This is a genomic window from Mesorhizobium sp. M7D.F.Ca.US.004.01.2.1, from assembly GCF_003997785.1.
Classification (GTDB): Bacteria; Pseudomonadota; Alphaproteobacteria; order Rhizobiales; family Rhizobiaceae; genus Mesorhizobium; species Mesorhizobium loti.
Window position 1 is genome coordinate 1 of sequence record NZ_RZRQ01000002.1, and the last position, 57,347, is coordinate 57,347.

General features: G+C 59.3%; 54 protein-coding genes and 5 pseudogenes (1 of these 59 running past the window's edge). 29 read left to right on the top strand and 30 right to left on the bottom strand.

Translation table 11 applies throughout. From position 1 onward, the window contains the following. The 10 genes from EN993_RS00755 to EN993_RS00800 all read right to left on the bottom strand — a co-directional run. Positions 1-628, bottom strand: a 628-nt coding sequence (locus EN993_RS00755; RefSeq protein WP_127262116.1) for an NtaA/DmoA family FMN-dependent monooxygenase, incomplete at its 3' end; no start/stop codon positions are given. Between the two features lie 343 nt (positions 629-971). Then, positions 972-1,991 carry an isopenicillin N synthase family oxygenase gene (locus EN993_RS00760; RefSeq protein WP_127262117.1) on the bottom strand — a complete coding sequence of 340 codons (1,020 nt, stop codon included), beginning with the start codon at positions 1,989-1,991 and terminating at the stop codon, positions 972-974. A gap of 247 nt (positions 1,992-2,238) precedes the next feature. Then, entirely contained in the window at positions 2,239-3,375 is a 1,137-nt protein-coding gene (locus EN993_RS00765) for a hypothetical protein (protein WP_127262118.1), read from the bottom strand. Between the two features lie 158 nt (positions 3,376-3,533). Further along, entirely contained in the window at positions 3,534-4,547 is a 1,014-nt protein-coding gene (locus EN993_RS00770) for an acyltransferase (RefSeq protein WP_127262119.1), read from the bottom strand. A gap of 24 nt (positions 4,548-4,571) precedes the next feature. Beyond that, complete coding sequence (locus EN993_RS00775; RefSeq protein WP_127262120.1) at positions 4,572-5,237, bottom strand: isoprenylcysteine carboxylmethyltransferase family protein; 666 nt, start codon at positions 5,235-5,237, stop codon at positions 4,572-4,574. Positions 5,238-5,534: 297 nt separating this feature from the next. Further along, complete coding sequence (locus EN993_RS00780; protein WP_109670094.1) at positions 5,535-6,074, bottom strand: prepilin peptidase; 540 nt, start codon at positions 6,072-6,074, stop codon at positions 5,535-5,537. Position 6,075: 1 nt separating this feature from the next. Next, positions 6,076-6,618: a tetratricopeptide repeat protein gene (locus tag EN993_RS00785; RefSeq protein WP_109670096.1), complete on the bottom strand. Its 543-nt coding sequence runs from the start codon at positions 6,616-6,618 to the stop codon at positions 6,076-6,078. A gap of 54 nt (positions 6,619-6,672) precedes the next feature. Then, positions 6,673-7,623, bottom strand: a complete 951-nt coding sequence (locus tag EN993_RS00790) for a type II secretion system F family protein (RefSeq protein ID WP_127262121.1) — start codon at positions 7,621-7,623, stop codon at positions 6,673-6,675. A gap of 18 nt (positions 7,624-7,641) precedes the next feature. Further along, positions 7,642-8,613 carry a type II secretion system F family protein gene (locus EN993_RS00795; protein WP_109670100.1) on the bottom strand — a complete coding sequence of 324 codons (972 nt, stop codon included), beginning with the start codon at positions 8,611-8,613 and terminating at the stop codon, positions 7,642-7,644. After that, positions 8,613-10,001: a CpaF family protein gene (locus tag EN993_RS00800; RefSeq protein ID WP_127262122.1), complete on the bottom strand. Its 1,389-nt coding sequence runs from the start codon at positions 9,999-10,001 to the stop codon at positions 8,613-8,615. The genes EN993_RS00795 and EN993_RS00800 overlap by 1 nt, the downstream gene beginning before the upstream one ends. A gap of 531 nt (positions 10,002-10,532) precedes the next feature. Here EN993_RS00800 and EN993_RS00805 point away from each other — a divergent pair. The 11 genes from EN993_RS00805 (at position 10,533) to EN993_RS00855 (ending at position 18,991) form a co-directional block, all read left to right on the top strand. Further along, the gene (locus EN993_RS00805) at positions 10,533-10,760 is read left to right on the top strand and encodes a Flp family type IVb pilin (RefSeq protein WP_109670104.1); all 228 of its coding nucleotides are present in this window, start codon (positions 10,533-10,535) and stop codon (positions 10,758-10,760) included. Between the two features lie 29 nt (positions 10,761-10,789). Next, a complete protein-coding gene (locus EN993_RS00810; RefSeq protein WP_348630406.1) occupies positions 10,790-11,011 on the top strand; it encodes a Flp family type IVb pilin in 222 nt (73 codons plus the stop codon). Positions 11,012-11,105: 94 nt separating this feature from the next. Beyond that, complete coding sequence (gene cpaB, locus EN993_RS00815; RefSeq protein WP_126067906.1) at positions 11,106-12,158, top strand: Flp pilus assembly protein CpaB; 1,053 nt, start codon at positions 11,106-11,108, stop codon at positions 12,156-12,158. Between the two features lie 54 nt (positions 12,159-12,212). Then, complete coding sequence (locus EN993_RS00820) at positions 12,213-13,661, top strand: type II and III secretion system protein family protein (protein ID WP_127262124.1); 1,449 nt, start codon at positions 12,213-12,215, stop codon at positions 13,659-13,661. Next, positions 13,648-13,944, top strand: coding sequence for a hypothetical protein (locus EN993_RS00825; RefSeq protein ID WP_126067904.1), 297 nt, complete (start codon positions 13,648-13,650; stop codon positions 13,942-13,944). Before EN993_RS00820 ends, EN993_RS00825 begins: the two co-directional genes overlap by 14 nt. A 71-nt stretch (positions 13,945-14,015) precedes the next feature. Beyond that, positions 14,016-15,515: a pilus assembly protein TadG-related protein gene (locus EN993_RS00830; RefSeq protein WP_127262125.1), complete on the top strand. Its 1,500-nt coding sequence runs from the start codon at positions 14,016-14,018 to the stop codon at positions 15,513-15,515. Positions 15,516-15,519: 4 nt separating this feature from the next. Beyond that, positions 15,520-16,017 carry a TadE/TadG family type IV pilus assembly protein gene (locus EN993_RS00835; RefSeq protein WP_109670115.1) on the top strand — a complete coding sequence of 166 codons (498 nt, stop codon included), beginning with the start codon at positions 15,520-15,522 and terminating at the stop codon, positions 16,015-16,017. Continuing rightward, a complete protein-coding gene (locus EN993_RS00840) occupies positions 16,011-16,646 on the top strand; it encodes a TadE/TadG family type IV pilus assembly protein (RefSeq protein ID WP_127262126.1) in 636 nt (211 codons plus the stop codon). Before EN993_RS00835 ends, EN993_RS00840 begins: the two co-directional genes overlap by 7 nt. Beyond that, positions 16,643-17,806: an AAA family ATPase gene (locus EN993_RS00845; protein WP_127262127.1), complete on the top strand. Its 1,164-nt coding sequence runs from the start codon at positions 16,643-16,645 to the stop codon at positions 17,804-17,806. The genes EN993_RS00840 and EN993_RS00845 overlap by 4 nt, the downstream gene beginning before the upstream one ends. Continuing rightward, a complete protein-coding gene (locus tag EN993_RS00850; RefSeq protein ID WP_109670121.1) occupies positions 17,790-18,395 on the top strand; it encodes a L,D-transpeptidase in 606 nt (201 codons plus the stop codon). Before EN993_RS00845 ends, EN993_RS00850 begins: the two co-directional genes overlap by 17 nt. After that, the gene (locus EN993_RS00855; RefSeq protein WP_127262128.1) at positions 18,392-18,991 is read left to right on the top strand and encodes a hypothetical protein; all 600 of its coding nucleotides are present in this window, start codon (positions 18,392-18,394) and stop codon (positions 18,989-18,991) included. The genes EN993_RS00850 and EN993_RS00855 overlap by 4 nt, the downstream gene beginning before the upstream one ends. A 139-nt stretch (positions 18,992-19,130) precedes the next feature. On the opposite strand, the gene EN993_RS00865 is transcribed toward EN993_RS00855, so the two are convergent. Then, positions 19,131-19,664 (bottom strand): hypothetical protein, encoded by a 534-nt coding sequence (locus EN993_RS00865; protein WP_109670125.1) that lies wholly within the window; start codon positions 19,662-19,664, stop codon positions 19,131-19,133. A 228-nt stretch (positions 19,665-19,892) separates the two neighbouring features. On the opposite strand from EN993_RS00865, the gene EN993_RS00870 reads away from it, so the two are divergent. Then, positions 19,893-20,879 (top strand): sugar kinase, encoded by a 987-nt coding sequence (locus EN993_RS00870; protein ID WP_127262129.1) that lies wholly within the window; start codon positions 19,893-19,895, stop codon positions 20,877-20,879. Continuing rightward, positions 20,879-22,147 (top strand): D-tagatose-bisphosphate aldolase, class II, non-catalytic subunit, encoded by a 1,269-nt coding sequence (locus tag EN993_RS00875; RefSeq protein WP_127262191.1) that lies wholly within the window; start codon positions 20,879-20,881, stop codon positions 22,145-22,147. The genes EN993_RS00870 and EN993_RS00875 overlap by 1 nt, the downstream gene beginning before the upstream one ends. Positions 22,148-22,205: 58 nt before the next feature. Here EN993_RS00875 and EN993_RS00880 read toward each other — a convergent pair whose 3' ends face one another. The 3 genes from EN993_RS00880 to rocF form a co-directional block, all read right to left on the bottom strand. After that, positions 22,206-23,552: an FAD-binding oxidoreductase gene (locus tag EN993_RS00880; protein ID WP_127262130.1), complete on the bottom strand. Its 1,347-nt coding sequence runs from the start codon at positions 23,550-23,552 to the stop codon at positions 22,206-22,208. 319 nt (positions 23,553-23,871) lie between these two features. Continuing rightward, on the bottom strand, positions 23,872-24,918 hold the full coding sequence (locus EN993_RS00885) for an ornithine cyclodeaminase (RefSeq protein WP_109670135.1): 1,047 nt from the start codon (positions 24,916-24,918) through the stop codon (positions 23,872-23,874). 3 nt (positions 24,919-24,921) lie between these two features. Beyond that, the gene (gene rocF, locus EN993_RS00890; RefSeq protein WP_126067895.1) at positions 24,922-25,842 is read right to left on the bottom strand and encodes an arginase; all 921 of its coding nucleotides are present in this window, start codon (positions 25,840-25,842) and stop codon (positions 24,922-24,924) included. 132 nt (positions 25,843-25,974) lie between these two features. On the opposite strand from rocF, the gene EN993_RS00895 reads away from it, so the two are divergent. Together EN993_RS00895 and EN993_RS00900 are read left to right on the top strand one after the other, a co-directional pair. Then, complete coding sequence (locus tag EN993_RS00895; protein WP_127262131.1) at positions 25,975-26,412, top strand: Lrp/AsnC family transcriptional regulator; 438 nt, start codon at positions 25,975-25,977, stop codon at positions 26,410-26,412. Between the two features lie 543 nt (positions 26,413-26,955). Beyond that, positions 26,956-27,489, top strand: a pseudogene (locus tag EN993_RS00900) (alpha-D-glucose phosphate-specific phosphoglucomutase); the annotation flags it as partial. Here the strand turns inward: EN993_RS00900 and EN993_RS00905 are convergent. Beyond that, a pseudogene (locus EN993_RS00905) lies at positions 27,407-28,023 on the bottom strand (DUF488 domain-containing protein). The pseudogenes EN993_RS00900 and EN993_RS00905 overlap by 83 nt on opposite strands. A 201-nt stretch (positions 28,024-28,224) precedes the next feature. On the opposite strand from EN993_RS00905, the gene EN993_RS00910 reads away from it, so the two are divergent. From EN993_RS00910 to EN993_RS00955, 8 genes are all read left to right on the top strand, one after another. Continuing rightward, the gene (locus EN993_RS00910; protein ID WP_126067837.1) at positions 28,225-28,440 is read left to right on the top strand and encodes a DUF2945 domain-containing protein; all 216 of its coding nucleotides are present in this window, start codon (positions 28,225-28,227) and stop codon (positions 28,438-28,440) included. Between the two features lie 253 nt (positions 28,441-28,693). Beyond that, positions 28,694-28,984: a hypothetical protein gene (locus EN993_RS00915; RefSeq protein WP_127262132.1), complete on the top strand. Its 291-nt coding sequence runs from the start codon at positions 28,694-28,696 to the stop codon at positions 28,982-28,984. Positions 28,985-29,044: 60 nt separating this feature from the next. Beyond that, on the top strand, positions 29,045-29,293 hold the full coding sequence (locus tag EN993_RS00920) for a hypothetical protein (protein ID WP_127262133.1): 249 nt from the start codon (positions 29,045-29,047) through the stop codon (positions 29,291-29,293). 73 nt (positions 29,294-29,366) lie between these two features. Continuing rightward, positions 29,367-30,602, top strand: a complete 1,236-nt coding sequence (locus EN993_RS00925) for a hypothetical protein (protein WP_127262134.1) — start codon at positions 29,367-29,369, stop codon at positions 30,600-30,602. A 541-nt stretch (positions 30,603-31,143) separates the two neighbouring features. Further along, on the top strand, positions 31,144-31,602 hold the full coding sequence (locus tag EN993_RS00930; RefSeq protein ID WP_127262135.1) for a MucR family transcriptional regulator: 459 nt from the start codon (positions 31,144-31,146) through the stop codon (positions 31,600-31,602). Positions 31,603-32,637: 1,035 nt separating this feature from the next. Continuing rightward, positions 32,638-32,952, top strand: coding sequence for a hypothetical protein (locus EN993_RS37600; protein WP_245468579.1), 315 nt, complete (start codon positions 32,638-32,640; stop codon positions 32,950-32,952). A gap of 677 nt (positions 32,953-33,629) precedes the next feature. Next, complete coding sequence (locus tag EN993_RS00950; RefSeq protein ID WP_127262137.1) at positions 33,630-34,628, top strand: hypothetical protein; 999 nt, start codon at positions 33,630-33,632, stop codon at positions 34,626-34,628. Further along, entirely contained in the window at positions 34,625-35,074 is a 450-nt protein-coding gene (locus EN993_RS00955; protein WP_127262138.1) for a DUF2059 domain-containing protein, read from the top strand. Before EN993_RS00950 ends, EN993_RS00955 begins: the two co-directional genes overlap by 4 nt. A gap of 61 nt (positions 35,075-35,135) precedes the next feature. Here the strand turns inward: EN993_RS00955 and EN993_RS00960 are convergent, their stop codons facing one another. The 3 genes from EN993_RS00960 to EN993_RS00970 all read right to left on the bottom strand — a co-directional run bounded on the left by EN993_RS00960 (position 35,136) and on the right by EN993_RS00970 (position 40,746). Beyond that, complete coding sequence (locus EN993_RS00960; RefSeq protein ID WP_127262139.1) at positions 35,136-36,743, bottom strand: DUF6473 family protein; 1,608 nt, start codon at positions 36,741-36,743, stop codon at positions 35,136-35,138. A gap of 86 nt (positions 36,744-36,829) precedes the next feature. Further along, on the bottom strand, positions 36,830-39,841 hold the full coding sequence (locus EN993_RS00965; protein WP_164757504.1) for a glycosyltransferase: 3,012 nt from the start codon (positions 39,839-39,841) through the stop codon (positions 36,830-36,832). A 362-nt stretch (positions 39,842-40,203) separates the two neighbouring features. Further along, positions 40,204-40,746: a hypothetical protein gene (locus EN993_RS00970; RefSeq protein ID WP_127262141.1), complete on the bottom strand. Its 543-nt coding sequence runs from the start codon at positions 40,744-40,746 to the stop codon at positions 40,204-40,206. Positions 40,747-40,796: 50 nt separating this feature from the next. On the opposite strand from EN993_RS00970, the gene EN993_RS00975 reads away from it, so the two are divergent. After that, complete coding sequence (locus EN993_RS00975) at positions 40,797-41,489, top strand: hypothetical protein (RefSeq protein ID WP_127262142.1); 693 nt, start codon at positions 40,797-40,799, stop codon at positions 41,487-41,489. A 668-nt stretch (positions 41,490-42,157) separates the two neighbouring features. Here EN993_RS00975 and EN993_RS00985 read toward each other — a convergent pair. Continuing rightward, positions 42,158-42,826, bottom strand: coding sequence for an SDR family oxidoreductase (locus EN993_RS00985; protein ID WP_127262192.1), 669 nt, complete (start codon positions 42,824-42,826; stop codon positions 42,158-42,160). Positions 42,827-42,938: 112 nt separating this feature from the next. Between EN993_RS00985 and EN993_RS00990 the strand changes: the two are divergent. Continuing rightward, positions 42,939-43,842: pseudogene (locus EN993_RS00990) on the top strand (LysR substrate-binding domain-containing protein). Positions 43,843-44,115: 273 nt separating this feature from the next. Here EN993_RS00990 and EN993_RS00995 read toward each other — a convergent pair. Then, a complete protein-coding gene (locus EN993_RS00995; protein ID WP_127262144.1) occupies positions 44,116-45,033 on the bottom strand; it encodes an NADP-dependent oxidoreductase in 918 nt (305 codons plus the stop codon). Between the two features lie 233 nt (positions 45,034-45,266). Continuing rightward, the gene (locus EN993_RS01000; RefSeq protein ID WP_109670170.1) at positions 45,267-45,653 is read right to left on the bottom strand and encodes a hypothetical protein; all 387 of its coding nucleotides are present in this window, start codon (positions 45,651-45,653) and stop codon (positions 45,267-45,269) included. 70 nt (positions 45,654-45,723) lie between these two features. On the opposite strand from EN993_RS01000, the gene EN993_RS01005 reads away from it, so the two are divergent. Next, positions 45,724-46,572 carry an AraC family transcriptional regulator gene (locus EN993_RS01005; protein WP_245468581.1) on the top strand — a complete coding sequence of 283 codons (849 nt, stop codon included), beginning with the start codon at positions 45,724-45,726 and terminating at the stop codon, positions 46,570-46,572. Between the two features lie 43 nt (positions 46,573-46,615). On the opposite strand, the gene EN993_RS01010 is transcribed toward EN993_RS01005, so the two are convergent. The 4 genes and pseudogenes from EN993_RS01010 to EN993_RS01025 form a co-directional block, all read right to left on the bottom strand. Next, complete coding sequence (locus tag EN993_RS01010; protein WP_109670208.1) at positions 46,616-47,428, bottom strand: SDR family oxidoreductase; 813 nt, start codon at positions 47,426-47,428, stop codon at positions 46,616-46,618. A 55-nt stretch (positions 47,429-47,483) separates the two neighbouring features. Next, on the bottom strand, positions 47,484-47,987 hold the full coding sequence (locus EN993_RS01015; protein ID WP_127262145.1) for an SRPBCC domain-containing protein: 504 nt from the start codon (positions 47,985-47,987) through the stop codon (positions 47,484-47,486). 3 nt (positions 47,988-47,990) lie between these two features. Continuing rightward, positions 47,991-48,158, bottom strand: a pseudogene (locus tag EN993_RS01020) (NADP oxidoreductase coenzyme); the annotation flags it as partial. A gap of 84 nt (positions 48,159-48,242) precedes the next feature. Next, positions 48,243-48,975, bottom strand: a pseudogene (locus EN993_RS01025) (SDR family oxidoreductase). A 241-nt stretch (positions 48,976-49,216) separates the two neighbouring features. Here EN993_RS01025 and EN993_RS36905 point away from each other — a divergent pair. Continuing rightward, entirely contained in the window at positions 49,217-49,438 is a 222-nt protein-coding gene (locus EN993_RS36905; RefSeq protein ID WP_127374442.1) for a hypothetical protein, read from the top strand. A 64-nt stretch (positions 49,439-49,502) separates the two neighbouring features. Beyond that, the gene (locus tag EN993_RS01035) at positions 49,503-50,474 is read left to right on the top strand and encodes an SDR family oxidoreductase (protein WP_127262146.1); all 972 of its coding nucleotides are present in this window, start codon (positions 49,503-49,505) and stop codon (positions 50,472-50,474) included. A gap of 234 nt (positions 50,475-50,708) precedes the next feature. Here the strand turns inward: EN993_RS01035 and EN993_RS01040 are convergent, their stop codons facing one another. Further along, positions 50,709-51,215 carry a ferritin-like domain-containing protein gene (locus EN993_RS01040; RefSeq protein WP_109672712.1) on the bottom strand — a complete coding sequence of 169 codons (507 nt, stop codon included), beginning with the start codon at positions 51,213-51,215 and terminating at the stop codon, positions 50,709-50,711. A gap of 237 nt (positions 51,216-51,452) precedes the next feature. On the opposite strand from EN993_RS01040, the gene EN993_RS01045 reads away from it, so the two are divergent. After that, positions 51,453-53,162 carry an HAD-IIB family hydrolase gene (locus EN993_RS01045; RefSeq protein WP_127262147.1) on the top strand — a complete coding sequence of 570 codons (1,710 nt, stop codon included), beginning with the start codon at positions 51,453-51,455 and terminating at the stop codon, positions 53,160-53,162. A 53-nt stretch (positions 53,163-53,215) separates the two neighbouring features. On the opposite strand, the gene EN993_RS01050 is transcribed toward EN993_RS01045, so the two are convergent. The 4 genes in view from EN993_RS01050 to EN993_RS01065 are tightly spaced (at most 23 nt apart) and all read right to left on the bottom strand, a layout consistent with a single transcriptional unit that may run on beyond the window. Further along, positions 53,216-53,677, bottom strand: coding sequence for a RidA family protein (locus EN993_RS01050; RefSeq protein WP_127262148.1), 462 nt, complete (start codon positions 53,675-53,677; stop codon positions 53,216-53,218). 23 nt (positions 53,678-53,700) lie between these two features. Continuing rightward, a complete protein-coding gene (locus EN993_RS01055) occupies positions 53,701-55,980 on the bottom strand; it encodes a xanthine dehydrogenase family protein molybdopterin-binding subunit (protein ID WP_127262149.1) in 2,280 nt (759 codons plus the stop codon). Positions 55,981-55,983: 3 nt separating this feature from the next. Next, the gene (locus tag EN993_RS01060; protein ID WP_127262150.1) at positions 55,984-57,006 is read right to left on the bottom strand and encodes a xanthine dehydrogenase family protein subunit M; all 1,023 of its coding nucleotides are present in this window, start codon (positions 57,004-57,006) and stop codon (positions 55,984-55,986) included. A gap of 1 nt (position 57,007) precedes the next feature. Beyond that, on the bottom strand, positions 57,008-57,347 hold the 3' portion of the coding sequence (locus tag EN993_RS01065) for a (2Fe-2S)-binding protein (protein ID WP_127262151.1). It continues 278 nt past the right edge of the window; only the last 340 of its 618 coding nucleotides appear in the window; its start codon lies beyond the right edge, outside the window; the stop codon is at positions 57,008-57,010.

A 57,347-nucleotide genomic window follows, 5' to 3' on the forward strand; every position in this document is an offset into this window, starting at 1 on the left:
GTGCGATGTTGAGCGGACCGCGTACCGAGAGATGCTCGCCCTTGTGGTCGAGCACATGCAGCCTGGCGGGGTCGAAATAGAGCCCGCTTTCGGCGTCGCGGATGAAGGCATCGTCGGCAAAGCTGTCCCACAAGCCGGTGACGACATCGTAGAATTCTCGCGCCCTTTGGTAACGCTCGTCATGCTCGACATGCTCGTCGAGGCCGAAGTTGAGCGCCGCATCCGGATTGGACGTGGTGACGATGTTCCAGCCGGCGCGGCCGCCGCTGATATGGTCGAGCGAGGCGAAGCGGCGGGCAACATGATAGGGCGCATCGAACGTCGTCGATGCGGTGGCGACCAGCCCGATATGGTCGGTGACTGCGGCCAGCGCCGACAGCAGCGTGAACGGCTCGAACGACGTGACCGTATGGCTGCGCCGCAGCGCCTCGATCGGCATGTTGAGAACGGCCAGATGGTCGGCCATGAAGAAGGCGTCGAACTTCGCCGCCTCCAGGGCCTGGGCGAAGCGCTTCAGATGCGCGAAGTTGAAATTGGCATCGGGATAAGCACCCGGGTAGCGCCAGGCGCCGGTGTGCAGGCTGACGGGACGCATGAAGGCGCCGAGACGCAATTGTTTCCGTGTCATGAAAGTCGTTCCGACCGATCGATACAGTCGAGCACCAGCGCTCGAATCCTTACCTCAGAATCGGACGGTCCGCCCAACTCGGGAAGGTATCCTGTTCCGCCGCGCCGGGCTTTTGCAGAATTTCAGTTTTTCGCCCGAGACCCCGGGACAAAAAATGGCCGGGCTCGAATGCGGCCCGGCCAAAAGAAGGTCAAAACCTTCAGAGGGGAACACCGTCCAGCGGAATGGGAGGAAACCGCCGAACGATTTTACCTGTTTGAGCTTATTTCGAAGCCTCGGCGACGAATGACATTCCAAAAAACAGGCAAAATGGCAAAAATTCGTGCGCCGTACTGTGGAACCCTCACGAGCCCGCTGCTCCGGTCTCGAGAAGATCGGCATAGTGGCGGCGTGCCACGTCGGGATGTGAACGTAGCCGGCTTTTGAGCACATTGGTGCCGACATCGCGGAACAACGGGTTGTCGGGATCGCTTGCCGGCCCAGGTGCCTGCGCCGCCAGCTCCTCGGAAAGGCCGAGAAGCGGGATGGTCGCATCGAGCCGCGCGCTGAAGAAGAAGGGAACGGAAATCCGCTCGACGCCGGCAGGCGGCGTCACGACGCGGTGCACGGTGGCGCGGAGATAGCCGTTCGATGCCAGTTCGAGCAGCTCGCCGATGTTGACGACCAGCGTTCCAGGCAGCGGATCCACATTCACCCAGCTTCCGTCATATTCGACCTGCAGCCCCTTGTTGTCGTCCTGCAGCAGCAGGGTCAGGAAACCGCCATCCTTGTGCGCGCCGACGCCCTGGTTGCCTTCGGTCGCGTCACGGCCGGGATAACGAACGATCTTCATGCGATGGTTGGGCGAGTCCCGGTAGATCGCGTCGAAGGCATCCTCCGGCTGGTCAAGCGACAGCGCGAAGGCCTTCAGCAATCGGATCGCCACCGCCGTCGCCTTGGTCTGCCAAGCAAGCAGCGCCGGCTTGAGCTCCGGCAGTGCAGACGGCCACTGGTTCGGCCCTTGCAGCCGTGTCCACGGTGCAATTCCAGGCCCCTGCGCTATGGGCTGGCGCTCGACGCCAATGTCGAGTTGCTCACGCCAGTCGGCCGCGCCCCTGGTCAGTTCGCCACCGGCGCGGGTGTAGCCGCGAAACTGCTGGGATTTGACCATTTCGATCGCCAGCTTGTCGGCCTCCGGCAATGCGAAGAACCGGCGCGAGGCATCGAGCACGTCGTCGATCTCCGAGGCGGAAATTCCGTGGCCGCTGAGGTAGAAGAAGCCGACGTCCCGGGCCGCAGTGCGCAGGTCCAGGAGAAAGGTACGATATTCGGATGCACCTTGTTCGAGACGGCTCAGATCGAGCACCGGCACAATTCTGGGCATGGTCAGGTTCCTTCTTTTCCTGCCTTGCCCAAGAGAAAGTAGAAGCGATCACCGGCAAGAGCTTCGAGCATGAATGGCGTCTCCAAAGTGACACGCAAGACGTGCCGATCAAAGCAACAGACAGTCCAATCTGGGTCGAATGGAAGAACGTCAGCGCTGCACATTATGGCCTGTCGGCAAATAATGTTCCCAACGGGCAACTTACCGGCAATGCATCTCGTGGGCCGCCTTTCGAGCGCAGGGGGCGCTAGCGGAACAGATATTTCGATACTTCCGGGTTGCCGCGGCGCCACATCACGTTGTCCAGGAAGTAGTGGTGCACGTTGATGAATATCCACGCTATGAAGAGGAAAAGCGACGAGCCGAGCACCTGTTTGTCGTAGGGAACCAGGGCACTCAGCGCCATCGGCACGAGCCAGAAGCCAAGAGCGCCGAGAATTGTGCCGGCGATGATGAATGCCAATACCCGCAGCCTGTATAGCGGTCCGAGAATGGACAGAACCTTGAATTCCGGATCCTTGACGGCATCCGCACGGTCGCGCTCGACATTGGTCTGATAACGCCAAACCACCGCCAGATACTGCAGCGAATGAAGCGCCGGCACCACGAGCAGCCAGAGCGGATTTATCGTCACGAACAGGATCCAGGCATAAAGGGTGACGACGTAGGCGACGACGCCGTTATAAGGCAACGTGCCGCCATGCTTGCGCCAGCGATTGACAAACATCACGACGGTGGCTGCCGAGGAGGCAGCTGCGATCGCGAGCGCGATGTTGAGCACCCATGGCGGGACAGCGAATGTGTAGTAGTCCAGGCCCCAGAACTGCCTTTCGGTGATCACTGCGTTTGTCTGGAGCCATGCGAACAGCCACACGGCATAGCCGTTGATCAGCAACACTTTCTTGTCTTGATCCTTGAAGAACCTGCGCTTCAACACGGCGTCCACCATCAGCATGCCGTAGCCTTGCTTGACGTAGTGCCAGCCCACGAAAAAGCCCATCGCATTGGTTGCATATCCCAGCAGGCGAGCGTTGCCGGTTAGGGAGCCATAGGCAAAGAAAGCGCCCATGATCAGCGGAACCACAATGCCCGCGAAAATGTAGCGGATCTGGAGATTCCTGTCGTATCCGTCTCCCCGCACCTTGCGCGCGAAATTGCGATAGAAAATCTGATAGGAATGGGCAAAATGTGGATGGTTTATCAGATTGGCGAGCAAGAGCGTTACCCCCGCCACAAGACCTTCGTGTTTAAGAGGCACGAGGAAAAGGATTGGCAGCAGCAGGAACGCGCTCCCACCAAGCATGAAAAAATCGATGAACGGACCGAAGAGATATTTCTGCGGGGCGACTGAAACCGGGGCATCCGCCGAAAGGTGAAGTGTCATATTGTCTTCCCCTGTGGTTGTTTATCTCTGGACAAGATCTTTACACAGCTACTGAGACAGAATGAAACATCGATTGGCATCGAGCGCCGTGACCAAGGTCCCGCTATGCGTCCGGCAACGGCCCATATAATCGGGCAGCCAGTATCGAAGCATATCCGTCAATCCCGCAATGCCAAGCCAGGTTGACGGCAGCCAATCTTCTGATGGGGATCATGCCGGCGCAGGAATTTGCGCAGCGGCAACTCGAACCGAATGTACATCCGCCAAGCGAAAAGAACTGACGTGGCTGTGCCGATCACGATGATAAGGTCCGGAGAAATCGGAAAAGCCGTCCACACCATCAAAAGCAGCGTTATCGGCAGAGTGTGGATCAGATACAGCATATAGGAGGCATCACCGAGAACCGTCCAGACGCTAGGCTGCGCATCGATCTGCATCGTGCCGAAGACGATCATCGCCGCCGGCAGACCATAGACCAGCACACGCTGGAAGCCGTTATCGCCCGCGAGGAACTCCATCGTGCCCCCTTGCGGCGCTAAACCAATGAACCCGACAGCGATCATCGCCGCAGCGCCGACCGGCAGGCACCACACCGCCGATTTCCACCTAGGTGCATAGGCGAGAACGACGCCAAAGCCGAACTCGATGATCAGCGGGTTGCCAAGGAACTGCAGCACTGGACCCGCCGAGCGAAATATCATTGCGAGGCCGAACATACCAACGAGTCCCGGCAGCAGTCGCCGGTCGATGAGAACGATGGTGGCGGCGGCGTAGAACAGCATTTCGAAGCACAGCGTCCAGGCGGCTGGCAGTGCGGGCGCGGTCATTTGATCGGTAGCTGGCCATAGCAGGAGCGTCGCCAGCGCGTCCCGCCAGCCGAAGCCGGTTTTGTAGGCGACGATCGCATACGGGATGCTGATCAGTAGGTAGAGCGGAACAATGCGCCGGAACCGTCTCCAAGCGAAGGATCGCCAAGTCAGACCAGGTGCCGTCTTAGCAATAATCACCCCCGATATGACAAAGAAGATGTCTACGCCTGCGTAGCCGGCCACCTGAAAATCATGAGGCAACAGACCATTAGATCCGGTGGCCTTAACCGCAGTCTGGGCTGCATGGACATATACGACCATCAGCGCGGCAACGAAACGAAGTATTTGCAAAGACCAGATCAACAGGGTGGGCCCCGATGCTGACTATTAACCGCTTGGATTGATACCTGTCCTACCAAGAAACCGAGGCAAAAGCATGGGAACACGCCGCGCATAGTCGTTATACTCGGGGAAAGTTTGCCGCAGGATGGCTTCTTCATTTTTAGCGCGTCGATACTGTAAAAGAAACTGGAGCGAAGCTATGACCATCATCAACATCGAAAAATGCGAGACGACCGTTCCAATAATGAATATTGCCTCGCAGATGTACAAAGGATGGCGGACAATCGAGTATGGGCCTGTGGTAACCAGACGCCGAGCCGTAGCCATGAGAGAGAATGATCGGCCTAGCCAATAAAGGCAAATGAACGAACTGGTCGTCCCAATGAAAATGAGGCCAAGAGCCGTCACTTGTGCTGCCTCGCTATCCAACGCTGGCGTCAGAAGCATTGCTACCAACATCAGAAACGTCCCCGCTACTGAGGTTATCCTTGGTTCAATCCCTCGAGCTGTTCCCTTCGGTGGAAGGCGACTGACCGTCATGAGAACCTGCAATAGCAAAAACACCGTCGCCGCCGCCTGGGTAGCGACGGCCAGCGAACTTGCCGATGTGTCCTGGCGGAAATAGACGAGTAGTGGAATCGCGCTGAATACAGCCAGGATCGTCATAACAAAGACGATGGCGATACGCCCTAGAAAATCCTCGGTTAACATTCCTCCCCCCTGCCAAGCCGCATTTAAGCACTACTTCCATGTTGCAGCAAGAAGATGATTTCCGAAGGGTAAACGCATGCGCCTCTTTCATTTTTAATTAATCTTGCCTGCCTATCATCACCGGATGCCGAAACTTCTTTCCCTGCTTCGCGTCCTGGCACCTACCTCACTTGCCCTTTCGGCCATCCTGATCATCGCGCTCAGCCCTCACAGCGCGACGTTCGCTTTCTGGTCGATGTTGCCCATGAGTCCCGCCTGGGGGCCAATGCTTCCGTTCGGCGCGCGGGCTGCCGCCGTTCAGTTAAGCTGATCCAGTATCCCAGAGCTGCTCGCCAGCACCACACTTTTGTAGATCACGAACGTTACCGTACAGATCGCCGCGACCGAGATTGGCACGCCGAACGGCACAACGCCTTTCCGGTCGAGATGCTGAACATAGACGCGGAAGGCGCCTGCGGGCAGCAGGAACGGATTTTTCATGGCCATTGCAGTGACAAGGGCGAAAACGAGCAGCAGCATGGAAAACACGACGAGATCGGTTCCGCCGGTCAGAAAAGGGACGACCGCCATCAGCTTGACGTCGCCGGCGCCGATCTTGCGTAATATCCAGAACGGGAACAACGCAAGAAACAGCACGAGGCCGGCAACCGCGCTCAAGCCCATGTCCCACCAGGACCCGGATCTGAGCAGCAGCAACAACAGCGATCCCATGCCCAGGCACAGCAGCAGCAGCACATCGCGATTGGCAATCTTCTGCGTCGTGAAGTCGAGCCATGCGATCCTGGCAAGCAGAGGGATGGCGAGAGCCTTCAGCAGCAGCGCTTCGACAATCAGCATGCTAGCGCTCGATGTTCTGCACGCTCGACGACAGAAGCTTCAGATTGTTGGCTACTGTCGGATCGTTGGGCGCCAGCTCATAAGCCTTGAGGAAATTCGAGCGGGCGTCCTGCAGCTTGCCACGCAGCAAATAGGAATAGCCGACATTGTTGTAATATTCGGGCGATGCGCCAACCAGCTTGAAGGCCCTGGCATAGGCGCGGTCGGAAAGGTCGAAGCGGTGAATCCGGTCGGTGCAAGCGGCCAGTCCCATCCAGGCGCCACCATCATTGGGCGCCAGTTGCGTGGCCTTGAAGAACAGCGCGCCGGCATTGCCGTAATTCTCGGCACGGAACTGATTCTTGGCTTCGGCAACGGCCTGGTCCGAGGCATAATATTCGACATCGCTGACCGTCTTCAGCCCGTCGAAAGCATCGCCAAAAGACGTCACATCGCCTTTTGACGGCTCGTTGGTGCGAACGACACCATCGGTGGGGTCCGCCGTCTGGCAGCCAGCAAGCACTGCCAACAACAGACAGGCCGCCGCCGCGATAGCCCTCTTCATACAGATTCCCCCAAGGGTCTCGGACCTCATATTAGAATCAGATCATACACGCAACTAAAAGAAAATGCCCTTCATTCGGATAATGACCGGCAGCATGATCACCATCATCACCACCGGGAAGATGCATAAGCCCAACGGAATCATCATCTTCACCGGCAGAGAGTTAGCGCGCTCCTCGGCGTGAAGTATTCTCTGTCCGCGCATCTCTTCGCTGTAAACACGCAAAGCGTCGGTCAGGCTGGTACCGAGCTCTTCCGACTGCCGAAACAGCACGGCCAAAGCCCGCGCTTCGTCAAGCCCGATTCGGTCGGCGAGGTCGCGCAACGCCTCGCGCAACGGCTTGCCGGCACGCAACTGCAGATTCATGATCGCGAGTTGGATGCCGAGCCATTTATGAGTGCCTGCCAGTTCGCTGCTGACACGCTCCACCGCTGCCTCCAGGCTCATGCCCGCGTCCGCACAGGTGATCATCATATCCATGAAATCGGGAAAGGCGCGGCGATAGATCTCCTTCTGCGCATTCTCGAAGCGATCGAGCAGGATGGCCGGAACCACGATGCATGCGAGCCCGAACAGAGCTGAGCCGGCAAAACCTACGAAACCTGGCATTTGAGGTGGGAGCACTCGCGACAAGAGCGCATAGGCAGCCAGAAAGCCGACACAGACGCCACCAAGCCGCGACAAGGTGTAAATGAGCGGAGCGCTGGCCTGATAGAAGCCGGCTCGAAACAGCTTCGCCTCAAGCGCATTTGGTTCGTCCCGCTCCTTCTCCATCGACCGGAAATAGGCGTCGACCGGCCGCTGCGCGGCAATTTTTGCAAGCAGTTCCTGTCCGGCGAGCGAACGGCGATCGGCAATCCCTTCCGCCATCAGGCTCTGCGCGACCAGCGTCCGCGTCTGCAACGCCGGCAAGAAGACAAGCGCGCCGAACAGGAACAACGCAACCGCCGCCACAAAGACGGCAACAGAGATCAAAACGCTCAGATCCTGGATGTTCGAAAACAAGTTTTTGCTTCGCTCCCGTCAGAAATCGAAATTGACCATGCGGTACATGATAAAGTCGCCCAATAGCGCCCACAGCCCGAAAATCGTGAACACTGGCAAGATAATCGGACTGCCCCAGACGGAGCCGTAGTAGGACGGGGCGAGCAGCAGAAGGATCAGGAACATAACCACCGGAAACAGTGAGATGATCCATGCCGACACACGACCCTCGCCCGAAAGCGCGCGAATCTTCATCCTGAGTTTCTGCCTATCGCGCAGCACCACGGAGAGATTGGCCAGGATCCCGGTAAGATTGCCGCCCGTCTTGGACTGGATCGACAGCGCCACCGACAACAGATGAAGGCCCTCGAAGCCGACACGCTGCGAAAGCTTTCGCACGGCCTGCTCTATGCTCAGACCAAAGGTGATTTCATCGGAGACAATGCCGAACTCGGTGCCGAGCGGATCCGGCATTTCCCGCGCTACGAGCCCGACCGCCACCGAAGCCGGATGGCCAGCTCGCAACGAACGGACGATCATGTCCAGCGCATCCGGGAGCTGTCTTGCAAATTTCAGAATTCGTTTGTTGCGGGCGCGGCGGAGAACCAAAAGCGGCAGGCCGAATCCGACTACCAGAAAAACGATGAGCGACGCCAAGGCAGAGAAGTGCAACAAGATCGACATCAGCAACGCAAGTGCCAGTCCAGCGCTGAGAAACGTCGCAGCGAAAAATATCGGGTTTCCAGTAATACCGGACTGAGTATAGAGCCTGTTCAGCCAGATCATGCCAAATAGAAAATCACCCGACTCCGTCAGCCCACGTTCGCGCAGCAACCCTTGCAGGGTCTGTTCAGCTGGCGCTTCGTCAGCCAGCCGCCTCAGCCGATGGTTGATCACGCCCATCCGCGACCGGCGACCGGCAAACGAAAGATATAGTGCCTCTCCGGCGAGAATGACCGAGGCCGCCGCGAGCATGTAGATGAAGTACAGCAGAGCTTGACCCGTCGGCATCAGAGGGCAACCTGCGGGTTGAAGGCATCCTTGGCAAAATGATGCCCGAGCGTCGCCGCCTCCTGAGCGAAGCGCGGACGGACACCGGTTGCGCGAAAATCTCCGACGACTTTGCCTTCGGCTGTGACCTCTCGGCGGACGAAATGATAGATTTCCTGAAGCTGGACGACATTGCCCTCCATCCCGGTGATTTCCGATATGGAGGTGACACGCCGGCCTCCGTCCGAAAGACGCTGTGTCTGGACGATGATGTCGATGGCGGATGCGATCTGCGCCCGGATTGAATCATGCGTCATCGGCATGCCCGCCATGCCGACCATCTGTTCCAGCCGCGAGATCGCATCGCGCGGCGTGTTGGCGTGGATGGTGGTCATCGAGCCTTCGTGGCCCGTGTTCATCGCTTGCAGCATGTCGAAGGCTTCCTCGCCGCGCACCTCGCCGACGATGATGCGGTCCGGCCGCATGCGCAAGGCGTTTTTCAGCAATTCGCGCTGGCGCACCTCGCCCTTGCCCTCGACATTGGGCGGACGCGTTTCCAGCCGCCCGACATGTGGCTGCTGCAATTGCAGCTCCGCCGCATCCTCGATGGTAATCAGGCGCTCCTTGGAGGGTATGTAGCTCGACAGCGCATTGAGCAAGGTGGTCTTGCCGCTGCCGGTGCCGCCCGAAACAAGGATCGACTTGCGAGCCTGCACGGCGATCCGCAGCAATTCGATCATGGGCGGACGGATCGAATTGAATGCCATCAAACGCTCGAGCGAATAGGGATTTTTCGAGAATTTGCGGATCGACACCAGCGGGCCGTCGACCGAGACCGGCCGCACCGCGATGTTGACGCGCGAACCGTCTTCCAACCGCGCGTCGACCATCGGCGACGATTCATCGACACGCCTGCCAATAGCCGAAACGATCTTGTTGATGACACGCAGCAGATGCGCCTCATCCCGAAACCGGATCGGCGTTTCTTCGACGATGCCACGCCGCTCTATGAAAACGCGCTTGTGGGTGTTGATCAGGATATCCGTAATGGATTCGTCCTTGAGCAGCGGCTCGATCGGCCCGAGACCCAGCATCTCGTCAGCCGTGTCGCTGGTCAGCAGATCGAGTTCGCGGGCATTCAGCGGCACCGCACGAGCGCGAACGAACTCGCGCACGATCGGCCGGATCTCAACCAGGATCTCATCCTTGGAGGCAATTTCAAGAGCAGTCAGATTGAAGCGATCGATAAGGTGGCGATGAAGCTCGACCTTGAGCGTCAGGAAATCGTCACCATAGGATTCGATTTCGGCTACGGGAGATAGTGCTGGGACAACAGCCAGCGCCGCGGTCGGCTCGGCTCTTGCCTCGACCTTCGGATCGCCTGGCCCCTTGATGAACCGCCCCAGCATAATCGCTTATACTCCCCTTGGATGCGTATTAGCGGAAACTAAACGTTAACCAACGGGGGCACAAGCGTCTGAACGCCCTACGCACAGCCAATACTTTCGACATAGTTAAGAGCAAGAGCCCGAAATCCATTGTTTATTTAATGCAGGCTGGCGTCCGAAATTTCCCAATTGCCCGCGGTTTTCGGGCTCATCCGTTTTTTGGCGCGAAAACCGGGTGAATGCCCGCCTAAGCCCTTAGATATAAAGGAATATGCGTTATAGCTAATGCTTCCCTAATTCCGCCACATCAACGGCTGAATTGTGAACGAATGGTTAAGGGCGATTGAAAAATCAAAAGAATCAATCCCTTGGGAACAATCGAATTTGTAATCTTCTTGCCGAATCAGGTACATGAAAGTTAAGGAACTCTTAATCTCGTTTGACTCTGCGTTTTCTCGGGACCTAGGATCGAGATGACGGGGGATGCTTGGGTATGGATTTCATCCTTTGCTCTGTCTCGTCGGGTTCAAACCTCCAAAGGGAGAAATTGACATGAAGAAGCTCATGACGATGACCCGGCAGTTCCGCGACGATGAAAACGGCGCTGCCATGGTCGAATACTCAATCCTGATCGGCATCATTGCCGCAGCATCGATCGTGGCGGTTATCGCTATCGGCGGATGGGTCGGCAGCCAGTTCACCGGCCTTTGCGCGAAGATCTCCGGCAAGGGCCTCGACGCTGCTGGCACTGGCACCGGCACTTGCGCCACGCCTAGTTGATCAAGAAAGGCCGGAATGGCCAGGGAGTGATGGGCATGAAGTGGCTTATCGAGGTAGCCGGGCAGTTCCACGACGATGAGAACGGCGCTGCCATGGTGGAATACTCGATCCTGATCGGCATCATTGCCGCGGCATCGATCGTTGCGGTTATTGCCATCGGCGGATGGGTCGGCAGTCAGTTCACCGGCCTTTGCGCGAACTTGAACACCAAGGGTTTATCCAGCACTGGCGGTGCCGGCGGCACTTGCTAAGAATTTTCTGGGCCGGAATCGCTCGATTTCGGCCCAGGATTATGCGCTTTGAAGGGGCTGACATTCGCCCGGCGGGCGATGGTGGGGTGGGAAGATGCGCGTCAATACACTTATCATGATCGTTCTCGCCGGCGTGTTCGGCGTGCTGGCGGTGGTGCTCGCCAATATCTGGTTGGCCAGCCAGCGCAATGCCATGGCGCGGACGGACGACGTGCCACGCGATACTGTCGTGGTGGCAGCGGTGGCGTTGAAGTTCGGCGACACGCTGTCCGCCGACAAACTGCGTGAGGTCGCATGGCCGGCGGGCGCGGTTCCGGACGGCGCTTTCAAGACGACGGAAGAGCTCTTGACGAAAGACCTTCCGGCGGGCGGAGGCAGCAAGCAGGCGCTGCAGGCGATCGGCGTCAACGAACCTGTGCTCGCCACCAAGATCACCGGCCCCGGCCAGCGCGCCACGCTTTCGGCGGTGCTCGGCGAAGGCATGAAGGCCGTTTCCATCCGCGTCAATGACGTGCTCGGCGTCGCCGGCTTTGTTTTCCCGGGCGACCGGGTCGATGTCTTGCTGACGCGAACCGAGCGCGGCGACGGCGACGACAAGAGTTTCGTCGACGTGCTGCTGCAGAGCATGAAGGTGCTTGCCGTCGACCAGGTTGCCGATGTGAGCAAGGATAGCCCGACCGTCGTCAAATCGGTGACGCTCGAGGCCAGCACCAAGGATGCGCAGAAGCTGACCCTGGCAGCCGGCGCCGGCCAATTGTCGCTGGCGCTTCGCCAGGCCGCGGCAAGTAAGGGCGAGACGACCGAGCGGGTGACGCTTTCCGACCTGACCGGCGAAACGCCGGCAGACGTCGCCGCCAGGCAGGCGGAACTCGACAGGAAAGCAGCAGCGGAAGCCGAGGCTGCAGCAGAGCGCAAACGCGCGGACGACAAGATCGCCGGCCTCGCCCAGGCCGTAGAGCGAGTGGGAAGCAAGCTCGACGATCTAAGCAAGGTTAAGCCGGCTCCGGCCGTGGTGTCTGCACCCGAAGTCCGGGAAGTCGTCAAGGAAGTGGTCAAATACGTGACCCCCGAGCCGCCGGCACGGGCGACCGTCGGCGTTTTTCGGGGTGTAAAACTCGAGACATATGACGTGCCGCGACAACCATGATAAGGTGCGGCTAATAAAATGGGGCTGCCACAGGCAGCGATTGGGGAGACGGGGATGCAGGGGTCTTGGTTGAGGATGGCGGTGGCGGCCGCGTTGCCTTGTCTGGCAGCGCTGCTGCTGTCGAGCCTGGCGGCCGATGCGGCCGACCGCTTCATCGATGTATCGACCCCCAGCGTTCATCGTATCTTCCTGCCGATGTCGCAGTCGGTTACCGTCCAGGTGAGTGCCAATCTGGGTGACATCGTCGTCGGCGACGAGAAGATTGCCGATGCCCAGCCGATGACCGACCGGACGCTTTATGTCATCGGCAAGGGCGCCGGCACCACCACGGTCAATCTGTTCTCGCCTGAGAAGCGCTCGCTCGGCGCCCTCCAGATCGAGGTCGGCGTCGATGTCAGCGACATGGCGCAGGCGATCCGGCAGGTGGCGCCAAAATCGCGCATCGAAGTGGGCTCGGTCAATGGCAGGGTCAGGCTCGGCGGTCATGTCAAGGACGGCGCCACGCTGGCGGCAATCATGGAAGTTGCGCAGCAATATGGTCCCGATGCCATCATCAACTCCGTTGTCGTCGACGACAGCCAGCAGGTCAATCTGGAGGTGCGCGTGCTGGAAGCCAAGCGCAACGCCGGCCGAGATCTCGGCGTGTCAATCAGGAGCAGGAACGGCGATGCTACGACCCGCATCGGAACGGGCAGTGCCGCCGTCGACGAGGACAATGTGATAGCCGGAACGGGCAATGTTATCACCGGCCTGTTGTCGAACAGCAACCCCTTCGCGGCGCTGATCACCCGCGTCATTGACAGCAACATCAAAGTCGATTTGGTCATCGAGGCACTTGAGGCCAAGGGCGTGGTGCGCACGCTGGCCGAGCCGAACCTCACCACGCTTTCCGGCGAGCAAGCCAGCTTCAACGCCGGCGGCCAGGTACCGATCCGCAGCGTCAACAAGGATGGCGAGGTCCAGATCGAGTACAAGCAATTCGGCGTCAATCTTCAGTTCACGCCTATCGTACTTGACGACGGCAAGATCCATATGAGCCTTGCGCCGGAGGTCAGCGACCTGACCGGCTTCACCACGGCCGGCGATCCGATCTTCACCAACCGCAAGCTGGAAACCGTTGTCGAACTGCGCGACGGCCAGAGCTTCGCGGTCGGCGGGCTGCTGTCCAGCAAGACCACCAAGCTGCAGAACCAGGTGCCATGGCTCGGCCAGGTACCAATTATCGGGACGCTGTTCCGCAATTCGAGCAACCAGAAAGAAGAGACCGAACTGGTGGTCATCGTCACGCCGCACATCGTGCGGCCGGTGAAGCCTGGCGAACAACTGGCGACGCCGTTCGACAAGACGAGGCCGGCCAACGATCCGGAATTCTTCGTGCTTGGTCAGCTCGAAGTGAACAAAGACATGATCCGAAAGTATGAAACGGGCGACGGCGTCACCGGCCCCTATGGCCACATGCTCGACTTCAAATCGAAGGACAAGATGCTCTATGTCAAGAAATAGCGCCTTGATCCTCATTCTGTGCGCCGGTGCGCTGTCGGGCTGCGCCGCGGACTATCTGAACCATTACGATTCGGTGACCCTGGCCGCCGGCGAGACGCAGAAATTCAATTCGATGCTGCAGACGGTCGACCCGCTCAATCCGGCGTCCCGGAATACACATATCGAAGGCGACGGCGCGCGTGCTGCCGCTGTTGCCCACAGCTACAAATTTCCACCGCCACCGCCGCCACCGCCGGCGATCACGGTCAATGTCGGCGGGTCTGGTGTGACGACGTCGCAGTGAGCTGAACGGAAGGATGCGGAGGGCGCCGGGCATGCGAGGGGCCCTGGCGCAGGAAAGCAGAGAGTAGGGTCATGTTGGGGACCATTCGAGCCTTCTGGAACGATCAACGCGGCGTAGCGATGATCCTGGTGGCCATCATGCTGCCCGTGCTTATCGGCTTTTCGCTGCTGGCCATCGATATGAGCCGAGTCAATGGGCTCCATAACGATCTGCAGAAGGGTGTTGACGCGATGGCGCTTGCTGCCGCGGCGGAACTCGACGGCAATGTGGATGCGATCACCCGGGCCAACCGGGCCGTCACCACACTCGTGGCCAACAGTACGCTGTTTTCGACATCAGGTGATCACCCAATCGTCTTGGCTGACGTAACGGTCACCTATCTGACCGGGATTCCGGCGAGCGATGACATCACGCTGACTGCCGCAGGTGTCGACTCAAATGCCCAGAACTGGGCCAGCACCGATCCCAAGGTTGTCAGGTTTGCCGAAGTGACCGTGAACGCGTCAGGCGCGACGGACGGCGCGGGCGCCTTCGCGACGATTTTTCCAGCCAGCCTCGTCGGCAGCACGGAAAAGATGGACATTCGGCCACAAGCGGTGGCGGGATTCACCAACGCGTTGTGTCAGTTCACGCCGATGTTCATCTGCAATCCTTTCACCAATAGCGCGACGTCCCTGAGCGATCTGCAGGCGGCCGTAGCAGGAACAAAGAAGCCGATGATCTGGCTGAAAGAGCAGACTGGCGGCAACAGCGCCCAATACGGTCCGGGCAATTACGGCTTCCTGTCGTCACCCGAGGGCGACAAGAATACGGCTGCGATTACCGAAATGTTCGCTGTCACCAATCCGCCCGCCTGCTACGACCAGAGTGGGGTGACCACCCGTCCGGGCAACATTCCTCCGGTCGATAAAGGCATCAATACGCGCTTCGACATTTACGACAATGGTGGCCCCTACAAGACCGATCCGGCCATCAACCCGCCTGCGCCGAATGTCAGAAAAGGCATGGACGTCCAAAACGCAGGCAAGAACAATTGCAGTTACACAGCCCCCAGTACCGGGCAGGTCAAGAATTTTATGGCGGTGCCCCGAGACAATTGTTTCGCGACCACATGTTCAAACGCTGGAAGTCTTGGCGACGGCAACTGGAATTTCATGGGCACAAAAACAAGTCCGGGCTATTGGGACACGAACTGGCCCAAGGACGATGGCACCGGTGTGAAAGCTGCATGTGGCGCAAGCCCCAGCCGATATTGTGTCTACAACTACGAAATTCAGCACAAAGCGGATCTTAAGAGCACATTCGAACAGACCGCGCCGGCGTGCAATGCGACGACGCAGACCGCTGACAGGCGTCTACTTTATGTAGCGATCGTCGACTGTACGGCCAACAATGTTCATGGCGGCGGACAGACCTTACCCGTGCAGGCTTTCGCGAGTGTGTTCCTGACAGAGCCGGCGGGTGGGGCGTCCACCGCCGATATCTATGGCGAGATCGAGGATATCAGCACTGTCGCCGGCCAAAACACGCTGAAGAAGCTGCAGCGCAACGAAGCGCAATTGTACCGGTAGCGCCATGTTCATCAAACTGAGGCAGTTCCTCCAGCGGTTCCATCATGACGAACAAGGCGCTGCCTTGGTCGAGATAGCGATCGTTACGCCATTCGTGTTGCTGCTGGCAGCGGGTGTCTTCGAGTTCTCGAACATCTTCAACACGCGCCTGCTTCTCGAAGCTGGCGTCGAGGATGCCGCTCGCTATATGGCGCGCTGCAGCAGTGATTGGGACACCTGTTCAGCTTTGGCAACAAACCTCGCAGTGAACGGGGCCGTCACAAACGGTAGCCAGAGGGTTACCGGGTGGACCGCGGCTCAAGTCTCCATCACCAAGGCACAATCGCTCCAGGCGACCGATGCCACGACCGGTACCCAGCTCTATCTCAGCAGCACCGGCACCGTCATTGTCGTGCAGGTCAAAACGTCATATCCATATCCTACTCTGGGTCTCTGGTCTTATCTTGGCTTTGCTGATCTTACGCTCACTGTGTTCCATCAGGAGCGTGTCTTCGGATGGTGATCTCGCACGGCACGTTCTGGAGAAACCAATCCGGCGCGACAATGGTGGAGGCGGCCATTGCAATGCCCGTGCTGCTGACTCTGCTGCTCGGTTTCGTCGACTTCGGCTACGCCTTCTACCAATGGAATGCTGGTAACAAAGCGGTCCAGGCCGGCGCCAGGCTGGCGCAGATTTCCGCTCCAATCGCCAGCGGACTTCTGCTCGAGGCAAAAACCCCCAGCGACTCACTGGATGTGGGAAAGGCGGTTCCAGCCAACATTTACAGCTATATCTGTACCGCCAGTGCCGCCGGAGTTGTATCTTGCACTTGTGGAACAGGCGCCACATGCCAAAACCTTGCTGTGAACCAGGCCGCTTTCGACTTCATCTTTAGCGGCAGCAGCAGCCGGCCGGGGATGCTGACTTTCCTGCCGACCCTTCTGAAATCCGAGGTCCAGATTCAGTATCAGGCCTCGGGCCTCGGCTACTGGACGCGCCCCAATGGGCCGGTACCAACGATCACCGTCAGTATTGAAAAACATCCCTTCCAGTTCTTCTTTCTGGCCGGTTTTCTCGGGTTCGGAACCATCACAATGCCCTCCATGCTGAGCACGGTCACGGGCGAAGACATGAAGAGCACCTATCCATGAATGCCATCAACACCAAGGTTACGCCGACCAAGCGCAAGCAGGTGGCGCTGTTTTCGTCGGATCCGCAATTCAGGCGCGATGTGGCGACGCGGCTCGATGCGCTGGCGATCTATGATGTCCGGGTTTCCGAGACGGGTGATTTTCTCAAGGGGCCGCCGGCGGACACACGCCCGGGCATCGTCATCCTGGATCTCGGCAATGGCGAGTTGCTTGGCAGGCCCGGCATCGTCGAGGCGCGTGCGCTGTGGGCTGATGTGCCGCTTATCGCTGTTTCCGACGAGCTGACCTCAGAACAGACGCGCGTGCTGGTGCGCATGAACGCCTCGGACTGGCTGCACAAGCCGCTCGACGGCAAGGAGCTGCTCAACGCGGTGACCTTCCACGACACCGGCAACCAGGGAACGAAAAGCCGGATCATCACCTTCATCGGTGCCAGCGGTGGCGCGGGCGCCACGACGCTGGCGCTGTCGGCGGCCGAATTCCTGGCTTCGAAATCGGCTGAGCGCGCGGCGTCCACCTGCCTGGTCGATCTCGATTTCCAAAGCGCCAATTGCGGCGCCTATCTCAATTTGTTCAACCAGTTCGATCTTGCCGGCATCATCGGCCAGCCGGAACGGCTCGATGTCGAACTGATGGATGTGATCAAGCTGTCGCGTCCGTCCGGCCTCACCCTCTACGCGTTCGAGCGGCCGCAATTGCCGTTCGAGCCGCATGGCAGCGATTTCGTCTTCCGGCTTCTCGACCTGGTCGCCTACCGCTTCGACGACATCGTCATCGACCTGCCCAATCTGGAAACGCCGTGGCACAATTCCGTGCTGTCGACGAGCGACGAGATATTCATCGTCTTCGAACTCAATGTCGCTTCGCTGCGGCAAGGCAAGCGGCTCTACAAGAAGATCCGCGAACTGCGCGGCAACGCGGTCAACATCACGCTGGTCGCCAACAAGCACAAGCGCAAATGGTTCGGGAACCATTTTTCGCGCAGCGAGCTCGAAAAGATATTCAAGGCGCCGCACATCAAGTCGGTCGCACTGGACAACGCCCTTCTGAGCGATGCGCTGAACAGGGCCATCCCGCCTTCCGAAGTGGATGGACGGGCGCGCTTCAACAAGGATCTGAAGCGGATGTTCAAAGAGCGGCTCGATGACGCTGCCCGATAGATATCGGATCGCGAGATACCGGATCGCTGGGCGGCTGGCCGGCGCCTGCGTGCTCGGCGTGGCGCTGGCGCTGTCCGTCCAGGACTTCGCCGAAGCGCGATCGGCGCTTTCGGAACGGCCGCCGCTGCCGGCGATGGGGCCTAGCCTGCGCAAGGCTGTTGCCTTCGCAACTGCCGAGCAACCAGGAACGATCATCATCCGCAAGGACGAGAAGGCGCTTTACCTGGTGACCCGCCAGGGCCAGGCGCTGCGCTACCAGATCAGCGTCGGGCGCGACGGGTTTGGCTGGACGGGCGTCGTCAAGGTGGGGGCGAAGACCGAATGGCCGGAGTGGCGCCCGCCCCAGGAAATGCGGGCCCGCCAGCCGGAGCTGCCGAAGATGGTGCCCGCCGGCCCCTACAATCCGCTGGGCGCAAGAGCGCTCTATCTGTCTCGTGACGGGCGCGACACGCTCTACCGCATACACGGCACCAACGATCCGTCGGGTGTCGGCTTCGACGGGACGTCAGGCTGTTTTCGTCTTACCAACACGGATGTGATCGATCTTTTCAAGCGCGTCGCGGTCGGCGCAAAGGTGGTGGTCCAATGACGACGATCAGCGAACCGGACATGCCGGCGATCGACATCGGAAACCAGGAACAGCGCGAACAGCGCGCCATCGAGAAACCCAGTAACATAAAGACGATCGGCGTCATCGTCGCCTGCGGCGCCCTTGTGATCACCGCGATCAACATGGCGGCTGCGGTCTATCTCTATCGGGGCATAAGCGACCTGCGTTTCGTCGAAGCGCGGCTGGAGCAGCTCGGAGCTTTCGAACAGCGGATCGCGGCCAGGCTCGACACGGTCAACAACGGCTTCCAGAGCCGGTTCGAGAAACTGGACAGCCAACTGCAAGGCAGCTTCAACGAGATCAATGGCAACATTGCCCGTTTGGGGCAGAATGTGCCGGTTGCCGGCGGCGAGGCCGTGTCGAGTGCGGCCGAACCGTCCGAGATCACCACCAGCACGCTGGCGCAAGCGCCCGAAGCTCTCGACGGCGAGAGCGCGAGCGAACCCGGCGTCATCGAAGCACCGCGTGCGCCGAGGAAGAGCACTGCACCGGCATCGCCCCCTGCCCCAAGCTCCAACTACCAGCGCATCCAGCAGCCTGACGGCAAGGTCTATTACCGCAGGATCAACAATTAAAGCGCGTCGCGTTTGAACGGATTCAGGCGACGCGCTTTAGGTCTTTGTTTTTATGCATGTCGTTTTCCCAAAACCGAGGTCACTTTTGGGCGACATGCATTAGACCTGACGTGCTGGATCCGGGCAGGATGCGAGCGGTTCAGAGATCGCGCTGAAGGGCCAGGATGCGGATGGCCCGCACGGACCGATCGCGCGCTTCAGCCAGGAAAGCGATGTGGCAGTAGGCACAGGCCACGGTGCCCAGAAGCAGCACCAGGCTGTTCTTCAAGGTGAAATCGATAGCCAGCGAGTACGGAAGACCCCTGGGCGACGTGAACGCCGCGATCGTGCTCGCCGTTTCAGAGTGGGTGCCGACGGCGATCATCAGCCCGGCGAGAATCAAGGCGACGTGGTTGGCGAGGAACGGGAATGCCGACCTTTTGGTGTGGCACGCCATCCAGCAGACGATCGATACCGCGGCAAGGATGGCGGCGTCGACAGCCATGGAGCCGCCCAGCCAGAGATTGACCTGCTGCCAGAGCATCGTCGACAGAGGGCGCAGTTCAAGCCATATCCACCATGCGGTGGGGCTGGCTGGATAGGTTCCCAGCAAGAAGGTCGCCACGCGCTCCCCTGCCAGGATCGAAAGAATGAGAAATGGGAAGGCAAAAAGCAGAAGCGGCTTGCGTTTCATGTTCCCTCGACAATCTGCAAGCCAGGATAGACCGCATAGATTGCGCGAAGCTTAACGGCTCTATGGAGATATCCTGGTGGCACGAAGTCGGATCCTGCCTGAGGGGCTACGTCCGGCCCTCCCCGATTGCGATGGCATCTAGTCGATTCACATCGATCCGGTAAGAATCCCCTTGCGCCTCGGCCTCGTGGACCGCAAACGACACCACACCCCAGGATTAGACGCTTGATGAACGACACCCCCAAAACGCTGGCACCGGACTCGCTCGGGCCAACCGTGACGATTGGAGAAATCCTGGTAGAGATCGTCGCAAGGGAGACCGGCACCGGCTTTCGGGAACCTATCGACCTCATTGGTCCCTTTCCGAGCGGCGCGCCCGCCATCTTCATCGATCAATGCGCGCGTATGGGCGGAGCGGCCGCGATGGTGGGCGTGGTCGGCGACGATGATTTCGGCTTCGTCAACATCGAGCGCCTGAAGCGAGACGGCGTAGACATTTCCGCCATCGCTGTTTCCCCGGATCATCCGACGGGCAGCGCCTTTGTTCGCTACCGCGAGGATGGAAGCCGCGATTTCGTCTACAACATCGCCAAATCCGCCGCCGCCCGGCTGGAATGGATCCCGCAGGTCGAGGCGCTGATCGCGCGTTGCGGGCATATCCACGTCATGGGAACGGTGTTCGCAAGCCCCGCCGCCTGGGCGATCACCGAGCGCGCGATCCCCTTGATCAAGGCACGCGGCGGCACCATGTCGCTCGATCCGAACCTGCGCAAGGAATTGCTGGCGCACGGCCAGACCGGGGAGAAATTCGCAAGTCTGGTAGACAAAGCGGACCTGCTGCTACCCTCGGGCAACGAATTGTTCCTGGCCGCAGGCATGGACGGCGAGGAACGCGCGATCGAGGCGCTGTTCAGACGAGGGGTCCAGGAGATCGCCGTCAAACGCGGCGAACATGGCGCGTCGGCCCGTCAACGCACCGGCGCCCGCGCCGATTGCCCCGGCCTCATCGTCGAGGAAACGGACCCCACGGGCGCCGGCGACTGTTTCGGGGGAGCCTATGTCGCATGCCGGCGGCTGGGCATGCCGCTGCAGACGGCGCTCGAATTCGCCAACGCGGCAGGAGCGCGCAACGTCACACGCCTCGGCCCCATGGAGGGAGCCGGCACGCGTGCCGAACTGGAAGATTTCATGGCAAGAACGGCGAGAAGAAGCTGATGCGTGTGGCGATCGAAGATTTGCCGGCCCTGTACAGGGAACGAAAGAAGATCGGGGTGACCTCGGTGTGTTCGGCACACCCGTTGGTGCTGAAAGCTGCACTGCGCCATGGCCGGGAAACCGGCACCACCGTCCTGATCGAGGCGACGTGCAACCAGGTCAATCATCTGGGCGGTTATACGGGCATGACGCCGGCCGATTTCGCGGCGATGGTGGACGCACTCGCGGCAGCCGAGCAATGCCCGAAAGAGCTGATCGTGCTTGGCGGGGATCATCTCGGCCCTAGTCCCTGGAAGGACCGGCCCGCCGAGGAGGCGATGGCACAGGCCGGGACCATGGTCGATGCTTATGTCCGCGCCGGCTTCCGCAAGATCCACCTCGATGCCTCGATGGGTTGCGCGGGTGAACCGGCGGCGCTCGACGACCACACGGTGGCCGAGCGCGCCGCCAAGCTGGCGGGCGTCGCGGAACAGGCGGCAGCGCAGAGCAGCAAGGCAAGCCCGGTCTACATCATCGGCACGGAAGTGCCACCGCCCGGCGGCGCCGATCACGCATTGGATGCGATCACCCCGACCAGTCCGGAGGCGGCTCGCCAAACATATGCCATTCACGCCAAAGCATTCCAGGCCGCCGGGCTTGAAAGCGCGTTTTCCCGCGTCATCGGGCTTGTGGTGCAGCCGGGCGTGGAGTTCGGCAACCAGAATGTGATTTTCTACGATCGGGCGAAGGCCCGTGATCTGGCGGCAACGCTGAACAGATTGCCATCGCTCGTTTTCGAAGCCCATTCGACGGATTATCAGGGCGAGAGGCCGTTGCGTGAACTCGTCGAGGACGGCTTCGCCATCCTCAAGGTCGGCCCCGAGCTGACCTTCAAACTGCGCGAGGCGCTGTACGCGCTCGACCTGATCGCTTCCGATCTGGTGCCCTTCTATGGCGAGCGGCCGCTTCACCACGCCATGGAAGAGTTGATGCACGGCGCCCCCAAGAACTGGGCAAGCCACTATCACGGCAGCGATGCCGACAAGCGGATGCTGCGCCACTACTCCTATTCCGATCGCATCCGATACTATTGGGCGACCCCGCAAGCCCGTGCCGCATGCGACCGACTCTTCGATACGTTGAAGGGCCGGAAGGTGCCGGTGACGCTGTTTCTCCAGCACCTGCCTTCGGCGCTCGCTTGGGCCGACCGCGCCTGCGACGGCGAGGACATCGCGATCGATCACGTCCAGCAAAGCATCGAGGTGTACGCTCGGGCATGCGGCACCTGAACCCTGCGTCCGGCCCCCTTCAAGGTTAGAGCCGACGAGCCGGCGGGCGGCTGAACGCTTACAGCGACGGTCCCAATCGGATCGGGCTGCCGTCGCTGAAACGGGATTGACGGAACCTGTGGAGATTGTGCCCGGTCTCGTTGCCCTGGATCAAATCGGACAGGATGCGGCCCATTCCGGGTCCTATGCCGAAGCCGTGGCCACTCATCCCGGTCGCGACAACGAGGCCCGGGATCGCAGCGGCGCGATCGACGATAGGCACGACATCCGGCATCGCATCGATCATGCCGGCCCAGTTCGCCCTGATCGGCACTGTCTTGAACTGCGGGAAAAGCTCCCTGAACCCGCTGTCGATGGCGCGGAGCGCCGAGGCCTCCGGAGCGGGATTGAGGACGCGCATCCGTTCGAACGGGGTTTCCTTGTCAGCGTCCCATCTTCGCGGAGTTGACCAGGCGTCCGGATATCCGCGCGGCGCGGCCGGCAGGTAGCGTGTGCCAAAGGGATTGGCCATCAGGGCGCTGACATATTTGCCCGCATGGCGAAATGCGTCCGGCCCTATGTAGAGTTGGTTGCTGCCTCCCGATGCGAGCGTGTACCCGCCATCCTGCCTGCGCCGGAAAGCGATGCGTTCGTCCGCGGCGGCACCGGCGTGGATTTCCGCCATCGGCGCAGTCGCGGCGACGGTCGCCCTGACGCTGAGCTGCGGGATCGAGATGCCGTGCGCGCGCAGGAAGAGCGATGTCCAGGCGCCGCTGGCGACGAGGACGCTCGAAGTGGCGATATGGCCCCGCTCGGTCCAGACGCCGCTGATCCGGCCGGCCGAGATGTCGAGCATACGTGCCGCACAATTCTCGATGATCGTGACGCCTTGCCGGGCGGCCAGGCGAGCGATCGCGGGCACGGCAACCCAAGGCTCGGCGCGCATGTCCGATGGGGTGGTCATGGCGCCTTTGAACGGTAGCGACATGGCCGGGATCAGGCTTGCCACCTCACCCTGGTCGAGGAGACGCGTGTCGACGCCATGAGCCTGGGCGATCTTCAGGAATTTCGCGAAACCAGCCATCTCCTTGTCGGTCCGCGCAAGGTAGGTAACGCCCGTCTGCTTCAGTCCTATGTCCTCGCCGCATTCCTGCGCCAGTTGCCGCCAGAGGCGCTGCGCTTCGATCACGATCGGCAGTTCGTCGGCATCGCGGCCCTGTTGCCGGATCCAGCCCCAATTGCGCGAGGATTGCTCGGCGGCGATGCGTCCCTTTTCCAGCAGCGTCACCGAGATGTTGCGTCGCGCCAGGAACAGTGCCGTGGTCACGCCAATGACGCCGCCGCCGATGATCACGACTTCCGAGGTCTTCGGCAGCGGGTCTTGAAACTGGATTGGAATGGCTTCGGTGAAGGGGAAGATTGTCAAGGAGCACTTCCTTATTGGTATGCTACGGCGGTATATCGTGCTGTGTCGACGATCAAATCCGATGGTAGCGTTGGCTGGAATCGATACTAGAATCAAGCCTTTGACTATCCGATCTTCTCGATTCCCGCCTAGGCATGTCTCGGCAGCGCCTGGAGCACCCTGGTGATGAACATGCTGAATTCGACCCGCCGGCGTCATAGTCTATGAAGGCAAGTGGGTCGCGGCTCCGGTCAACGTCCACTCGGTCAACTGGCGGCTTCGACGGCTTACCAAGGGTGTGTTGTCGTATGGCCGACGCCCAGCAGCCCGCACAGCAGTTTCAGTCTTGCCTTGCCGCACGCAAAAGCATTCCAAAGAGGTCGCGCGGCTCATCAGGATCGGCAAGGAGATCCAGCTCCTCGTAAAGGCCGGTGTCGGCGAGTTGATCGCGCACGTAGCGGAGAGCAGAGAAATCCTCGGTGGCGAAGCCGACGGAATCGAACAGCGTCACCGCCTGGTTGTTGCTGCGCCCCTCGGCCGTTCCAGCCATCACCTCCCACAATTCGGCGACGGGATGATCCGGATCGAGTTGCTGGATTTCACCCTCGATGCGCGTCTGCGGCGTGTACTCGACGATAATCCGCGACCGCAGCAGGATGTCACGATGGAGTTCCGTCTTGCCCGGGCAGTCGCCGCCGACCGCGTTGATGTGGACGCCGCTGCCGACCATGTTGTCGGTGAGGATGGTCGCATATTGCTTGTCGGCGGTGACCGTGGTGATGATCTGCGCGCCCTCCACTGCGGCATGTGCCGAAGCGCAGGACGTGATGTCGAACCCCAGTCCCGCCAGATTATCCGCGCATTTGCGCGTGGCTGCCGGGTCGATGTCGTAGAGGCGCAGCTTGTTGACGCCGAGCAGCGCCTTGAAGGCGAGCGCCTGGAATTCCGACTGGGCGCCGTTGCCGATGATGGCCATGCAGTCCGCGCCCTTCGGCGCCAGGTATTTTGCGGCGACCGCCGACGTTGCCGCCGTGCGCAAGGCGGTCAGGATGGTCATCTCGGAGAGCAGCATCGGATAGCCGTTGCCGACATCGGCTAGGACGCCGAAAGCGGTGACCGTCTGGCGGCCCTCACGCATGTTCTTGGGGTGGCCGTTGACGTATTTGAAGCCGTAGAGGCGGCCGTCGCTCGTCGGCATCAGTTCGATCACCCCGTCAATGCTGTGCGAGGCGACGCGCGGCGTCTTGTCGAACAGCGCCCAGCGACGAAAGTCCTCCTCGATGTAAGCTGCGAGATCGATGAGGAAGCGCTCGACGCCGATGGCAAGCACCAGCTTCATCATGTGGTCGACGCTGACGAAGGGGACGATGTTCAGCTTGGCGTTCATCGATCAAAAGCTCCTGGTCGGCCGGTCCATGATACGGCGGCCCATCAGGCTTGCCGTCAGGTCGACCATCAGCGTGGCCGTGCGGCCGCGCTCGTCGAGAAAGGGGTTGAGTTCGACAAGGTCGAGACTGCTAACCAGGCCGCTATCCGAAAGCATCTCCATGACCAGATGGGCCTCGCGAAACGTTGCTCCACCCGGAACGGTCGTGCCGACCGCGGGAGCGATCGACGGATCGAGGAAGTCGACATCGAGACTGACATGCAGCAGGCCATTCTCGAGCGTCACCCGCTCCAGAAAGGCACCCAGAAGCGGCGCGATGCCATGTTCGTCGATGGCGCGCATATCGTGCACGGTGACGCCCGCGGCGCGCAGCGCCTGCCGCTCGGCCGGATCAACGCTGCGAATACCCAATGTGCAGATGCGGGCCGGGTCTATCCGCTCCGGCAGATCCGGAAAATAGCCGTGGAAGCCCGGCTGGCCGCTGGCGTAGGCAAGCGGCACGCCATGCAAATTGCCGCTGGCGGTGGTGTCGAGCGTGTGAAAATCGGGATGCGCGTCGAGCCACAGCACAAATAGCGGCCTGCCGGTTTGCGCCGCGCGACGGGCCAGTCCCGACAGGGTTCCAGCGGAGATGGAGTGATCTCCGCCGAGAAAGATCGGCATGGCGTCCGCGCTGGCGGCATAGGCTGCATCCGCGATGCCCGCCGTCCACGCTGAAATCTCCGGCAGCGCCTTCAGCGCCAGGTTGCCATGGGCGATCGGGCGCACCGGCGTCGGCGCGACGGTGCCAAGATCAGCAACCGCATGGCCAAGGTCCCTGAGGGCGCCGACCAGCCCCGCCGTCCGCAAGGCGCTCGGTCCCATTTCGCAGCCCATTCGGCCAGCGCCGTCCTGCACCGGCGCACCCAATATGTTGCAGTTCATGCAAGCACTCTCCCTCTATGAGGCCCAGGAGGTGTTGAACCGTATGCTGCCGGCAGAATGAATAGAGCTGATTGGCAAAACCAGCAGTAAGAGTTATCGTTTTGAGACATCAGGCTACCATATTGGACAATTGTGGATTCTCTCGACCAGAAACTCATCACACTCCTGCGCCACAGCGCGCGGCGGAGCATCTCCGACCTGGCGGCGGATCTTGGCGTGTCGCGCGCCACGGCACGCTCGCGAATGGAGCGGCTTGAACAGTCCGGCGAGATCATCGGCTATACGGTCATCTTGCGCGCCGAAGCGATCAGCTCGGCTGTCAGGGGTATCATGATGATCGAGATCGAAGGCCATGCGGCCGATCGGGTGATCCGCGCTCTTGGTGGCTTTGCGGAAGTCGCTACGATTCATACGACCAATGGCCGCTGGGATCTGGTGGTTGAACTCAACACGGCAACCCTCACCGAGTTAGATGCGGTGTTGCGCCGGATTCGCCTGGTGCCCGGTATCACCGGCAGCGAGACGAGCCTGCTGCTGGCCACGCCGCGCAGCACAAAAGCCCGTCTTTAGGCACGGCTGCGTGGGTTAGGGTCGGCGGGGCTCTGCACGCTTGATAGCGCACTGGTAGCGAATGCGCGCGGCGTCTGGGTTTTCGCCCAACATGAGAGAAGACCATAGCGCGGTGTCGGCAGCTTCATGGAGGTCACGGGCAGTACGCGCCTTCAACCGGTCAGCCGTATCCAAAGCACGCTGTACGAATGCACCGCGACCATCGAGATCCCTTAGCTCCTTTGGGACCCGTCGGTAGTAATGGAAGCGATCGCCCCGCCGCTACAGAAAGCGATCAGGATCATGCTCTTCGCGTCGCCTTCCCATGTCTTACGGTACCGTTTGTATCACAATAAGTAACACAATAGGCATCACAAAAGGCCAAAATGGCGCAAGGACTAGGTCGCTCGGCACAAAATTCTACAGAAAAATCAATGATTTGGAGAATCAATTGATGGTACCGTTGGCTGGGATCGATATGCCTAATAAGCTATTGTTTTTATTGTGCTTTTTACGCTCTCCTGCTCGATTTGTATCACAATAGGTAGCACAATAGGTAGCACAGACTGGGATGGCCAGATCCGCATGGACCCGTCTTCATCCTACGCCATGCAAAGGCTGATCAACATGAAGGACCAATTCGACATCGCTTTCGCATGCGACACCGATCACGACCGGCACGGTATCGTCACGCGCACCGGCGGGCTGCTGCCGCCCAATCACTATTTGTCGGTGGCGATTGACTATCTGTTCCAGCATCGCCCCGAATGGCGGGCGGACGCAGCCGTCGGAAAGACGGTGGTAAGCAGCCAGATGATCGATCGCGTCAGCGCCAGGCTCCGACGCAGGCTGTACGAAGTGCCGGTCGGTTTCAAATGGTTCGCCAAGGGGATTCAGGACGGCTCGCTGGGTTTTTGCGGCGAGGAAAGCGCCGGAGCGACGTTCATGCGCCGAAACGGTGCCGTCTGGACGACCGACAAGGATGGCATCGTTCCAGCCTTGCTGTCGGCAGAGATCATGGCGAGCATGGGCAAGGATCCCGGCGAGGTTTATCGCGACCTGACGAACGATCTGGGCGAGCCGGTTGCCGACCGTATCCAGGCCATCGCGACCCCGGTACAGCGCCGGGCGTCAGGCTGGCCTCCTCGACATGACCCGCCCAAGGATGTGCATGACGCGTTCGCCTTCTCCGAGCAGGTAGTCGGCAATGATGCGGCGGTGGCAGCGCCACCAGCCGGCTTCCGCGCACATAATTGCGCAGCGATGCTCACTGCCAAGCTCTCGCAGTTGCGCCAAGCCTTTGGCGAACGGCTTCGTCAGCGCATAGTCGGCGTAGTTGCGAAAGCTATTTACGCGCCAGTAGCTATTGGGGGAAGGCACCGGCCCACGCGCCTTGCCCCGCAAGCCGCCGAGCGCAGCGATATGCTCATAGCCGATCCGCCACGGCGCCAACGTTGTGGGAAGGCTGTTTTCGTTGAATTGCGGATTGGTGCGCGAGCGCGGCATCGACCTCACATCGACAACGAAATCGACACGAGCCCGCTGAAGCAGTTCGGCGAACTCGACGATCGCACGCGTGGAATGGCCTATGGTGAAGAAGCTGTTCGTTTCGATTCCAATCTGGCGGCGCACGGCGACCCTGGCCACCTCGGCGCGGATCGTAGCCTGTTTATCTTCCAGATCAAAAAAGCCGCCTGCATCGGGAAGCGATTCGCTGGAACCGAATTCGAGCGCAAAGGTTGAGTGGTGGATCATCGCCATTCGATTGCGCCATCCAGGTGCGGAATGGCGTCTTGGTTCCGCGAGAATCCCTGTCACCCTTGGTCGAGCCACATGGCGGATAGATTCGAAGTCGGCGATCACGTGAGCTGGAATTCGGAAGCCGGGGGCGTCAGCGGCACGATCGTTCGTGTGCACAAACACAATTTCGATGTCCATGGCTACACGCACCATGCAAGCGCTGAAGCGCCGCAATACGAGATAAAGAGCAGCAAGACTGAGCATATTGCCTTCCACAAGGGTTCGGCGCTCACCAGACTTCGCGACTGACTTTCGTCAGACGCGATTGATCAGAGAAAGCGGTTGCCCGATGCCCACCAACACGCAGCCTCGTTCGCCCGAGCCGCTCCGCGCCTCAGCGACGCCGATGATCGCATCCGTCTCAATCATTGGATGCCGCCGCAACAGGGGATTTTCCCACGCATCCGCATTGGGACTAGCTGGATCGATACGCTATGGGCGCTGCCGATCGGCGCCGCCGCGCTGCTCTGCATGATTGCCTTGGCACAAAGCTTGCGCGAGCGTGACCGCCTTCATCCAAAACCATCCAGGCATCGCGCAATCGGCGCCGGCGGTGGACTCCGGTTTCCCTGAGTGGCTGCAAGTCCAGCATTTTCTGAACATGTTCTTCATGCTGTTCATCATGCGGGCAGGCCTGCAGATCCTGGCTGATCATCCACGGCTCTATTGGGGCCGCGACTGCACGCCGGGGAACGATCATGGGTTCCAGCCATGTATCTCTCCAGAGGGGCCGGACGGTAGGCTTGATGGCTATGAGAGGGGGGGTAGCTACGCGGATACGGCAACGCGATAGTTCCACACCAAGCGGCAGCGTTCGTAGTCGCCGCAAACGATAACAACGAAAGGCACGGAGATGCCCGATAAACCCAACACAGAACGGCCACAGCGGATTGAAGACCATGCCAAGCACTTGGCAGCGATGGTCACCCCCAAAGATATAAGCGGCTACCGAAAAGTCCTGACCGACAACGAGCAATATTTCGCAATCGAATTGGCACGTTTCGTAGCCGCGATGGCCTCGCAGGATGGACTGCGCGAGGCTGCCGACAGGTTCCTAACAGCTGTGCAAACGAGTGGGGAACCTGATCAAATTTTTCGGTGAATACTTCCCGCCGCGGTTCAATCAAGGTCGCGCAGTTCGCTATTGTGCTTCCTTAAGAACTTGGAGGCGCGGGATGCCGGAAGGATATCTGTTTTCAGAGGGCTCGACCTTGGACTTGGCCAGACAGTTACCGGTTCTGGCGATGAATGAATTGAAGGCAATGCCAGAGAGCGTTTTTCTGTCGGTCCCAATGGAGGATGTGATCAGCGAACTTGTCGCCAAATTCCGCCCCGATTTGCCTACTGTGGACGAGGATAGTGTTTGGATCGATGAAGAGGAGCGAACCTATCAGCCACGCGGCCGAGATCGTTATGACATATTCAGTGACAGCTACGGAGATCCAGAGCCCCAAAGATTTCATGTCGTGATGTATCACCTGCCTTTCAGAGGAAACCGCGACCTTTTCCGGTTTCAGCCTTCGCGTGCGTCCTATCCAGGGCCCCAAGCCGCCATCATGGCAAACGACTTGGTGATCTCACTCCCTACGGCGGGAAAAAGTGGCGACCAGCTGAACGCCGAATTTGGGGCGGTGGTTAGAAGCATCAAAGAACATTTGGCTACAGCCGCATCGGATCTTCAACATGTGGCGAGCCAGATAGAGCAGCCCGCGCGCCAGTTTTTTGAGGCCCGCAAGGCGGAATTGTTGAAAGGCAAGGGCTTGGCCGCGTCGCTTGGCTTTCCAATGAAGCGCAGACCCGACGCTCCGACAACCTTCATTGCTCCTCAGATACGCCGGAAGGTCGTTCCCGTGCGGACAGAAACGGTTGCTCCGTTCAAACCCGAGCCCGAACTCGACGAGAAAGAGTACGCGCACATTCTTAGTGTCATCGAAAACATGACAAAGGTCATGGAGCGCAGCCCGCACACTTTTCACGACATGGGCGAGGAAGACATTAGGCAGCACTACTTGGTACAGCTCAACGGTCAGTACGAGGGCCAAGCCACCGGCGAGACCTTCAATCACGAGGGCAAAACCGACATTCTCATCCGCTCCGAAGGTCGTAACGTTTTCATCGCAGAATGTAAGTTCTGGCACGGCGAAAAGGTCTTTACGGAGACAGTCGACCAACTCCTCAGATACCTCAGCTGGCGCGACACCAAAGCGGCTCTTATCATCTTTAACCGCAACAAGGGCTTGTCAGGCGTTATCGAGACCGCAAACAAGGCCATCGAGGCCCATGCACAATATAAGCGCGGCCCTGTTGTTGAAGGCGACACTAGGTTCCGTTACGTCCTCGCAAACCCGGGTGACGTCAGCCGCGAAATCATTGTTACGTTGATGTTTTTCGACGTTCCGACGGCCCCATAACGACACCATCACAAAATCTTGCAGGCCGATTCCGCTGAATCGTAGACTCACCTCTTTCAGGAGGCGGACGTGGACGAGCGGACCTACAAGCTTTTCAGATACCACAGAGAAGCCCTGGATTTCTTCAAGAGCCCGAAGACGGCGTTGTGGGCGACCAAGCTCCACATGGCACTTAGGAGTCGTGCTCGCGATATCAGGCGCACGTGCCAGAAGTCGATGCCTTCAAAGCCGTCTGAAATACCAATCTAGTATCCAACTTTGTCCATGAGCGCTCGCAGTTCGGGCTGAGGCGCAACCCAGAAAGTTCGAAAAGCTTCCAGGAACCCCAGCCAAACCGGATGCTCGGCAGGCAACTTCGCTCCACAAGCCACGTTCGCTCTACGGTCGCTACTACTTCTGAAATAACATCAAAGGGTTGTCCGAAGTCCGTACGAATTCTGCGCCGGCTCCACTGCAGTTCGATAGACCAAGCTTAGGAGGGCGGTTGCGTCGTTGATCATCAACCAATAGAGAGGGGATAAATCAGACAAAAGGACCACCTATGACCAACGAATCCGACACCCGCGCTGCCGAACTAGCTGAGTTAATAGCCGACATTGTCTCAGCATATGTCAGCAACAATCCATTGCCGGTGTCTGGTTTGCCGGACGTGATAGCATCGGTTCATGCTTCGCTGTCCGGATTAGGCACGCCGATTCCGCCTGTCGTTGAACCGCAAACTCCCGCGGTCAACCCGAAGAGGTCGGTGACGCCGGACTTCATTATCTGCCTCGAAGACGGCAAGAAGTTCAAATCCCTGAAGCGGCATCTTAGCACGGACTTCGGCCTAACACCGGACGCCTATCGCGCCAAATGGAACTTGCCGCACGATTACCCTATGACAGCTCCAAATTACGCCGCTCAGCGCTCGCAACTTGCAAAGTCCATCGGGCTTGGCCGCAAGGCTGAACCCGTCGTACCAGCCAAGAAGGCACCTGCGAAGCGGAAAGCCAGAGCCTAGTCGGTCACCACCTGACGTAACGGAAAGACTCAGCTATGTGTTGAGAGCGGCGGACCTGAAAAGGACCGTCTGGCCGGCGCCATTCGGGCAACCTCCCAGCGAGGGCGCCGGCCTTTTTTCCTAGCGGGGCGGCAATAGCCGGCGAACACGTCTCAGGCATCTATCGCCAGGGCCTGAAGCTATCATCGGGCCGCTTCGCGATGATCGACAACGGCCTCGGATACGGCGCGAAGGTCACCATCCTGCCAGGACCCGTGCAGGAGCTCGCGCCTCCTCCCGCGTGTTAACGACGTCAAGAATGCTCTCGGCAAACCACGGCTTGGCCAAAATCTAATGATACCACCTCGCGATCTGTGGCGCGGTAGATTCCATAGCCAACCTTTGCTGAGCAGCCCCTCGTCGCACATCCGGGCCAGATAGCAGCGGGGAATTCCGATCTCAGTCAGCTCGCGCGTTCGCACTTCACGCTTTTCACGGGCGAATGCGACAGCGCGCTCTCGGAGGGATGGCCGAGACCCGCCGGCCAATTCGATGCGCTCCGCGCGCTCTCGGTCACGCTTGCGAGTCTTGACGGAAGGTTTTAGCGTAGTTTCGAGGGGGATCGGCAGCTCGTAGTTCGCGGTTTCATTCGGCCCGGGGAGCCGTAACGATTCAAAACTGCGAACGTCATGCCCAGCCCTATGGACCCCGGGCTTGCCCAGATGCGATGAGGTGTTGCCGTTCTGTATGAATTCCGATGCGTGTGCGCATCGATCAAGCTTGCCCGACCGCAGATTCATGCATTCCGACTTCTTTCACAAGTGCCCTCAATTCGGCTGGCGGCGCGAGGCAGAAAGTTCGGAAAGCTTCCAGGAACCCCAGTCGATGGCCAATTGTAGAACCATCTGTCGACGGCTTTGGCTTCGGAGAACGAATCCGCTGCGGGGAATGGGTGCGTGCTGCTAGGTAGAGAGCACGAGGCGGATATCGCGCTCGCATTGAGCGCCTGCCGGCCGGAGCAGAGCATCACGGGCTTCTTCAACACAGAGCCTGACCATGCCCTATCCTGTTCTCGATGCCTCAATCAGTCCACTGAGTCAGCGGTTGATCGACGACATGACCCTGCGCCGGTTGAGCCGGGAGACGCAGCGCAACAACGTCCGCGATTTCAGACGGTTCGCGCCCCTCCTTGGCCGGTCGCCGGACACGGCGACAGCGTACGACCTGCGCTGGTTCCCCGCGGGTTGCTTCTTCGGGGCCTTTCGTACGCCTGCCGGCATCCGAGAACTCTTCGCGAAAGTGGAACGGCAGCTTCGCGGCTCGCAACGGAAATATCAGACGTTCAATCTGCTTGCGGTGTCTGGGTCGTGAGACTAACCCACAGTGCGTCTTTGCAGGCAGCAGCCCCCGCGACTACAAAACACAGTGATACTTGACGCAAGTCGTCTTCCAAGATTACCCGATCCGGATACACAGTTGCGCGCCTCTACCGAACCTTGTCATGACTCGCGTATTCGATCCTTGAGTCAGTTAACTTCTATCTTCGATGGCACGATAGCTAGAATGCCGCTCGGCGATCGCGCTTAGCATCTCCTCGATTATCCGCTAGACAAACCGTGCTTTTTTTGCGAATTATTGGCCACTCTTGCGAGGTGTATCTCTTGTCCCTGCTCCGGATAGAGTTCGTCGCCAATCGGGATCGATGTGGCGCTTGCACTTTGCTTGATGAGCAGGGCGCCGTCATACTAGGTCCATTTCCCCTTGCGGGGCGCTCAAGCGACAAGATTGCCACGCTTCAAAATAACAGACAGCGAACCCCCGTGCTCCGCTTCGGCGATACGCCCACTGGTGGATACCGTGTCTGTCCGGTAGAGCTCGACGAATTGCGGTACCCGCCAGCTGAGTTCGGTGGCTCCGGGATAATTCCTCTTATTCCCATCTCGGACGACGCGGCCTGCGCAGAGGCTATTGGCCGATATTGCTTTGCAATTTTTGGTGGACCACTTGCACCCGACAGAAGTCTTCGCTCCACAGCGGGCGGGCTTCGGATGCATGACGCCGATTTCGCAGCAATCGTCGAGAATATGAAACTTATTTCGTGCACACGATGTAAGATCGTCGAAGTCGCAAGTCTGCCGGACTACGGGATCGTGTTCAACGACTGTAATTGTCAACACGCCGATCCATTGATTGCGCCCGAGTTTCAATCAACCGCCTCTGAAACTTTCCCGTCACATTCATGGGCCGCCAGCGCACTGGCCCTGGGCATGACGGTAACCTTTGCCGCATTGCCGACCTCGGTCTATGCTGACGACAGGACCAAGGCAGTTGAAACCGCCGACAACATCCAGGCGACTTTCCCAGAACGGAATGTTCTATTCGCACAAATTGCCCAAGAAAGCGGCGGATACGCTCGGCTTGCCTACAATTCGGATTCGTCCAGCGTCGAACCACCTGACAATCCGGCTGAACCCGATATTGTAAACTCCGAGACACAAAACGCTTTGCAGGGCGCACCGCCGCCCGAACCTCAGACCTATTCCTCAGAGGTTACGAAAATTAGTAATGAGGTAGTAAAGGACATACCTACTGAAGCGGCATCACAAACGGTCGACGTGTTGAAGTATGCTGCGGAAAAGATGGCAGATTCAAGCGAGGCGGCCAATTGGAGGCCAGCGGTAAGTGTCCTTGATAACGCTGATACCGAGTTCAGTATAAGTAATTATTCGGTAGCATCCGAGGCGTTGGAAGCTCTTGGAAATGCTTTCAAGCTCAAATCAGCTTACGATTCTGGAACTCGAATCGGAACAGCGATAAATGATCTTCAGGCAGGAAAAATCGACATGGTGACCTTCACGCAGCAGGTTGGCCCGGAACCCGCGAAAATTCTTGCTGCATATTCTGGAATTCCGTTCAGCGATCACGTCGTCGATCTAGGCGTCGCAACATTGAATAAGGGCGCGTCGTCCGCGATAGATTTCGGATTCGATATGTACGACAAATATAAGGGTTACGACGTACAACCGGCCCCAGGAGGAAAAAAGTGACAGCATCACGGCCGACGCCAAATAATACCCTGGTCGCTGCAATTTTCCTTGCCACCATAATATTTTCACCACCCGCGTTAGCTGACCCAGCCGATGATATCGTGCTAATACTTGGATACGATAAATATTACGACAACTTATCTTCGTTGACGGTGAATCAAGCAATGGAGAAACTGACAGCTCTAAAGATCCCTGGACCGTCTGACGCTCTGCCGAAACTTGAGGACGATGCCAGATCATATAAAGTTGTTTTTCTAGGAGCAATTGCCAAGTCATACCGTGCCAGGTTCACGCCTTCTGAGCTTGGCAACCTCCTCTCCTTTTACAAAAGCCCTTTGGGACAAAAGGTGGGAGATGTTCAAGGGCCTGTCAAAGATGACGTGGTGGCGGCATCGAGAAATCTCGGCGTGTATATCGGCGTTGAGGCTGCGCAATTAGCAAAGTGACGAGAGGCTCTACGACAGCGCCTCCTTCGTCAGCTCTTTTCATTTGTCGGCAGTGCGAAGGCTATCGATCGAAAAAAGAGACCCATCTCCGCATACGGGCCCTAAGAGCGTCTGCATCGACCAATGCGTCTTTTAGCTTTTCGGCGCCGGTTTTCCTAAATTTCACCCTTGCTGGACTATTCCGCGCGCGCAAACCCAGAAAATGGGCGGTTCGCTCGGCAATTCGCACTGGCCTGTTTGCCAGATCCTCGTAGAAAATTTTCAAAACCCTGTGATGAGCAAAGGCCTTTTCGAAAAATGCCTGGTGCTCCTCAATCTGTTGAATTGAATTAATAATTTCTCCTTCCGTCAAGGCAACCGGTTCCCGCTTGGTAATCGGGCTTGACCAGCCCTCTGCCCATTTTCCTGAAGATTGAGCCTGCTGTTCGGAGACAAGTCTTTTCAGCAAATTTCGCCTTAATAGGTGGATAATCATCACGTTCTCGTCTGACATCAGTGCCTGCAGAACTCGATCCTGCGAAAGTCCGTGACCATAAAGCAATTTGAATCCTGTGGCACTATACCCTTCGGCTTCGCTTCGCTCGCATAGCGCATTCCAAAACGAAACAGGATCGGTCCTTCGAAGTTCCAAAAGAGCAGGAACTTCTTCTACCGAAATATTATCCCATGGGATTACGTCCTTGTTGATATTTACTGGATTGAACAACTCGAATCCGCATTGGCAATCCTCGTAATCCTTCAGCAAGCCGATGAGAAGGTTTGTGCCAGTCCTCTCTCCCGCAATCACCACGAATCTTTGTTTTGTCAGATCTGAACGCTCCGGCTTGTAACGCCCGGTGTATTTTCGACAGACTTGCTCAAGAGCATCCGCAGCCTCAAGATGCATCGCCGGTGAGGGATAGTAATTATTTTCGAGCACTCCCTCTCTTGACGACGCGCCGTCTATCGAGCGCTCGCTCGGCCATAGCGTTTGCGGAAGGCCGGCAGTAGAGATGCATTCGACATATTCGTCGGAGAAAGCCGCAATCTCCTTCGTCATTCTTTCGTTGACCAACTGAGGCACTGCCTGAAAAAGACTGTAAGGCAAGTCGCTATAGTCGTCTTCATATGCAGAACGTCTACTAGAAAGCCAAAACAATATTTTTGGAGCTGATATCTCCTGCAGCAAATTAACAAAGACGTTCGTATAGTCCGCCCTCGTTTCTTCGGTGATCGTCTCGATCTCCTTCTGCGATGACGATGCTGCCAATTGTCGAAATAATTCTTCCGAACGCAGTGCTGATCCGTCCGACGTCCGGTACCCAGCATGACCGCCCGACTTGGAATTGTCGAACTGCGAATTCGAGGCGCTGCGCCCCGATAACACCTGGAGTACGACGGCCTCTGCTCCGTTCATGAGATCCAGGTAGGCGCGATTCATGAAATGTCGGGGGCCTGATCCTCCGACCCCGAGGTTCAGGACGGGCAAATCCAGCCGTCTGCCCAATTCGGTTGGAAATGGGTTCATTGCGAAGCGCCCGAACGTCTGAGCTGCCCCGACGAAAGCAAGATACGGTTTAGAGGTATCTACCGGCGGCCCGCGAAATGTTCTCCAGCTGAGGGTCGGAAGCTGATAAAGTTCGTAATCGAACCCACCTGCCTTATCGAGTTCCTGATAGAACTTACTCATGAGCTATTGTTCTCGCGACAACTCTGCGTGCGCCATCGTGTCAAGCCTGACTTGATAATATACCCGTTTCGTCGCAGTGGGACATCTCATGACGCAGGTAATTCACTCTCATATCGAAGCAAAGTCATATAGCGCGCAACCATTTTCTCTACCGAGAACTTCTGGGCAACCCTCGCACGCCCTTCCTCACCGAATTTTCGCAGCATTTTTGGATTTTCGAGCAACTCAATCACCCTATCGGCCATGGCTTGCGAAGTGGAGGCGAGATAACCCGTTACTCCATCATCAACCTGTTCAGCCGTGCCACCATCGGGATTGGCTACGACAGGCAAGCCCATGGCCATTGCTTCAAGCGAAGCGTTCGGACAACCCTGCCGATCGGAAACCATCACGAAAACACGAAATTGGCCGAGGAACGGCGTCACATCCTCACGTGGCCCAACGAACCGGATGTAATCGAGTTTCTCTCTTCGCTGGCGATCCAGCAGATCCCGCCAATAGGTCTCCGTACGCGAGTCTGGGCCACCAACGATTGTCAGGGACGCGCCTGGTAGTGTCATATTAACGTGCCGCATCATTTCTATTAGGAACTCGATCCTTTTGTCCGGAACAATACGGCAAACGGTGCCGATGGCGAGAGTCGGATCGAAAGTACCCGGGAGAAGATCCGCGGGTTCCGGCAGCGGCACGAAACGAGGCGGGGGCGCAGTGCCGAGCGGGATAAAGGACACCCGTCGCGGCGCCACCGGCGAGGGCGCTCCGCCCGCGTAGAGGGCGACGAAGTCGTCAAGCCTCTTGAAATAATCATCGGCGGTAAACATTATGCGCCGCTGGAATCTAGCCGCATCGGCGAGCTCGTCGAAGAGCATCGGCCCCGGGCTCACGTCTATAAATCGTACATCGCGTTCGAACAGGACTTTAGCCAAGAGCAACTTGATCTCTGGCTGCACGTTCCAGAAGCATATAGACCGCATCGTCAGTTGATCAAACCATTGCAGCAAACTGGCCGTAATTTCGCCCAAGCCCGAGACTTGTTTGAGATCGAGAATGGGAACCTGGGCGTCGGTTAGTGCTGCGCGGAAACGGGCAATCGAAATCCCGTCGATCACACATAGGGCTGTTTTTATTGATGTGGGCAGGCTAGTCAGGAGTAGTGTCAAGGACCGCGCGGGACCTCCGATGTTGAGGTTCTGTGTGACAAACAATGTGCCTTCCGCTATCGACCGCGAAGAGGGCGATCGCACCGCATACTGGGCCAGCAGTGTCCAGAGACGTGGGATGATATCTGGATCGATTGGAGGACTCGGCAGCCACCGTTTTTGACGCTGAGCCCGATCGAGCAAACCTGTAACATAAGCGTTTATGTCGGACGGTTCTTCAACCAAGACTGCGTCGGCTGGTACAATCGCGCGATTTCCGCCCACATCGGCCGCGACAACCGGGCATCCAGCACGTGTCGCCTCCATTAGAGCAATCGAGCTGGCCTCGAAAACGCTGGTGTTCATAAACACATCGAATGCCGCATAGTATGGGTCTACTGGGTGGACGTTACCAGGCATAATCATGTCTGCGATTACGCCCAGTTCCAGTGCTAGGCGGCACGTCGCCTCATACGCTGCACGGCCCATGCCATCTGGATGGTCCCAATCGCCGAGTATCATTAATTTGGCCTTGCGAATCCGCTGGAGCTGCGCGAGCACCCTCACTGCCCTCGTATAGGCCTTCCCCGGACTAAACCGACCCACCATCCCAACTAGTAGGGTGTCCGGTGCCAATCCATATGCATTTCGAAGCTCAATACGTCGTCGAGCAAGATCTTCTGGAGAGAAGGACCGCTGTATTTCGTGCCGTAACGTCACAATAGGGCGGATGCAGCCCGCACGCCGCAGTTGGTCTGCCACGATATCCGCTGTGGCCACCACAAACGGTACTAATGGATGATTATAGCAAACGGGCGCATCAATCCATTCGCCAGAGGTAGTATGAACGACAGGGACCGTCGCAACTCCGAGCGCCCAGATACTCTTCAGAAAATTCAAGGGCACCGAATGGGCATAAAGAAGTGGCGTTGGCGAATTTGCTACTTCCAGTGCTATTTTCCGAGCTGCCCGTTCGGTTGAAAGATAGTCTAGCACATGAACCACGAGATTGTCGTGCGGCGTGATTGCGTACCCTTTCTGAGCTGGCGACATAGTGTACAGGCAAGTGGCCACGCTCTTTTGGACAAAAGTGGACTGAACACATTCGATTACTGTTCGCTCAGCGCCTCCCCGTACTAGCGAGGGCAGCAGGATGTTTAGCTGCGTTTCGCTCGGGCGCATCCTAAGATCGATGTGTCGTCCAATCTTCTTTTGGTCGCCGCCCGCATTGGACAACGGAGTGTAGCGTTCGTATGGATCGATGAGTCCATAGTATCGATAAAGCTCATGCAACGTGCTGCCAGCAGGCGGCCTGTTGGTGTCAACTGGCGTTTCGGAAAGTTTCTGACCGCGGTAGACACCGTCGTCCCGGCGTAGGGTCTGCTGGAATTCGTTCAACCAGTGGATCGCGTACCAATTGTCTGGTATTGGAGTGGCAGATTCTACGAAATGACGCACTGCATGATGCCAACTGTCCAAGTTTGATATGTCTTTCCTGATATATGATGTCAGGCCAAGACGTTCGACATTTCTGTTAAGGACGCGGATTTGGGCGTGCCAATCTACGTCTTCATTGGCGATTGAATCGCTCTCTTCATAGCATGACTTCATCAGTTCGCTGCCCTTGGGGCATTTCATCAAGTTACCAACCATCCCCAATTGATGGGGCCTGAAAACGTAGTCTTCGGTGAAATCGAATGGCCTAAGGCAGGTGATGTCCATGTCTGACCAGACACCGCCATGGTCATGAAGCAGCTTGTAGCGGAATAGATCCGAAAAAGGAGAAACGCTCCCCTCGCCCACTCCCGCCTCGATGTCGCGCGCTCGCTTTCTGAATATCCTCTTGCGTGGTAACACCTCGCAGGCGTCCCGCAGGACGACTCCCTTCACAACCGGCGTTTGAAGATCGTCATAAACCCAGAGATGAAATTCGTGTCCCCAGCGAACAAAGGACTGCAATGTCAGTTCTTCAAGGCGTGAAAGCTTAGGTCCTATCCAAAGGCCATGGACTATGGGCAGTTCCCGACCCCTGGGCCGCGACCGCCGTCCTACCTTTGCTGCAGCCCTGAAGGACATGGGAGCTTCCTCGCACTTGGTTTATCGTTGCACTTAGCGCCAGGTAAAGTGATGGGCGGATTGAAATCATTGCGAGAGAGACGTGTCTTCGTGGCTTTCGCAGGCCCTCGGTGGCGAGCCTCTGATACTAGCAATTTTATACTTAGCCGTTTGATGCTGTCTGTCTAGAGACCCGCCGATATCGCGAATCGCGACCATCGTGAGATGTGGCGCAGTTCAACCTTCCGGGAGTGCTAACCGAGCAATCATCTCCACCGGGCGCCTGCCCAATTGTGAAATTTCCGCTCCGAACTGAAGGCGGTGCAGCGCCCCACTTGTCGCGATCTCAGCGTCCAGGAAGTTGTAAGAAATCGCCTTCCTGGTTTCTTTGACCTGAAGAGGTATAGCCGGTGAAGGCAGCAGCCATTCCACCGACGCTTCCTGCTGTTAGTCCAACGCTGGTAGAGCGCCGGCATCAGCAGGCTTTGCAGCCCATCATCGTAACCTCCAGCGAGATAGGCCCGTTGTTTAGCCTTCTCGTTCTTCAACGTCATGATGTCCGACTTCATCGTAGCAACGTCGGCGCGGACTTTTTCGATGTCGGAGTGGACCGAGGTCTGGGTCTCAATGAAGCCGTCCATTTTTGTCGACAGCGCCGACAGCGCCGACAGCCTGTCGACGATCTCCATGACCTTGCCAGTGATAAAAGTGTCGTTCATCGGTATCTCAGGAAACGGGATTGGCGTTAATCCAGCTACGCCGCGACCGACTGCAACATTCAAGTCGTAGACGTGAATACTGGTTGCCACGAACCCTGCTCCACAATACGAGACTCCTCGGGGATTTGGGGGAAATCGAATTGAAGTCTGCACGCACCGTCCTATCAGGGATTCTTTATCTTTCGATCTGCGCGGCCGCGCATGCGCAGTGCGACGCGCGTCTCATTAGTGGTGACGATCTCGTCGGAAAGCCCGCTTGGTTGGCGCATAACCTGCCTTCTAACAGGTCGCTTACAGTCGCAGAATTTGAAGGACTGAGCATCCCGGTACTCAAGCAGGTCGGGCCAACGGCCTGGGAGCCGTCCGGAGAGCGGTCGCTTCGGCAGGGGACGATGGTCACCGTCACGAAGATCGTGGCGGCGACGGAAGACAACCTTCCGATCTACATCGAGGTCGAAGCTGGGCCAGACGACAGGGTCGTCGTCAACAGCATGAATGTCATGGGATATGATTTCACCGCGTGCAAAGCGTCAGAGTTGCTGTCGGGTGGTCATCGGAACGGGTTTAGCTCGCAGTGGATGCGATCCTTGCCGATGCGACTTAAGGAGGGCGCACGTCCGACCGAAGACGGAAAATGGATCGACGCAGCGAAACTTGAAAAGCTCCGTTACGTCGACTGTATCGAATACGATCGCAACGTGCTCAATCCGCGCCTGACCAGGTGCACCCCCGTTTGGGAAGACGTGGGCGACATGAATGAGCAGGCGACCAGGCCGTCGGATATTTACGTCACCGATGAAATGATCGAACAGGTGATCGATATCGAGGATTAGACTGCGATACTAAGTCGGATCGACCCGCACCACGTTCGTAGCGCGGATCGCGCTGCTGATGTCGCAAGACATCTCGCTGCCGAACACGAGCTCGACGCTCTCATCGTCGCCGCGGTGAGAGCGTGAATCTTGGATCGAGCTCGTCGCGGGACGCGCCATGTTTTCGCGCATAGCAGCACGCTGAGCAGCGACGCGTATGATGGGAGGAACTGATGGATCTCAAGAAACTCATCACTTACGTTTCGCTATCCCTTTTGCGCCGACTATCTCGGACGGCGCGGTTGGCCCAGGTCGATCGACGAGCTGCGCACCGACGATCTGCTCCTCATCCCCCGTGGCGATGGTCTCCCCCGCTTCGCGACAGGGACGGCGTGGAGGACCAGGTCGAGTCCACCGCTCGGCTCACCGCAAATGATCTCACGGCAATAGATCGCATGGTGCTTAACGAGGCTGGGATCGCGGTTACGGCGAGATATGTGGCTGCGCCTGAGATCGAGGCCGGCAATCTCGTTCGCGTTCTGCCAGGCTGGAGCGTTCCAGCCGTCGATGTCAGTCTAGTCATGCCTGCCGGTAAGGAACGTAGCCCGGCTGCAAGAGCCTTCGTTGAGTTTATGCGCCAACGGGTTGCCGGCAACCGCCGCTGGTTTGACGATGGGGCGTGGCGGGCCTCACCATGTAATCAGTGGCGAACGATGCCGCCAGGCGTCGCTATGCACCTGGTCGAGGACAAATTTCGCAACGTCCTCCCGCGAGATGGTCCCGCCATGGAAGTCGGACAGATCGGTTAGAGTGCGGACATTGGCGCGTCCCGCCTTTTTGTTCAAAACGGATGGCCGGATGATAGTCCAATCGAGGTCGGACTCACGGATGACGGCTTCCTGCCGGTTCTTGTCCGCATAGACGTTGCGCAGGAGCAGCGGAAAAATCACGTTATCGAACAGGAACCCGCCATGGCCGGCGCTGTCGCCCGCGCCCATCCCGGTGATGGTGATCAGGCGCGAGATGTGTTCAGTCTTCATTGCCTTGACGAGCGCGCGGGTCGCGGTCGAGAGCAGCGTCACCTTGTTGAACGGGCTGGCCGGAGTGCCCAGGGCACTGATGACGGCATCCTGCCCGGTGACGGCCTCGCTTAGGGTCTTCTGGTCGCGGGCGTCGCCGACAACAAGCCGAACGCCCTTCATTTCCGCCGCTTTTTCGGGAGATCGGACCAGTGCCGTCACCTCATATCCGCGTGCCAATGCCTGGCTGACGATGAGCCGGCCAGTCGGCCCCGTCGCCCCCAAAACCAATATCTTGGTCTGCGCGGCGTGGGGATTGTCGTTTGTGGACTTGATCATGGCTTTGTTCCTCGTTGGGTGAGACGTTTGCAGTTGGGTAGGTTGTTGTCGTAAATATGAGTGGTTCACATATGATGCGATAGGCGCTGATATTGGACACACCGTCTCATTGGTGGAACAGAGGGATTTGCTGGCTCTTGCGGATTTCGTGCTCGCCGCGGCGGCTTCGGCCGTGCAGCACGGGACGGGTGGCAGAACTTGAGGCTGGCCTGGGATTGCGACTTGTCGAGCGTGACGCGCGGGCACTCAAACTGACCGAGGAAGGGCGCGCGCTCTACGAACGGGCAGGCCATTTGCTGACCGAACTGGACGAAACCGCAGCAGCGATTGCCTCGGGCGGACAGAAGCCGCGAGGCAAACTGCGGATAAGTGCACCATTGCTTTTTTCTCAAACCGCATTGGGCAAGATCGCCGCCGGTTTTGCGCTGAAGTACCCGGACGTTCGGCTCGAGGTCTCCACGGATGACCGCGCTGTGGATATGATCGATGAGGGGTTTGATCTGGTGATTCGGGTAAACCCTGATCCGGATGAGACCCTTATCGGGCGAGCGTTCCTGCACGATCGATTGGTGGTCGCCGCGAGCCCGGGTCTCGCCCGGCCGACGGCGAACACGACAGCGCCCGCCGTCGTACGATCGGCGAGCGATCGACTGACCTGGCAAGTGATGACCGCCACCGGCCCGACTCCAATTATGATCGAGCCCGTTCTGGCGCTAACATCCCTTGTCATGGTCCAGGACGCGGTGCGAGCCGGCGTTGGCGCCGGCCGCTTACCTTTGTCGCTCGTGAGCCACGAGCTCGCAGACGGCACGCTGGTAGAATGGGGCGAGGTCGACGGACCTGACATTGTCCTTTGGGCGCTCTACCCGTCCAAGCGGCTCCTGAGCGCTCGGGTGTCAGCGTTTCTGAACTATCTCAAAGAGGCCCAGATCTGCTTCTGCGTGAGCGGGCGGTTCGTCCCTACCTTCCTGCCAACGTTCCAGGCTGCGCGCTCGCGGCTAGCATCATCGAAATGAGAATGACCCATGTGAGTTCTCCTTGGTCTTAATTGGTCAGGGAAAAAAATGGATCGCCATCATTGCAGCTAGAGCCGTTACCGGACCGTCCGGGATTTAAAGGAGCTGCAAGCCGCAGTTCGGCCGTGACCCCGCCATGCGCCCTGTTTTCTTGGTCTACGTCGTAGCCGATCCTCGAAGGGGTTCCTCTCTCCTCGACTATTGTCTACGCGTCTCGCCGGGCCACACGCTGAGCGATATGACGACGCGCTTACGCCCTCTCTCCCCAAGTTCTTACGGACGAACGCGGATGACGGTCTTCCCCGTGTGTCGCTCGCTCGCGTTGAAGGTTGCAACGGCCTCGTTGAGGGCCGAAACTTTGCCGATGTTCGTCCGCAGTCGCCCGTCCCGCACCCGCTGGACGATCTCACTCAGTTGGGCGCGATCGGACTCGACAACGAAGTCAACCGCCAGGCCGTCTGCGGGCCGCGCCTCGGCCGGGCCGACGACGGTCACCAGCGTTCCTCCGGCCCGGATCAGAGCTGCGGACCGCTTCTGGATGTCCCCGCCGATGACATCGAACACCAGATCGACTCCACCGACGTCTTCCAGGGCGTCGTTCTCGAGGTCGACGAATTCGTTTGCGCCGAAGTCGAGTGCCTTCTGTCGGTCGGCCGCGCGTCCGGTGCCGATGACATAGGCACCGGCCTCACGTGCGAGTTGCGTCACCATCGAACCGACGGCGCCGGCTGCGCCATGTGCAAGGACGCTCTGCCCCGCCTGAAGACGGCCGTGCTGAAAGAGTCCCTGCCACGCGGTCAGACCCGAGATTGGCAGGCTCGCGCCCACTGTGAAATCGACGTCGCCTGGCAGCGGCGCGAGGTTGCGTGCTTCCATGGCAATATACTCCGCCAGTGTGCCGTCGCGATACCAATCGGCGAGACCGAACACCCGCTGTCCCACTGAAAGACCCGTGGTGCCATAGCCGAGCGCGGTGACCACTCCGGCCAGTTCGTGTCCAGGGATCGATGGCGTACGCGCCTGGTCGCGGCGGTCGGTCCAAGTCGAAGGCCACTCCAACTCGGTCGGGACGAAGCCCGACGCATGAACCTGAACGACGACGTCGTTTATCGCTGCCTGTGGCTTGGGCCGCTCCACCAGTGTCATGCCGGCCGTTCCCGCAGACTGGTTCGTCACAATGATCGCTTTCATGGGTGTCGTCTCCGCAGATACTTGTTGGTTCAGGGTAAATTGCACGCGCGGAAGGGGCTTTTCGATCTCACACAACCAGTTATCGACTCGACACTTTCTGCGACGACCTTGATGTCAATTTGCTCGTGTGCCGCAGCGACACGGATCGCCATTGGGGAGCGAACTTGCGTGGTTCAAGCACCAGCGGCGACCGAGGGTTAACTCGGCCGCTGCCGCATGATGTTAGCAAGCCTCTAAGGGTGCGCCGTCTTCAGTGCGCGCTCCCCGCTTTCGGGCGCGTTGAGCACGAAGGTGACGAGGAGAACGGCAGCACCGTTCGCCCAGTAGTACCAGGCGTCCAGTCCCTGCAGGCCGAGCACGAAGGGCACGGCGACGAAAGTAATGCCGACGAGGCGGTCAACCGCGACATGCAGCCCAAATGGCAGCACTCGGACTACACCAGTCCTGTGATTGGTGAACAGGGTCAGAATGAGGGCGGCGACGCCAGTTGCGACCGACACCCAAAGCGCCAGCGGATTGGCATGGCCGAGCCCGAGCAGGAACGGCGTTGCCATCAGGCTCAGCGCGACGGGATAGTCGAGGAAGGCGTGAACGGTCTTTGTGACGAAGCGAATATTCATGAGACTCTCCGGTTGATCGAGGACTGGGGACTTGCACACCACTTATATGGAAGACTATGGGTGACGCTTGGTGCCAATTATTTTGCTGATCGTCCCAATGGACCCCTTCGCTGCCCTGTTCGCCCACGTAACGCCGACGGCCCGGACATTCTTCACGGGGAACCTGTGCCAGACGTTGCAGTTCACTGGTGTGGGCCATTTGCACCTGTTCAAGGCAGGCGCGCTCACGGTCACCCAGGACGGACAAGCCGACCTCGAACTCGTTGAGCCGACCCTGCTGTTTTTGCCGCGCGGGCGGACCCACAGTTTCGCAGTTGATCCTGGGCGCGGAGCCGACCTCGTATGCGCGACCGTCGAACTCGGGGGTGCGGAGGGCAACCCGATTGGCCAGGGCCTGCCTGAATGTGTGGTCCTGCCGCTCGCTGCTCATCCGGCGCTGGGCCCGGTTTGTGATCTGCTGATCGGCGAAGCTTTCTCTGAAGCTGGTGGCCGCCAGGCGGCGCTCGACCGGCTGTTCGACTATCTCCTGATCCTCATCGTGCGTCACGTCGTTGAGAGCGGGATCATTTCGACCGGCGTGCTCGCCGGGCTCGCCGACCCACGCCTGGCCAAGGCGCTGACCGCGATGCACGAGGCGCCGAAGAAGCCTTGGAAGCTTGAGGATCTGGCCGACGTTGCGGGCATGTCACGCACGAGGTTCGCCGATCATTTTCGGACGCTGGTCGGCCTGACGCCCATTGAGTACCTGACGGTCTGGCGCATGACGATCGCGCGCCAGCTTCTCGGCAAGGGTAAACCGGTCAAGAGTGTCGCGGCGCAGGTCGGCTACGACAGCGCGGCCGCCTTCTCGCGCGTGTTCAGTCGGGTGACCGGGCGGCCGCCGCGCGAGTTCGATGCACTCCGGGATGGATCTCCCTAATCGATGAACTCGGCACTAAGCGTCGGTACAATCAACGGCATGCTTAAGCGACGAAGCGGACCACGCCGCCTTCCACGCGCAGCGCCGCACCAGTCGTTGCGGAGGCCTGCTCCGAGCAGGCATAGACGATCATGTTGGCGACCTCGTCGGTCGTCGCGAAGCGCTGGATGAGCGTAGTGGGGCGCATCGCCTTCAGGAAGCCCTGCTCGGCTTCCTCCTGCGTGACTCCGTTCGCCTCGGCCTGCTTCGCCATGAAGTCGCCCAGGATTTCGGACCGGGTCGGCCCCGGCAGGACGGCGTTGACAGTGACGCCCGTGCCCGCTACCGCCTCGGCAAGCCCACGCGAGACCGCCAGCTGCGCGGTCTTTGTCATGCCGTAGTCGAGCATCTCCTTGGGAATGTTGACTGCGGATTCGCTACTGACGAACACGACACGGCCCCAGCCTTTCCTCACCATGCGCGGCAGGTAATGGCGCGCCATGCGCACGCCGCTCATCACGTTCAGCTGGAACAGCCCGAGCCAGTCCTCATCGGGGATTTTCGCGATGTCCTCGATGCCGTTGTAGTCGCGGATGTACGCCGTCCCCACGTTGTTAACGAGGACGTCGGCGTCGGGCGCCTGCGCGAAGACGGTCTCGGCGCCCGCCGCCGTCGACAGATCGGCGGCGATGCCGGAAATGTCGCTGTCCGGAAAGGCTTGTCGCATCTGTCGCACCGCTTCATCGACGCGGACGCGTCCACGGCCGTTGATGACGACCGAGGCGCCGGCACGCGCCAGTCCTTCCGCAGTGGCGCGGCCGATGCCCGCCGTTGAGCCCGTAACGATCGCCTTGCGGCCCTTGAGTTCGATATTCATGTGATTCATCTCCGATTGCATTTGGGCCGCTAGCCCTGGCGTCAGAACAGGCGTGTTACCCTGCCATCTGCGCGACTTCCGCCTCCGCAGCGACAGCGAGGCTTTCGACCCATAACTGGTGATAGCGGTAGAGCGCGCCGGGATGCTTGCACCCGAGCTCCTCAAGGAACCAGGGACCCTGCTGCGTCTCCTCGGTCAGCACATGACAGCCGTCGGCCGTGGGCGTAATCACCCAGCCGTGGTAGGCGCTAGAACCTGTCTCGTCACCATCGACGGTCGTCGCCCAGGCGAGCCTGCGGTCAGGCACGCATTCCGTCACGACAAGGCTCATCGGAAAGCCGACCGTCACCCGGCTGTATCGCGTCCCGAGCGCCAGTTCTCGCCCGCCGCTTAGGATTTTGACCTGATTTTCGGCAGGAAAATAACGGGACCAGTTCTCGGCATCGACGAGCAGCTTCCAGACCACCTCGGGCGGAGCTTTCACGTCGATGTCATTGAGCGCGTAGATGGCCGAGATTTTCGGGTCGTACCGCTCGGGCCAGATTACACGGTCATACATTGTTCACGACGCCTTCTTGAACAGATCCTGGAAGATGAGAGGCGCCCAGCTCTTGTCCCGCGCCTGTATGAGCGATCCTCCCTCCGCTAGTCTCCCCAGCCAGACCGGCGCGAATCCCAGTTGTTCGACCAGGGCGCGGACGGGGGTGGATGCCGCGTCATCGTCGCTAGCGTAGCTCATATGTTTTCTCCTTGGGTTGTCACGCCCTGCGTGGCTCCGAACGATCAAATGGAGCGCCCGGCCGGGCGTAGTGCGTCAGAGTTGTGCTAGGCCGCCGTCGGCGGCGACTTCGCTGGCGGTCATGAAGCTGCTGTCCGACGACGCGAGAAAGGCAGCCACCGCCGCGATCTCCGCGGAATCGGCCATGCGCTGGAGCGGAGTCATCGCGCCGTAGGCCCTCTGGCCCTCCTCGCCCAGCGCTTCCTTCGCGAGTTCGGTCGCCGTCGCCCCGGGCGACAACACGTTGACCCGGATGCCGGTGCCCTTCAGGTCTTCCGCCCAGGTCCGCGCGAGATTGCGAACGGCCGCCTTGCTCGCGCTATAGGCAGTGAAGCCCGGGGCGCCCGTGGTGCCGGCGCTCGATCCGGTCAGGATGATCGAGCCGCCCTGGCCTCAGCGGCAACGCCTTCTGGACCGTGAAGATCGTACCCTTCACATTGGTGTCGAAGGTTTCGTCGATGTGCTTGGCGGTGATCTGGCCGAGCGGCAGCGGACCTCCCGCACCGGCATTGGCGAAGACGATGTCGAGGCTGCCGCGCTCGGCCTTCACCGCAGCGTAGAGCCGGTCGAGATCGGCCTCATCCGAGACCGAGCCCTTCACCGCGCGGGCATTGGGCCCAAGGTCGGCCAAAGCGGCGTCAAGCGCGTCCTGCCGGCGGCCGAAGATGAAAACGAAGGCGCCTTCCTCGATGAAGCGCTTTGCCGACGCGCGGCCGATGCCGGTCGCGCCACCCGTGATGACGGCGGTCTTTCCATTCAGTCTGGTCATGACGTGCATCCTTCGTTTCGCCGTATCGTGTCTTTGGCTGTACGGGAACGTCCCGCGAGAGCCTCAAGATGGGTTCGCCGAAGTCGGGCGGTGAGTGCGCAATCGCGCACATCGGTGGTGCGAAAACGATCCAGCTAGATAATTGAACGCCGCGACGACCGCGCAAACTACGGCTGATCGTGTTAGAATGGGCTTTGCAAGCCGCACCGCGCGGTGCGGGATTGCACCGTGATCGACTGGGATGACGTTCGCTACTTTCTTGCCGTCGCGCACGCTTGCCGGCCACAGTGGCGAGCGATGGCCGGTAGGGCGGCGCTGGATCAAACTCACCGAGCGTGTCGTGTCGATGGCGCAATCGGACAGTCCTGTCCTGCCGACATTCCGGAATGCGGCTTTTCGGGTGATCGGCCGCGCCACACTGCAACGGCCATTTCTCGAGCGTGTCGCCGGTTTGAAGGAATGATGCGTTGGCCATAAACCTTTTGGCCGCACATGCGTTGTTCCCTCTCCAAGCCGAGGAGACGATCATGCAGATGAAGTCGGAAATAGCGGGCGAAGCGGCCAAGCAACGCCATATCCAGCGTGGCATCGATGCCAAGGACAAATCGAAAGGCAATGGCAAGCAGCAAGGCGCCATGCAGGCGGGTGCGCGCGAGTATCCCGAACCTCCCTTCCCCGAGCAACATCAACCCAAGCCTGGGCATGAATGGGCGATCGAGCCGGCGCCGCTGTATGATGCGCCATACTATCTCGGATCGAAAAAACTCGACGGAAAGGTAGCGCTCATCACCGGCGGCGATTCCGGCATTGGCCGTTCGGTGGCGGTTTTGTTCGCCCGCGAGGGCGCCGACATCGTGATCGTCTATCTCGCCGAAGACAAGGATGCCGAAGAGACCAAATCCGCAGTGGAGAAAGAGGGACGACGCTGCATTCTGGTCAAGGCCGACGTCAGCGATCGCGATCACTGCCGCCACTCGGTGGCCGAGACCGTGAAGGAATTTGGCCGTATCGACGTGCTGGTCAACAATGCAGCCTTCCAGATCCATTCCAGAGATTTCAGCGAACTGACCGAAGAGCATTTCGACACGACGCTGAAAACCAATCTCTATGGTTACTTCCACATGGCACAGGAGGCGATACCGCACATGAAGCCAGGTTCGGCGATCATCAACACCGGTTCGGTAACCGGCATCGACGGTTCAAAGCAATTGGTCGACTATTCAATGACCAAGGGGGGCATTCACGCCTTTACGCGGGCCCTTTCGGGCAATCTGATCGGCAAGGGGATAAGGGTAAACGCGGTTGCGCCAGGTCCGGTGTGGACACCGCTGAACCCATCGGACAAGGAGGCTGATGACGTTTCGAAATTCGGGATGGACACGCCGATGAAACGGCCCGCACAACCGGAAGAACTTGCGCCAGCCTATGTGTTCCTCGCCTCGCCGCAGTGCTCAAGTTACATCACCGGTGAGATTTTGCCGGTTGTCGGAGGCTACTGAGGGTGGCCGAAACGAAACGTATGACCAAGGAGTAGGATGGGTGGTTCGTCTGCTTTTTCAGGATGGCGCTTGCTTACGCAGCATACCGCATCTGCACGGAACCTGCAGGACCCGCCCGCATGTGCCGCAGGATGACGGCGAGGCGCTACGCAAGCAATCGGCGGCCTTGGGCATCGAGCTGCCGCACTGACAGCTGCCAGGCCGGCCGAAGTTCCGGCCAGCCCGGTTTCAGCCTTATTCAGCGGCCTGGAGGTTGATCTTGCTTTCCGCCATTTCGGTGAGCTTGCGATCGGTTGCCTGTTCTTCTCTGAGGTTCTTGGCCAGCACGTTAGCACAGTCAGTGCGGCCAAGCTGCTTGGCCCAGGCGATGAGTGTACCGTAGCGTGTCATCTCATAGTGCTCGACGGCCTGCGCCGATGCGATCAGCGCCGCATCGAGGACTTCCTTGTCATCTACGTCACCGCTCACATCGTCGGCCTCCTCGAGAATGCCGTCGATTGCCGGGCAGTTGACCGTCTTGGCCTTAACGCCATGCAACTCGAACACCTCTTCGACGCGCTCGATATGGCCCCTGGTCTGGCCGAGATGTTTTTCGAATCCAGCTTTCAGTTGCGGGTCGGTTGCCTTGTCGATCATCTTCGGCAGCGCTTTCTCGATCTGCTTTTCGGCGTAGTAGATGTCCCGCAGCGTGTGCACGAACAGATCGTCGAGTGTCTTGATGTCCTTCGAAAAGAAGCCCATGACCTTGCCTTTCATTGCGCTCAATGTGGATTTTAGCGGCGAGATTTGCTCGCTGCCGCGAGAGCCGAGACTGAGGCCCCCAGCTTGTCGGTCAACGTACCAATGCCGGAGGGGTTCCTGACTTTTCGGGTGAAACTGCCCACCTTTTCGAAAGCCCGCAATTTCTCCGATTGGAGCCTTTGTCTCGACGGCACGTTCTACCCAGAGCGCGAACCAGAACCGTGAAGGGTTGGCAGAATGTATTTCATTGCGTTGGCGACGGACTATGACGGCACTTTGGCTCATGACGGAACCGTCGCCAGGAAAACGCTCTCTGCCCTCAAGCGGTTCAAGAAAAGCGGCCGCAAGCTCGTTCTCGTCACCGGGCGCGAACTGCCCGATCTCAAGCGCGTCTTCTCAGAGGTCAGTCTCTTCGACAAGGTCGTCGCCGAGAATGGAGCGCTGATCTACACACCGGCCAGCGAGGAAGAGCGGGTGATCGCCCCTTCGCCTGAGCCCAAATTCGTCGCCAGACTGAAGAAGCAGGGCGTCAAGCCGTTGTCGGTCGGCCAGTCGATCATCGCGACCTGGGAACCCCATCAGGCCACGGTGCTCGAGGTCATCAAGAAGATGGGCCTCGAACTGGAAATCATTTTCAACAAGGGCGCGGTGATGATTCTGCCGAGCGGCATCAACAAAGCTACCGGGCTGGCTGCCGCCCTTCAGGATCTTCGTCTTTCACCGCACAATGTCATCGGCGTCGGCGACGCCGAAAACGACCACGCCTTCCTGCAGGCCTGCGGCTGCAGTGTCGCCGTCGATAATGCAATTCCAGCGGTCAAGGATACAGCCAACTTGGTCATGCGTGGCGCACGCGGCAAAGGCGTGGAGCAGCTGATCGACAAGATGATCAAGCATGATCACGCGATCGTATCGAGGCGCCACGACGGTATCGTTCTCGGATCGGCCGGCGGCGACGAGATCTATTTGTCTCCAACCGACACGGTCCTCATCGCCGGCAGTTCGGGCATCGGCAAATCCACCTTGGCCACCGCGCTGACGGAGCGCTTCGTCGAGAGCAAGTTTCAGTTCTGCGTCTTCGATCCCGAGGGAGACTACGACGGCCTCCAGGGCGCCGTGCGGCTTGGTGACGGATCAAGCGCACCGACAAAGGCGCAGGTGCTGGATCTGATCGCCAAGGCCGACAGCAATATCGTCGTCAATGGACTGGCGCTGCGCGTCAATGAGCGACCTGATTTCTTTGCCGACCTGCTGCCCGGCCTCGGCAGTTTTCGCCGCCGCACCGCAAGGCCGCATTGGCTCGTCATCGACGAAGCGCATCATCTCCTGCCCAAGCGGCGCGACGATACGCGGGCTGTCCTGTCACTGGAATTGCCGGGCACAATCCTGATCACTGTTCACCCCGAGGCGATCTCGACCGACGCGTTGCGCCTTGTGACGGCTATCATTGCGCTCGGCCCCAAGGCGAAGGACGTGGTGAAGGTCTTCTGCCATGAGACAGGCATTGAGGCACCGAAGGCCATCCCAACTCCCAAGGGCGCACGCGTGCTGTTCTGGCGGCCGCAGGCAGGCAAGAAAGTCAAAACGGTCAAGGTGATCGAGCCGCGCCAGTCACTCAAGCGGCACAGCCGCAAATACGCCGAAGGCCAGCTCGATGAAGCAGGCAGCTTCTATTTCCACGGCACTGACAATGCGATGAACCTCAGAGCCCACAATCTGATGATCTTTGCCCAGATCGCTGAGGGCATCGACGACAAGACCTGGGAGTTTCATTTGCATGCCGGCGACTATTCCAAATGGTTCCGGCATCAGATCAGGGACAAGGACCTCGCACGCGAAACGGCCGAGGCGGAAGAGGACAAAACACTATCCGCCGAGGAGAGCCGCAAGCGCGTGCTCGATGCCGTTCGCCGCCGTTACACGGCTCCAGCCACAGCGCCGGAATGATACGCGAGAGCCAAGGGTAACTAAGCCAGCGCTATTGCACGCGGGAACTCTATTCAATCAGGCAGCGCCGCCATCGCGACAATTTCAACAACAATGTCGGCTTGCGCAAGCGCTGCAACCCCGATCACCTCCGAGGGCGGCGGGTTGTTATAGCTGCAGTGCTTCGGGCAATGCTCGGCAAAGAACTCGTCCAGCACGTCCAGGCGAAAATTGGGAGAACTCAGAACGCCACCATCGGGAAACGGCCCCTTGATGAAGAAGGTCAGCCGGATGAGGTGGTCGAGCGCGCTACCGAGTTCTTCCAGATCTGATTTGATGTTCGTCAGAATGGCGCGCCACTGTGCCGCTGCATCGCCAGTGAAGCCGCCTCCCTTCTTTCCGGCTGGATCATAATCGTCGGCGGTTGCCGTGTTTCCGCAAAGGTAGACAAATCCCTTTGCTCCGCTAACGACCGTGCCTTTTCCCCACGGCATCAACCTGCCGTTTTTGAATTTCTTATGGGTTACGAGTTCCACTTTCAGTCCAATGCCCCAAATCGTCAGTCTATCAAATCGTCGATCCTGATTGGCAGATCGCGGATGCGCTTCCCGGTGGCGTGATAGACCGCACTTGCCACGGCAGCAGCTGTTCCAACGTTGCCAAGTTCGCCCAACCCCTTGACACCGGCAGGATTGACCTCGTGATCGACTTCCGGGACGAGGATCACGTCGACCTGTTTGATGTCCGCGTTGACCGGCACCAGATAGTCCTGCAGGTCGCGGTTGACGTAGCGCGCGTGCCGCCGATCGATCTCCGTTGCCTCGTGCAAAGCCTGGCCGATGCCCCAGATCATACCGCCCATCAGTTGGCTGCGCGCGGTGCGCGTGTTCATGATGCGCCCGGCAGCAAAGGCACCGACGATGCGCGGCACCCTGATTTCACGGGTGTAGCGGTTGATGCGCACTTCGACGAAGTAGGCGCCAAAGGCATATTTGACCGAATCCTTGTCTCCTTCCCCACCATGAAATTCCGGCTGTCCGGCATAGAGCTTGCTTAATGCCTCCGGCGAAGAACCCTTGGGCGCAAATTCGGCATATTCCTCGATGGCGCCGACCTGCATGGCCTTGAAGACGTCGGCCAGCTTCACCGATTTGCCAGTCTCCGTAACGACTTTCCCATCCGCCATATCCAGTTTCGCGTTGCCCGAACCGGCAAGGGGACCATCGTTGCCCGCCGCGGCCGCGAACAGTTTGTCGCGTACCGCATCGCAGGCCTTCATCACCGCGGAGCAGACGCTGGCCGTCGAGATCGAGCCGCCCGACACCGGTGCCGGCGGCAAGGCGCTGTCGCCCATCTCGACGCTGATCTTTTCGATGCCGACACCCAGCCTTTCGGCTGCCATCTGTGCTGCGATGGTGCGAACACCAGTGCCGATTTCATGCGAACCACATTGGATCCGGACCGCGCCGTCGGCGGTGAGACGAACCCTGGCCGCGCAAGGTGCGACGGCGGTCGGGTAGATTGCTGTGGCGCAGCCCATGCCGACCAGCCAGTCGCGGTCACGCATCGAGCCGGCCTTGGGCTCGCGTTTCGCCCAGCCAAAGGCCTCCGCGGCCTGATCGTAGCACTTGATGAGCGAGCGGCTGGAAAATGGCTTGCCGCCGATCGGTTCCTTGTCCGGCTCATTGATGCGGCGAAACTCGACAGGGTCCATGCCAAGCGCAACGGCCGTTTCATCCATGGCATTCTCAAGCGCATAGACGTAAGGCGTTTCTGGTGGTGACCGCATGTATCCAGGCGTGTTGCGGTCGGCGTGGACCAGCGAAACATGAGTCAGGACAGAGCCGTAATTGTACATGCGGGCGGTGGCGGACGTGCCGCCGACGACATAAGGGTCAGGGCGTGACGTCACCTCCCAGCCCTCATGTCCGAACGCCGTGATGCGGCCGTCCTTGCCGGCGCCTATGCGGATCCGATGCCGCGTCTCGGCGCGATAGGTCTGCGTACCGAAGGCCTGTATGCGGCTAACGACGCAGCGAACTGGACGACCAATTCGCCGCGCGGCGATGGCGACGATGGCCGTGCGGGCCGTCATCGGTCCCTTCGAGCCGAAGGCCCCGCCGATATAGGGACTGATGATTCGAACGTTGGCCGGGTCGAGCTTCAGCTGGCGTGCCAGTTCCGCCTTCCAGCCGGTCACGTTCTGCGAGGGCTCGTGTATCGTCAGTTGATCGCCCTGCCATATCGCCGTGGTCGAAAACAGTTCGATCGGGTTGTGATGCTGGGTCGGCGTCGAGTATTTTTCGTCGATCTTCACCTCCGCATCCGCCCAGGCGGCGTCGAAGTCGCCAGCCTTCGCATCTTCCTTCAGCATCGGGCTTTTGCCGGCCGCCGGCTCAACCGTCACGCCTTTTGAATCGAAAGTGGCGCTGGGTGGTTCGTTCTCATAATCGGCGCGGATCAACGCCGCCGCTTCTTCCGCCGCCTCAAAAGTCTCGGCAACCACCAGAGCGACGATCTGGCCGTCGTGGAAAATCGTCTTGTCGTGCAACGGCCCGATCGAACTTGCGCCGGTGTTGCCGAATTTCGGTTTGTCGATGTTGTCCATGTCGCCATAGCTGACGATGTCCAACACACCCGGCACCGCCTTGGCATCGTCCATTTGAAGTCTGGAGACCTTGCCTCGAGCGATGCTGCTGGTGACAAGGGCGCCGTAGGCGACGTTGGCCGTGGCGATGTCGGCGGGATAATTGGCCTGTCCGGTAACCTTCAGTCGGGCGTCGATGCGGACAACAGGATCGCCCTGATTGTCTTTGGGGGCGGGTGCGGCTTGGTTCATAGGTCAGACCTTCATGTCACGGGTTTCGAGCAGCGCCCGCACCAGCGTGCGCTTGCCAAGCGGTATCTTGAACGCGTTGTGTTCGCGCGGCTTGGCATCGGCAAAGGCAACATCGGCGGCGGCTTGGGCCGCGGCCTCATCAAGCACCTTGCCCTTGAGCGTGTCTTCCGCCGCGCTCGCCCGCCACGGCACGGTCGCCACGCCGCCAAGAGCGATGCGCGCGCTCCTGACCCTCTCGCCGTCCATGTCGAGCGCGACAGCCGCGGACGCCAGCGCAAACGCGTAAGATTCGCGATCGCGTATCTTCAAATAGCGCGACCTGCTGCTCCATGGCGTGAGCGGCACTTCGATCGCGGTGATGAGCTCGTCTGCCGCGAGATCCGTTTCGATGTTCGGCGTCTCGCCCGGCCGCCGATGCAGCTTGGCAAAGGCAAGCGTGCGTCTTCCTTGCTGGCCTTCGATGTCGACGGTTGCGCCGAGCGCAATCAGGGCTTGCGCGAAATCGCCGTGGTATGCGGCAATGCAGGCATCGCTGGTACCGAGAACCGCATGCTGGCGGTTGAACCCTTCCATCGCTGCGCAGCCGGAGCCTGGCTCACGTTTGTTGCATGGCCAGGAGGTTTCACGAAAATATTCGCAGCGCGTCCGCTGCAGCACATTGCCGCCGAGGCTCGCCATGTTGCGAAGCTGGCCACTGGCGGCGAACTTCAGACTTTCGGCCAGGAGCGGACAACGACGCCTGACATCCCCGTTGTCGGCTGCTTCACTCATGCGAACCAACGCCCCGAAGCGAATGGCATCATCCTCTATCCTGATCTGCCGCAAGGCGGGTTCGGCGAGAGTGTTGAGATCGATCAATCGTTCCGGTTGCGCGACACCGAGCTTCATGTAGTCGGCCAGATTGGTGCCACCGGCGATAAACTGCGTGTTGGCCGCAGTCGGCGGACTCTGCCCAGTATCGGCATGGGTCGCGATGTCGACCGCTGAGGAGACGCTGGTTGGGCGTTCATAGACGAAGGGGCGCATCCTAGGCCCTCCTGATCTCGTCGCGGGCCTGGACGATCGCCGCAACGATGTTCGGATAGGCAGCACAGCGGCACAGATTGCCACTCATATATTCGCGAATATCATCTTCCGACCCGGCATGGCCTTCGTTGATGCACCCGATGGCGGACATGATCTGTCCCGGTGTGCAATAGCCGCATTGAAAGGCATCGTGATCGACAAAAGCCTGCTGGACCGGATGCAGTTCCCCGTCCGTCGAAACCAAGCCTTCCACGGTTGTGATCTCGCGGCCCTCGTTCATGACGGCGAAACTCAGGCACGAGAGCACCCGCTTTCCGTCGACAAGAACGGTGCACGCGCCG

What these genes read in the sequence shown, in the direction of transcription:
- EN993_RS01000 (WP_109670170.1), bottom strand. Translation starts at nt 45,653, where the DNA reads ATGAATATTCGCTTCGTCACAAAGACCGTTCACGCCTTCCTCGACTAT.
- EN993_RS37600 (WP_245468579.1), top strand. Translation starts at nt 32,638, where the DNA reads ATGCCCTATCCTGTTCTCGATGCCTCAATCAGTCCACTGAGTCAGCGG.
- EN993_RS01035 (WP_127262146.1), top strand. Translation starts at nt 49,503, where the DNA reads ATGCAGATGAAGTCGGAAATAGCGGGCGAAGCGGCCAAGCAACGCCAT.
- EN993_RS00845 (WP_127262127.1), top strand. Translation starts at nt 16,643, where the DNA reads ATGAATGCCATCAACACCAAGGTTACGCCGACCAAGCGCAAGCAGGTG.
- EN993_RS00910 (WP_126067837.1), top strand. Translation starts at nt 28,225, where the DNA reads ATGGCGGATAGATTCGAAGTCGGCGATCACGTGAGCTGGAATTCGGAA.
- EN993_RS00810 (WP_348630406.1), top strand. Translation starts at nt 10,790, where the DNA reads ATGGGCATGAAGTGGCTTATCGAGGTAGCCGGGCAGTTCCACGACGAT.
- EN993_RS01045 (WP_127262147.1), top strand. Translation starts at nt 51,453, where the DNA reads ATGTATTTCATTGCGTTGGCGACGGACTATGACGGCACTTTGGCTCAT.
- EN993_RS00925 (WP_127262134.1), top strand. Translation starts at nt 29,367, where the DNA reads ATGCCGGAAGGATATCTGTTTTCAGAGGGCTCGACCTTGGACTTGGCC.
- EN993_RS00775 (WP_127262120.1), bottom strand. Translation starts at nt 5,237, where the DNA reads ATGTTAACCGAGGATTTTCTAGGGCGTATCGCCATCGTCTTTGTTATG.
- EN993_RS00960 (WP_127262139.1), bottom strand. Translation starts at nt 36,743, where the DNA reads ATGAGTAAGTTCTATCAGGAACTCGATAAGGCAGGTGGGTTCGATTAC.
- EN993_RS00950 (WP_127262137.1), top strand. Translation starts at nt 33,630, where the DNA reads ATGCATGACGCCGATTTCGCAGCAATCGTCGAGAATATGAAACTTATT.
- EN993_RS00930 (WP_127262135.1), top strand. Translation starts at nt 31,144, where the DNA reads ATGACCAACGAATCCGACACCCGCGCTGCCGAACTAGCTGAGTTAATA.
- EN993_RS01010 (WP_109670208.1), bottom strand. Translation starts at nt 47,428, where the DNA reads ATGAATATCGAACTCAAGGGCCGCAAGGCGATCGTTACGGGCTCAACG.
- EN993_RS00805 (WP_109670104.1), top strand. Translation starts at nt 10,533, where the DNA reads ATGAAGAAGCTCATGACGATGACCCGGCAGTTCCGCGACGATGAAAAC.
- EN993_RS00985 (WP_127262192.1), bottom strand. Translation starts at nt 42,826, where the DNA reads ATGATCAAGTCCACAAACGACAATCCCCACGCCGCGCAGACCAAGATA.
- EN993_RS01015 (WP_127262145.1), bottom strand. Translation starts at nt 47,987, where the DNA reads ATGTATGACCGTGTAATCTGGCCCGAGCGGTACGACCCGAAAATCTCG.
- EN993_RS00840 (WP_127262126.1), top strand. Translation starts at nt 16,011, where the DNA reads ATGGTGATCTCGCACGGCACGTTCTGGAGAAACCAATCCGGCGCGACA.
- EN993_RS00800 (WP_127262122.1), bottom strand. Translation starts at nt 10,001, where the DNA reads ATGCTGGGGCGGTTCATCAAGGGGCCAGGCGATCCGAAGGTCGAGGCA.
- EN993_RS00855 (WP_127262128.1), top strand. Translation starts at nt 18,392, where the DNA reads ATGACGACGATCAGCGAACCGGACATGCCGGCGATCGACATCGGAAAC.
- EN993_RS00795 (WP_109670100.1), bottom strand. Translation starts at nt 8,613, where the DNA reads ATGCCGACGGGTCAAGCTCTGCTGTACTTCATCTACATGCTCGCGGCG.
- EN993_RS00780 (WP_109670094.1), bottom strand. Translation starts at nt 6,074, where the DNA reads ATGCTGATTGTCGAAGCGCTGCTGCTGAAGGCTCTCGCCATCCCTCTG.
- rocF (WP_126067895.1), bottom strand. Translation starts at nt 25,842, where the DNA reads ATGAACTGCAACATATTGGGTGCGCCGGTGCAGGACGGCGCTGGCCGA.
- EN993_RS00875 (WP_127262191.1), top strand. Translation starts at nt 20,879, where the DNA reads ATGCGTGTGGCGATCGAAGATTTGCCGGCCCTGTACAGGGAACGAAAG.
- EN993_RS00920 (WP_127262133.1), top strand. Translation starts at nt 29,045, where the DNA reads ATGCCCGATAAACCCAACACAGAACGGCCACAGCGGATTGAAGACCAT.
- EN993_RS01040 (WP_109672712.1), bottom strand. Translation starts at nt 51,215, where the DNA reads ATGGGCTTCTTTTCGAAGGACATCAAGACACTCGACGATCTGTTCGTG.
- EN993_RS00995 (WP_127262144.1), bottom strand. Translation starts at nt 45,033, where the DNA reads ATGAAAGCGATCATTGTGACGAACCAGTCTGCGGGAACGGCCGGCATG.
- EN993_RS36905 (WP_127374442.1), top strand. Translation starts at nt 49,217, where the DNA reads ATGACGTTCGCTACTTTCTTGCCGTCGCGCACGCTTGCCGGCCACAGT.
- EN993_RS00885 (WP_109670135.1), bottom strand. Translation starts at nt 24,918, where the DNA reads ATGAACGCCAAGCTGAACATCGTCCCCTTCGTCAGCGTCGACCACATG.
- EN993_RS00870 (WP_127262129.1), top strand. Translation starts at nt 19,893, where the DNA reads ATGAACGACACCCCCAAAACGCTGGCACCGGACTCGCTCGGGCCAACC.
- EN993_RS00850 (WP_109670121.1), top strand. Translation starts at nt 17,790, where the DNA reads ATGACGCTGCCCGATAGATATCGGATCGCGAGATACCGGATCGCTGGG.
- EN993_RS00765 (WP_127262118.1), bottom strand. Translation starts at nt 3,375, where the DNA reads ATGACACTTCACCTTTCGGCGGATGCCCCGGTTTCAGTCGCCCCGCAG.
- cpaB (WP_126067906.1), top strand. Translation starts at nt 11,106, where the DNA reads ATGCGCGTCAATACACTTATCATGATCGTTCTCGCCGGCGTGTTCGGC.
- EN993_RS00785 (WP_109670096.1), bottom strand. Translation starts at nt 6,618, where the DNA reads ATGAAGAGGGCTATCGCGGCGGCGGCCTGTCTGTTGTTGGCAGTGCTT.
- EN993_RS00820 (WP_127262124.1), top strand. Translation starts at nt 12,213, where the DNA reads ATGCAGGGGTCTTGGTTGAGGATGGCGGTGGCGGCCGCGTTGCCTTGT.
- EN993_RS00865 (WP_109670125.1), bottom strand. Translation starts at nt 19,664, where the DNA reads ATGAAACGCAAGCCGCTTCTGCTTTTTGCCTTCCCATTTCTCATTCTT.
- EN993_RS00825 (WP_126067904.1), top strand. Translation starts at nt 13,648, where the DNA reads ATGTCAAGAAATAGCGCCTTGATCCTCATTCTGTGCGCCGGTGCGCTG.
- EN993_RS01055 (WP_127262149.1), bottom strand. Translation starts at nt 55,980, where the DNA reads ATGAACCAAGCCGCACCCGCCCCCAAAGACAATCAGGGCGATCCTGTT.
- EN993_RS00760 (WP_127262117.1), bottom strand. Translation starts at nt 1,991, where the DNA reads ATGCCCAGAATTGTGCCGGTGCTCGATCTGAGCCGTCTCGAACAAGGT.
- EN993_RS00830 (WP_127262125.1), top strand. Translation starts at nt 14,016, where the DNA reads ATGTTGGGGACCATTCGAGCCTTCTGGAACGATCAACGCGGCGTAGCG.
- EN993_RS00835 (WP_109670115.1), top strand. Translation starts at nt 15,520, where the DNA reads ATGTTCATCAAACTGAGGCAGTTCCTCCAGCGGTTCCATCATGACGAA.
- EN993_RS01060 (WP_127262150.1), bottom strand. Translation starts at nt 57,006, where the DNA reads ATGCGCCCCTTCGTCTATGAACGCCCAACCAGCGTCTCCTCAGCGGTC.